The organism is Uliginosibacterium silvisoli (assembly GCF_036017035.1).
GTDB classification, from domain to species: Bacteria; Pseudomonadota; Gammaproteobacteria; order Burkholderiales; family Rhodocyclaceae; genus Viridibacterium; species Viridibacterium silvisoli.
In genome coordinates this window covers 1-56685 of the sequence record NZ_JAYXHS010000001.1, presented here as the reverse complement: position 1 = coordinate 56685, position 56685 = coordinate 1, and the positions used below count along the sequence as shown (strand labels likewise).

The 56685-nt window shown below is 61.6% G+C and carries 55 protein-coding genes (1 of these 55 only partly in view); 47 read left to right on the top strand and 8 right to left on the bottom strand.

The genetic code is table 11. The features are described from left to right. From rpsJ to rplQ, 27 genes are all read left to right on the top strand, one after another. A protein-coding gene (gene rpsJ, locus VVD49_RS00275; RefSeq protein ID WP_327597119.1) for a 30S ribosomal protein S10 crosses the window boundary here: on the top strand, positions 1-37 show its 3' portion. It extends 275 nt beyond the left edge of the window; 37 of the gene's 312 nt are visible here — the last part of the coding sequence; the start codon falls outside the window, past its left edge; it ends in the stop codon at positions 35-37. A gap of 223 nt (positions 38-260) precedes the next feature. Then, positions 261-899, top strand: coding sequence for a 50S ribosomal protein L3 (gene rplC, locus VVD49_RS00270; RefSeq protein WP_327597118.1), 639 nt, complete (start codon positions 261-263; stop codon positions 897-899). A gap of 11 nt (positions 900-910) precedes the next feature. Next, positions 911-1531: a 50S ribosomal protein L4 gene (gene rplD, locus VVD49_RS00265; RefSeq protein ID WP_327597117.1), complete on the top strand. Its 621-nt coding sequence runs from the start codon at positions 911-913 to the stop codon at positions 1529-1531. Continuing rightward, the gene (gene rplW / locus VVD49_RS00260) at positions 1528-1833 is read left to right on the top strand and encodes a 50S ribosomal protein L23 (RefSeq protein ID WP_327597116.1); all 306 of its coding nucleotides are present in this window, start codon (positions 1528-1530) and stop codon (positions 1831-1833) included. The genes rplD and rplW overlap by 4 nt, the downstream gene beginning before the upstream one ends. Beyond that, entirely contained in the window at positions 1833-2657 is an 825-nt protein-coding gene (gene rplB, locus VVD49_RS00255) for a 50S ribosomal protein L2 (protein WP_327597115.1), read from the top strand. Before rplW ends, rplB begins: the two co-directional genes overlap by 1 nt. 9 nt (positions 2658-2666) lie before the next feature. Further along, positions 2667-2942: a 30S ribosomal protein S19 gene (rpsS, locus tag VVD49_RS00250; protein ID WP_327597114.1), complete on the top strand. Its 276-nt coding sequence runs from the start codon at positions 2667-2669 to the stop codon at positions 2940-2942. A 9-nt stretch (positions 2943-2951) separates the two neighbouring features. Further along, a complete protein-coding gene (rplV, locus tag VVD49_RS00245) occupies positions 2952-3281 on the top strand; it encodes a 50S ribosomal protein L22 (RefSeq protein ID WP_327597113.1) in 330 nt (109 codons plus the stop codon). A 2-nt stretch (positions 3282-3283) separates the two neighbouring features. Next, on the top strand, positions 3284-4072 hold the full coding sequence (rpsC, locus tag VVD49_RS00240; protein WP_327597112.1) for a 30S ribosomal protein S3: 789 nt from the start codon (positions 3284-3286) through the stop codon (positions 4070-4072). Next, the gene (gene rplP / locus VVD49_RS00235; RefSeq protein WP_327597111.1) at positions 4056-4472 is read left to right on the top strand and encodes a 50S ribosomal protein L16; all 417 of its coding nucleotides are present in this window, start codon (positions 4056-4058) and stop codon (positions 4470-4472) included. The genes rpsC and rplP overlap by 17 nt, the downstream gene beginning before the upstream one ends. A gap of 2 nt (positions 4473-4474) precedes the next feature. Then, positions 4475-4669, top strand: a complete 195-nt coding sequence (rpmC, locus tag VVD49_RS00230; RefSeq protein ID WP_327597110.1) for a 50S ribosomal protein L29 — start codon at positions 4475-4477, stop codon at positions 4667-4669. Beyond that, complete coding sequence (rpsQ, locus tag VVD49_RS00225; RefSeq protein ID WP_327597109.1) at positions 4666-4944, top strand: 30S ribosomal protein S17; 279 nt, start codon at positions 4666-4668, stop codon at positions 4942-4944. Before rpmC ends, rpsQ begins: the two co-directional genes overlap by 4 nt. Before the next feature lie 168 nt (positions 4945-5112). Continuing rightward, the gene (gene rplN, locus VVD49_RS00220; RefSeq protein ID WP_327597108.1) at positions 5113-5481 is read left to right on the top strand and encodes a 50S ribosomal protein L14; all 369 of its coding nucleotides are present in this window, start codon (positions 5113-5115) and stop codon (positions 5479-5481) included. A gap of 10 nt (positions 5482-5491) precedes the next feature. Further along, positions 5492-5809, top strand: coding sequence for a 50S ribosomal protein L24 (gene rplX / locus VVD49_RS00215; RefSeq protein WP_465188589.1), 318 nt, complete (start codon positions 5492-5494; stop codon positions 5807-5809). Between the two features lie 9 nt (positions 5810-5818). After that, positions 5819-6358: a 50S ribosomal protein L5 gene (rplE, locus tag VVD49_RS00210; protein ID WP_327597106.1), complete on the top strand. Its 540-nt coding sequence runs from the start codon at positions 5819-5821 to the stop codon at positions 6356-6358. A 7-nt stretch (positions 6359-6365) separates the two neighbouring features. Next, positions 6366-6671, top strand: a complete 306-nt coding sequence (gene rpsN / locus VVD49_RS00205; RefSeq protein ID WP_327597105.1) for a 30S ribosomal protein S14 — start codon at positions 6366-6368, stop codon at positions 6669-6671. Between the two features lie 12 nt (positions 6672-6683). Next, complete coding sequence (rpsH, locus tag VVD49_RS00200) at positions 6684-7079, top strand: 30S ribosomal protein S8 (RefSeq protein ID WP_327597104.1); 396 nt, start codon at positions 6684-6686, stop codon at positions 7077-7079. Between the two features lie 10 nt (positions 7080-7089). Further along, a complete protein-coding gene (gene rplF, locus VVD49_RS00195) occupies positions 7090-7620 on the top strand; it encodes a 50S ribosomal protein L6 (RefSeq protein WP_327597103.1) in 531 nt (176 codons plus the stop codon). An 11-nt stretch (positions 7621-7631) separates the two neighbouring features. After that, positions 7632-7985: a 50S ribosomal protein L18 gene (gene rplR / locus VVD49_RS00190; RefSeq protein ID WP_327597102.1), complete on the top strand. Its 354-nt coding sequence runs from the start codon at positions 7632-7634 to the stop codon at positions 7983-7985. Positions 7986-7996: 11 nt separating this feature from the next. Next, positions 7997-8518 (top strand): 30S ribosomal protein S5, encoded by a 522-nt coding sequence (gene rpsE / locus VVD49_RS00185; RefSeq protein ID WP_327597101.1) that lies wholly within the window; start codon positions 7997-7999, stop codon positions 8516-8518. 3 nt (positions 8519-8521) lie between these two features. Continuing rightward, positions 8522-8704 carry a 50S ribosomal protein L30 gene (gene rpmD / locus VVD49_RS00180; protein ID WP_327597100.1) on the top strand — a complete coding sequence of 61 codons (183 nt, stop codon included), beginning with the start codon at positions 8522-8524 and terminating at the stop codon, positions 8702-8704. Then, entirely contained in the window at positions 8704-9150 is a 447-nt protein-coding gene (gene rplO, locus VVD49_RS00175) for a 50S ribosomal protein L15 (protein ID WP_327597099.1), read from the top strand. The genes rpmD and rplO overlap by 1 nt, the downstream gene beginning before the upstream one ends. Positions 9151-9197: 47 nt before the next feature. Further along, positions 9198-10508 carry a preprotein translocase subunit SecY gene (secY, locus tag VVD49_RS00170; protein ID WP_327597098.1) on the top strand — a complete coding sequence of 437 codons (1311 nt, stop codon included), beginning with the start codon at positions 9198-9200 and terminating at the stop codon, positions 10506-10508. 24 nt (positions 10509-10532) lie between these two features. Continuing rightward, positions 10533-10646 carry a 50S ribosomal protein L36 gene (gene rpmJ, locus VVD49_RS00165; RefSeq protein ID WP_327597097.1) on the top strand — a complete coding sequence of 38 codons (114 nt, stop codon included), beginning with the start codon at positions 10533-10535 and terminating at the stop codon, positions 10644-10646. A 113-nt stretch (positions 10647-10759) separates the two neighbouring features. Then, positions 10760-11122, top strand: a complete 363-nt coding sequence (gene rpsM / locus VVD49_RS00160) for a 30S ribosomal protein S13 (protein WP_327597096.1) — start codon at positions 10760-10762, stop codon at positions 11120-11122. Positions 11123-11134: 12 nt separating this feature from the next. Further along, the gene (gene rpsK, locus VVD49_RS00155) at positions 11135-11524 is read left to right on the top strand and encodes a 30S ribosomal protein S11 (RefSeq protein ID WP_327597095.1); all 390 of its coding nucleotides are present in this window, start codon (positions 11135-11137) and stop codon (positions 11522-11524) included. Positions 11525-11656: 132 nt separating this feature from the next. Then, positions 11657-12637 (top strand): DNA-directed RNA polymerase subunit alpha, encoded by a 981-nt coding sequence (locus VVD49_RS00150; RefSeq protein ID WP_327597094.1) that lies wholly within the window; start codon positions 11657-11659, stop codon positions 12635-12637. A 25-nt stretch (positions 12638-12662) separates the two neighbouring features. Next, positions 12663-13055 (top strand): 50S ribosomal protein L17, encoded by a 393-nt coding sequence (gene rplQ / locus VVD49_RS00145; protein ID WP_327597093.1) that lies wholly within the window; start codon positions 12663-12665, stop codon positions 13053-13055. Between the two features lie 134 nt (positions 13056-13189). Here the strand turns inward: rplQ and uvrA are convergent, their stop codons facing one another. Next, a complete protein-coding gene (gene uvrA, locus VVD49_RS00140; RefSeq protein ID WP_327597092.1) occupies positions 13190-16093 on the bottom strand; it encodes an excinuclease ABC subunit UvrA in 2904 nt (967 codons plus the stop codon). 248 nt (positions 16094-16341) lie between these two features. Between uvrA and VVD49_RS00135 the strand changes: the two genes are divergently transcribed. Genes VVD49_RS00135 through VVD49_RS00125 form a run of 3 tightly spaced genes read left to right on the top strand, consistent with a single transcriptional unit; the run spans position 16342 to position 18890 of the window. Further along, on the top strand, positions 16342-17745 hold the full coding sequence (locus VVD49_RS00135; RefSeq protein WP_327597091.1) for an MFS transporter: 1404 nt from the start codon (positions 16342-16344) through the stop codon (positions 17743-17745). After that, a complete protein-coding gene (ssb, locus tag VVD49_RS00130) occupies positions 17745-18239 on the top strand; it encodes a single-stranded DNA-binding protein (RefSeq protein WP_327597090.1) in 495 nt (164 codons plus the stop codon). The genes VVD49_RS00135 and ssb overlap by 1 nt, the downstream gene beginning before the upstream one ends. Positions 18240-18272: 33 nt before the next feature. Further along, the gene (locus VVD49_RS00125) at positions 18273-18890 is read left to right on the top strand and encodes an excisionase family DNA-binding protein (RefSeq protein ID WP_327597089.1); all 618 of its coding nucleotides are present in this window, start codon (positions 18273-18275) and stop codon (positions 18888-18890) included. 63 nt (positions 18891-18953) lie between these two features. On the opposite strand, the gene VVD49_RS00120 is transcribed toward VVD49_RS00125, so the two are convergent. After that, positions 18954-20132, bottom strand: coding sequence for a MalY/PatB family protein (locus VVD49_RS00120; RefSeq protein WP_327597088.1), 1179 nt, complete (start codon positions 20130-20132; stop codon positions 18954-18956). Between the two features lie 363 nt (positions 20133-20495). On the opposite strand from VVD49_RS00120, the gene VVD49_RS00115 reads away from it, so the two are divergent. Genes VVD49_RS00115 through VVD49_RS00105 form a run of 3 tightly spaced genes read left to right on the top strand, consistent with a single transcriptional unit; the run spans position 20496 to position 23203 of the window. Continuing rightward, positions 20496-21527, top strand: a complete 1032-nt coding sequence (locus tag VVD49_RS00115; protein WP_327597087.1) for an ABC transporter substrate-binding protein — start codon at positions 20496-20498, stop codon at positions 21525-21527. Between the two features lie 6 nt (positions 21528-21533). Next, positions 21534-22382, top strand: a complete 849-nt coding sequence (locus VVD49_RS00110; protein ID WP_327597086.1) for an ABC transporter permease — start codon at positions 21534-21536, stop codon at positions 22380-22382. A 2-nt stretch (positions 22383-22384) separates the two neighbouring features. Further along, a complete protein-coding gene (locus tag VVD49_RS00105; RefSeq protein WP_327597085.1) occupies positions 22385-23203 on the top strand; it encodes an ABC transporter ATP-binding protein in 819 nt (272 codons plus the stop codon). A gap of 111 nt (positions 23204-23314) precedes the next feature. Here the strand turns inward: VVD49_RS00105 and atzF are convergent, their stop codons facing one another. Then, entirely contained in the window at positions 23315-25114 is a 1800-nt protein-coding gene (atzF, locus tag VVD49_RS00100) for an allophanate hydrolase (RefSeq protein WP_327597084.1), read from the bottom strand. A gap of 401 nt (positions 25115-25515) precedes the next feature. On the opposite strand from atzF, the gene VVD49_RS00095 reads away from it, so the two are divergent. Genes VVD49_RS00095 through VVD49_RS00080 form a run of 4 tightly spaced genes read left to right on the top strand, consistent with a single transcriptional unit; the run spans position 25516 to position 28328 of the window. After that, positions 25516-25770 (top strand): DUF4089 domain-containing protein, encoded by a 255-nt coding sequence (locus tag VVD49_RS00095; RefSeq protein ID WP_327597083.1) that lies wholly within the window; start codon positions 25516-25518, stop codon positions 25768-25770. Beyond that, positions 25767-27230 (top strand): AtzE family amidohydrolase, encoded by a 1464-nt coding sequence (locus tag VVD49_RS00090; protein WP_327597082.1) that lies wholly within the window; start codon positions 25767-25769, stop codon positions 27228-27230. The genes VVD49_RS00095 and VVD49_RS00090 overlap by 4 nt, the downstream gene beginning before the upstream one ends. Then, positions 27220-27606: an oxalurate catabolism protein HpxZ gene (gene hpxZ, locus VVD49_RS00085; protein ID WP_327597081.1), complete on the top strand. Its 387-nt coding sequence runs from the start codon at positions 27220-27222 to the stop codon at positions 27604-27606. Before VVD49_RS00090 ends, hpxZ begins: the two co-directional genes overlap by 11 nt. Beyond that, entirely contained in the window at positions 27603-28328 is a 726-nt protein-coding gene (locus tag VVD49_RS00080) for a GntR family transcriptional regulator (RefSeq protein ID WP_327597080.1), read from the top strand. Before hpxZ ends, VVD49_RS00080 begins: the two co-directional genes overlap by 4 nt. An 86-nt stretch (positions 28329-28414) precedes the next feature. Here the strand turns inward: VVD49_RS00080 and VVD49_RS00075 are convergent, their stop codons facing one another. Continuing rightward, a complete protein-coding gene (locus tag VVD49_RS00075) occupies positions 28415-28996 on the bottom strand; it encodes a BPSL1445 family SYLF domain-containing lipoprotein (RefSeq protein ID WP_327597079.1) in 582 nt (193 codons plus the stop codon). 448 nt (positions 28997-29444) lie between these two features. On the opposite strand from VVD49_RS00075, the gene VVD49_RS00070 reads away from it, so the two are divergent. Genes VVD49_RS00070 through VVD49_RS00060 form a run of 3 tightly spaced genes read left to right on the top strand, consistent with a single transcriptional unit; the run spans position 29445 to position 32427 of the window. Continuing rightward, positions 29445-30182 (top strand): maleate cis-trans isomerase family protein, encoded by a 738-nt coding sequence (locus VVD49_RS00070; protein ID WP_327597078.1) that lies wholly within the window; start codon positions 29445-29447, stop codon positions 30180-30182. Next, positions 30182-31627, top strand: a complete 1446-nt coding sequence (gene hydA / locus VVD49_RS00065) for a dihydropyrimidinase (RefSeq protein WP_327597077.1) — start codon at positions 30182-30184, stop codon at positions 31625-31627. The genes VVD49_RS00070 and hydA overlap by 1 nt, the downstream gene beginning before the upstream one ends. After that, positions 31585-32427, top strand: coding sequence for a fumarylacetoacetate hydrolase family protein (locus tag VVD49_RS00060; protein ID WP_327597076.1), 843 nt, complete (start codon positions 31585-31587; stop codon positions 32425-32427). The genes hydA and VVD49_RS00060 overlap by 43 nt, the downstream gene beginning before the upstream one ends. A 15-nt stretch (positions 32428-32442) precedes the next feature. On the opposite strand, the gene VVD49_RS00055 is transcribed toward VVD49_RS00060, so the two are convergent. After that, positions 32443-32889: a hypothetical protein gene (locus tag VVD49_RS00055; RefSeq protein WP_327597075.1), complete on the bottom strand. Its 447-nt coding sequence runs from the start codon at positions 32887-32889 to the stop codon at positions 32443-32445. A 166-nt stretch (positions 32890-33055) separates the two neighbouring features. After that, positions 33056-33643 carry a LysE family translocator gene (locus VVD49_RS00050; protein ID WP_327597074.1) on the bottom strand — a complete coding sequence of 196 codons (588 nt, stop codon included), beginning with the start codon at positions 33641-33643 and terminating at the stop codon, positions 33056-33058. Between the two features lie 414 nt (positions 33644-34057). Here VVD49_RS00050 and VVD49_RS00045 point away from each other — a divergent pair, with 414 nt between their 5' ends. Both VVD49_RS00045 and VVD49_RS00040 read left to right on the top strand, forming a co-directional pair. Beyond that, positions 34058-35260 carry a porin gene (locus tag VVD49_RS00045; RefSeq protein ID WP_327597073.1) on the top strand — a complete coding sequence of 401 codons (1203 nt, stop codon included), beginning with the start codon at positions 34058-34060 and terminating at the stop codon, positions 35258-35260. Between the two features lie 183 nt (positions 35261-35443). Next, positions 35444-36331, top strand: a complete 888-nt coding sequence (locus tag VVD49_RS00040) for a polysaccharide lyase family 7 protein (RefSeq protein ID WP_327597072.1) — start codon at positions 35444-35446, stop codon at positions 36329-36331. A 75-nt stretch (positions 36332-36406) separates the two neighbouring features. On the opposite strand, the gene VVD49_RS00035 is transcribed toward VVD49_RS00040, so the two are convergent. Continuing rightward, positions 36407-37666, bottom strand: a complete 1260-nt coding sequence (locus VVD49_RS00035; RefSeq protein ID WP_327597071.1) for a pectate lyase — start codon at positions 37664-37666, stop codon at positions 36407-36409. Positions 37667-38461: 795 nt separating this feature from the next. On the opposite strand from VVD49_RS00035, the gene VVD49_RS00030 reads away from it, so the two are divergent. The 5 genes from VVD49_RS00030 (at position 38462) to VVD49_RS00010 (ending at position 55678) form a co-directional block, all read left to right on the top strand. Beyond that, on the top strand, positions 38462-49831 hold the full coding sequence (locus VVD49_RS00030; RefSeq protein WP_327597070.1) for a VCBS domain-containing protein: 11370 nt from the start codon (positions 38462-38464) through the stop codon (positions 49829-49831). Positions 49832-49911: 80 nt separating this feature from the next. Next, positions 49912-51444, top strand: a complete 1533-nt coding sequence (locus VVD49_RS00025) for a TolC family protein (RefSeq protein WP_327597069.1) — start codon at positions 49912-49914, stop codon at positions 51442-51444. Positions 51445-51451: 7 nt separating this feature from the next. After that, positions 51452-52207, top strand: coding sequence for an efflux RND transporter periplasmic adaptor subunit (locus VVD49_RS00020; RefSeq protein WP_327597068.1), 756 nt, complete (start codon positions 51452-51454; stop codon positions 52205-52207). Positions 52208-52295: 88 nt separating this feature from the next. Continuing rightward, positions 52296-53582 carry an efflux RND transporter periplasmic adaptor subunit gene (locus VVD49_RS00015; protein WP_327597067.1) on the top strand — a complete coding sequence of 429 codons (1287 nt, stop codon included), beginning with the start codon at positions 52296-52298 and terminating at the stop codon, positions 53580-53582. After that, positions 53582-55678 carry a site-2 protease family protein gene (locus VVD49_RS00010; RefSeq protein WP_327597066.1) on the top strand — a complete coding sequence of 699 codons (2097 nt, stop codon included), beginning with the start codon at positions 53582-53584 and terminating at the stop codon, positions 55676-55678. Before VVD49_RS00015 ends, VVD49_RS00010 begins: the two co-directional genes overlap by 1 nt. Before the next feature lie 171 nt (positions 55679-55849). On the opposite strand, the gene VVD49_RS00005 is transcribed toward VVD49_RS00010, so the two are convergent. Continuing rightward, positions 55850-56284, bottom strand: a complete 435-nt coding sequence (locus tag VVD49_RS00005; protein WP_327597065.1) for an OsmC family peroxiredoxin — start codon at positions 56282-56284, stop codon at positions 55850-55852. Positions 56285-56685 lie beyond the last annotated feature (401 nt).

Sequence of the window (56685 nt, the reverse complement as noted above, 5' to 3'; positions counted from 1 at the left end):
GCCGGCTGGCGTCGACGTCGAAATCAAGCTGCAGTAAGGCGTTTCAAGCGCCCAGGCAAAAAGACGGATTGAAATAATCCGTCTTTTTTCATTGGGTGCTTGTCGAATGTGATTGCATTTGGTATGTCGATCAGGCTACAATCGCCGGCTTCGTGCATCCGGGGGCTTTTTTGGCCTCTTCAGGTTGTGCGGTTTTAGTAGCAAGTTTTTGCAAGTCAATGGCGGCTGGGTCAATCGAAACCCGGCCATAGGAGAAAAAAATGAGCTTAGGCCTTGTCGGTCGCAAGGTCGGCATGACTCGCGTCTTCGCTGAGGATGGTGCATCCATCCCGGTGACGGTGCTAGACGTGTCGAACAACCGCGTGACCCAGATCAAGACGCCTGATGTGGACGGTTATTCCGCCATTCAGGTTGCATACGGCACGCGTCGCGCTTCCCGCGTGAACAAGTCGCTGGCAGGACACCTCGCCAAGGCGGGTGTGGAAGCTGGCAGCATCTTGCGTGAATTCCCCCTTACGGCTGAACAAGTCAGCTCGTACAAGGCGGGTGACGTCATCAGCGTTGAAATCTTCGCTGCCGGCCAGAAGGTGGATGTGACGGGTACGACCCTCGGTAAGGGTTATGCCGGCGTTATCAAGCGTCACCACTTCTCGTCGAACCGTGCATCGCACGGTAACTCGCGTAGCCACAACGTTCCAGGTTCGATCGGTATGGCGCAGGATCCGGGTCGTGTTTTCCCCGGCAAGCGCATGACGGGTCACCTCGGTGATGTGAAGCGCACGGTGCAGAATCTGGAAGTTGTTCGCGTTGATGTCGAACGCGGCCTGCTTCTCGTCAAGGGCGCTGTGCCCGGTCATGATGGCGGCGACGTGGTTGTTCGCCCGGCCGTTAAGAGCTGATCGGAGACGCCATGGAACTCAAGCTAATCAATGACCAAGGTCAGGCTGCATCGACGCTGCAAGCGTCGGACACCCTGTTCGGTCGCGAATACAACGAAGCGCTGATTCACCAGCTCGTCGTGGCTTATCAAGCCAACGCACGTTCCGGTAATCGCGCCCAGAAGGATCGCGGTGAAGTGCATCACTCCACCAAGAAGCCTTTCAAGCAAAAGGGTACGGGTCGCGCACGTGCCGGTATGACTTCCTCGCCTCTGTGGCGTGGTGGTGGCCGCATTTTCCCGAACCGCCCGGACGAAAACTTCACGCAGAAGGTTAACCGCAAGATGTTCCGCGCAGGTATCGCTTCGATCCTGTCGCAACTCGTGCGCGAAGACCGTCTCGCTGTTGTCGAAAACGTTGCTCTCGATTCTCCCAAGACCCGCGGTCTGGCTGCCAAGCTCAAGGGCTATGGCGTCGAGTCGGTTCTGGTGATTACCGATGAGCTCGACGAGAATCTGTATCTCTCGTCGCGCAATCTGCCCAATGTGCTGGTGCTCGAAGCGCACGAAGCCGACCCGGTCTCCCTGGTCCGCTATCCACGCGTTCTCATCACTCGCGCTGCGGTCGCAAAGATGGAAGAGGTGTGGCAATGAGCTTCAGCCAAGAGCGACTGCTGCAGGTGCTGCTCGCACCGCAAGTCTCGGAAAAGGCTACCTACGTAGCCGACAAGCATGAGCAAGTGATCTTCCGTGTGTCGACGGATGCGACCAAGCCGGAAATCAAGGCTGCCGTTGAACTGCTGTTCAAGGTGGAAGTTGAGTCCGTGCAAACGTTGAACGTCAAAGGCAAGGTCAAGCGCTTCGGCAAGACGACGGGCCAACGCAAGGGCTGGAAGAAAGCCTTCGTGTCCCTCAAGCCGGGCCAGGAAATTCAATTTGATGGGGGGGCCGCGTAATGCTGGTCAAAGTCAAACCAACGTCCCCGGGCCGTCGTGGTCTCGTCAAGGTCGTCAGCCCGAATCTGTACAAGGGCCGTCCTGAAGCGTCGCTGGTCGAAAGCCAGTCGAAGACCGCCGGTCGCAACAACAATGGCCGTATCACGACCCGTCACATGGGTGGTGGTCACAAGCAGCACTATCGTCTTGTGGATTTCAAGCGCAACAAGGATGGCATTCCGGCAAAGGTCGAGCGTATCGAGTACGACCCTAACCGTACCGCCCACATTGCGCTGGTCTGCTACCGCGATGGCGAGCGCCGTTACATCATCGCCCCGAAGGGCCTCGTGGTCGGTCAGGAAATCCTTAGCGGTTCCGAAGCGCCGATCAAGTCGGGCAACACGCTGCCGATCCGCAATATCCCGGTCGGTACGACGCTGCACTGCGTCGAGATCCTGGCAGGCAAGGGCGCGCAGATCGCACGTTCGGCCGGCACTTCGGTCCAGCTGTTGGCGCGTGATGGTTCGTATGCTCAGCTGCGTCTGCGTTCCGGTGAAATCCGCCGTGTGCACGTCGAATGCCGTGCAACCGTCGGTGAAGTCGGTAACGAAGAAAACAATCTGCGCAAGATCGGCAAGGCCGGTGCACAACGTTGGCGCGGTATCCGCCCGACGGTGCGCGGTGTTGCGATGAATCCGGTCGATCACCCGCATGGTGGCGGTGAAGGTCGTACGGGTGAAGGTCGCGTGTCTGTCAGCCCATGGGGTACGCCGGCGAAGGGTTACCGTACGCGCAACAACAAGCGCACGGACACCATGATCGTTCAGCGTCGTCACAAGCGTTAAGGGGAAGTCATGTCTCGTTCTATCAAAAAAGGACCGTTTGTAGACGCCCACTTGACCAAGAAAGTGGACGCTGCAGTGAGTGCCAACGACAAGCGCCCGATCAAGACATGGTCGCGTCGTTCGACCATTCTTCCGGAATTTGTGGGTCTGACGATTGCCGTGCATAACGGTCGTCAACATATCCCAGTGTATGTGTCCGAAAATATGGTCGGTCACAAGCTCGGCGAATTCGCGCTGACACGGACCTTCAAGGGTCACGCTGCCAGCAAGAAGGCCAAGAAGTAAAGGGTGATCATGGAAACTAATGCCATTCTGCGCGGCGTGCGTCTGTCGGCCCAAAAGGGTCGCCTGGTAGCCGATCTCGTGCGCGGCAAGCCTGTTGATCAGGCCCTGAATATTCTTGCGTTCAGCCCCAAGAAGGGTGCTGTCATCATCAAGAAGGTTCTGGAGTCCGCGATTGCCAATGCCGAGCACAACGACGGCGCCGATATCGATGCTCTGAAGATCAAGACCATCTATGTCGAGAAAGCTACTTCTCTGAAGCGTTTCACTGCCCGTGCTAAGGGTCGTGGTAACAAGATCGAGAAGCAGACCTGCCACATTTTCGTGACTGTCGGGGAATAAACATGGGACAGAAGATTCATCCAACCGGGTTCCGCCTCGCGATCACGCGTGACTGGGGTTCGCGTTGGTATGCGAATAGCCAGAACTTCTCGACGATGCTGCAGCAGGACATCAAGGTCCGCGAGCATCTGAAGAAGAAGCTGTCGCACGCCTCCGTCGGCCGTGTGCTGATCGAGCGTCCTGCCAAGAACGCCCGCATTACCGTGTTCAGCGCCCGTCCGGGTGTTGTGATCGGTAAAAAAGGCGAGGATATCGAGCAGCTCAAGAGCGACCTGCAAAAGATCATGGGCGTGCCGGTTCACGTCAATATCGAAGAAATCCGCAAGCCGGAAATCGATGCACAGCTGATCTCCGATTCGATCGCCCAGCAACTGGAAAAGCGGATCATGTTCCGCCGTGCCATGAAGCGCGCGATGCAGAACGCCATGCGCCTGGGTGCGCTCGGCATCAAGATCATGAGCTCGGGCCGTCTGAACGGTATCGAAATCGCACGTTGCGAGTGGTATCGCGAAGGTCGCGTGCCACTCCATACCCTGCGTGCCGATATCAGCTATGGCACCTCGGAAGCTCGCACCACGTACGGCATCATCGGTATCAAGGTGTGGGTCTACAAGGGCGAGTACGTCGGTCGTGGCGAAGCTGCTGTCGTGCCGGAAACCAATGACAACGAGGCCCGCCGCGGTCGTCGTCCCGCTCGTAACGAGGGTGACGGCAAGCCAGCAGCGCGCCGCACCGTGCGCAAGGCGCCAGGTGTGAAGCCAGCAGGAGCTAGCGATGCTGCAGCCGAATAGAAGAAAGTATCGTAAGGAACAGAAGGGCCGCAACAAGGGTGTCGCAACCCGTGGTGCAGCTGTCAGTTTCGGTGAATATGGCCTCAAGGCTATCGGTCGCGGTCGTCTGACGGCACGTCAGATCGAAGCTGCACGTCGTGCCATGACCCGTCACATCAAGCGCGGTGGTCGTATCTGGATCCGTATTTTTCCGGACAAACCGATCTCCAAGAAGCCTGCTGAAGTGCGTATGGGTAACGGTAAGGGCAGTCCTGAATACTGGGTTGCCGAAATTCAGCCGGGCAAGGTTCTCTACGAGATGGATGGCGTAGATGAAGTCCTGGCACGTGAAGCGTTCCGTCTGGCCGCTGCCAAGCTGCCACTCGAGACCGCCTTCGTGTCGCGGCATGTGGGGAATTGATCATGAAAGCTAGTGAAATTCGTTCGAAGAAGGCTGAAGAGCTGCAAGCCGAATTGCTCGGTCTGTTGAAGGAGCAGTTCTCGCTGCGCATGCAACACGCCACGCAACAACTGGCGAGCAGCGCACAGCTGAGCCGTGTGCGTCGCGACATTGCTCGCGTGCGTACCATCATGCGCGAGAAGGCGGTGACGCAATGAGTGAACAAGCACAAGTCCAGACCTCGGTGCGTCGCACCCTGGTAGGTCGTGTTGTCAGCGACAAGATGAACAAGACCGTTACGGTGCTCATCGAGCGCCGTGTAAAGCACCCGCTTTACGGCAAGGTCATCATGCGCTCCAACAAGTACCACGCTCACGTCGAAGGCGGCATTGCTGCTGAAGGCGATCTGGTGGAAATCGAGGAATGCCGTCCGATTTCGAAGACCAAGAGCTGGCGCGTGACCAAGGTTGTCGAGAAGGCTCAAGCAGCCTGATCAAAAAGGGGCAGCAATAATCATTGTTGCCCCTTGCAATTGTCGTAAAACCGACCTACACTAGTCGGCTCAATTCCTCGCGGTGTTCGCGGGGGCGGTTTCCCGAACGGGATCCAAGACTGGGTGAGTTGCGAAAGCAGCGCGCGCCAAGTTGGATGGAGTGAATAAATGATCCAAATGCAGTCGGTACTCGACGTCGCCGATAACACCGGTGCGCGTTCGGTGATGTGCATCAAGGTGCTGGGCGGTTCCAAGCGGCGTTACGCCGGTGTGGGCGACATCATCAAGGTGAGCATCAAGGATGCAGCCCCACGTGGGCGCGTCAAGAAGGGTGATGTTTATAGCGCAGTGGTTGTGCGTACTGCGAAGGGCGTGCGTCGTCCTGATGGTTCGCTGATCAAGTTCGACAAGAACGCTGCGGTGTTGCTCAACGCCAAGCTGGAGCCAATTGGCACTCGTATCTTCGGGCCGGTTACGCGCGAATTGCGTACCGAGCGTTTCATGAAGATCGTGTCGCTGGCGCCTGAAGTTCTCTAAGGAGCTTGTGATGGACAAAATCCGCAAAGGTGATGAAGTCATCATCCTGGCAGGTAAAGACAAGGGTAAGCGCGGCACGATCGTTCGCCGCGTTTCCGCCGAGTTCGTGGTGGTTGATGGCGTGAATCGCGTCAAGAAGCACACCAAGCCGAATCCGGTCAAGGGGCAGGTGGGTGGCATTGTTGAAAAAGAAATGCCTATCCATGTGTCGAATGTTTCGCTGTTCAATGCAGCCACGCAAAAAGCAGATCGCGTCGGCTTCAAAGTGCTTGAAGATGGCCGCAAGGTTCGTTTCTTCAAGTCGAACGGCGAATTGGTGAGCGCATAAGGAATCGTCATGGCTCGTCTTCAGGAATTCTACAAGTCGACAGTTGTGCCTGAGCTGCAAAAGCAGTTCAGTTACAAGTCTGTCATGGAAGTGCCGCGCATCACCAAGGTCACCTTGAACATGGGTGTGGGTGAAGCGGTTGGCGACAAGAAGGTGCTGGAACATGCTCTGGGCGATCTGACGAAGATCGCAGGCCAGAAGCCTGTGACCACTGTGGCGCGCAAGTCGATCGCGGGTTTCAAGATCCGTGAAGGCTATCCGATCGGCTGCATGGTGACGCTGCGTGGCCCGCGCATGTTCGAGTTTCTTGATCGTCTGATCACGATCGCCATGCCACGTATCCGCGACTTCCGCGGTATCCAGGGCAAGGGTTTCGATGGTCGTGGCAACTACAACCTCGGTGTGAAAGAGCAGATCATTTTCCCCGAGATCGAGTACGACAAGATTGATGCGCTGCGTGGTCTGAATATCAGCATCACGACAACCGCGAAGAACGACGATGAGGCGCGTGCGCTTCTGACCTTGTTCAAGTTCCCGTTCAAGAACTGAGGCTCACATGGCAAAACTGTCTCTGATCAATCGTGAAGAGAAGCGTCGCAAGCTGGCTGAAAAGTATGCGCCGAAGCGCAAGCAGCTGACCGACGTGATGAACGATGCCTCGCGTTCTGACGAGGAGCGTATGGAAGCTCGCCTGAAGCTGCAGGCGCTGCCACGTAATGCGAATCCGTCGCGCCAGCGTAACCGCTGCGCCATCACGGGTCGTCCGCGTGGTGTGTTCCGCAAGTTCGGCCTGTGCCGCCTGAAGATTCGTGAAGCCGCATTCCGGGGTGAAATCCCTGGCATGACCAAGGCTAGCTGGTAAGGAGATCGAGATATGAGTATGTCTGATCCGATCGCCGATATGCTGACGCGCATTCGTAACGCCCAGATGGCTGAGAAGAACACGGTTGCAATGCCGTCTTCGAAGCTCAAGGTTGCAATCGCCAAGGTGTTGAAGGACGAAGGTTATATTGATGACTTCGTGGTGCGTGGCGAAGCTGCTTCGTGCGAACTGAAAATCGCATTGAAGTACTACGCAGGCCGCCCGGTTATCGAGCGTATCGAACGTGTCAGCCGTCCAGGCCTGCGCGTTTACAAGGGTAGCGATGAGCTGCCACGTGTCATGAACGGTCTGGGTGTGGCAATTGTGTCCACTCCGTCCGGCGTGATGACCGATCGTCGTGCCCGCGCCAGCAATGTTGGCGGCGAGGTTCTTTGCATCGTGGCGTAAGGAGAAAACTATGTCACGTGTTGCAAAAAATCCCGTAGCACTGCCGAGCGGCGTGGAAGTTTCGATTGCTGGTGGTGAGGTTACTGTTAAAGGTGCGTTGGGTACGCTCAAGCATCGTCTGCACGCCACTGTCGCCGTTGAGCGCGAGGGTGCGAATGTTGTGGTCAAGGCGCTTGAGGGTGAGGGTGCCAATGCGCAATCCGGTACCGCACGCGCAGTGATCAACAATATGGTGATCGGTGTGAGCAAGGGTTTCGAGCGCAAGCTCAACCTGGTGGGCGTGGGTTACCGTGCTCAGGCTCAGGGCGACAAGCTGAATCTGTCGCTGGGTTTCTCGCATCCGGTGGTTCACCAGATGCCAGCTGGCATCAAGGTCGAGACGCCGACGCAGACCGAAATCATCATCAAGGGCGTTGACAAGCAGCAGGTTGGCCAAGTGGCCGCCGAAGTTCGCGCCTATCGTGCTCCTGAGCCATATAAGGGCAAGGGCGTGCGTTATTCCGACGAAGTCGTGGTCATCAAAGAGACCAAGAAGAAGTAAGGGCGAATGTCATGAACAAAAAAGAAGCACGTTTGCGCAGGGCCCGCAAAACTCGCGCCCGTATCGCCGAGCTGAAAGTTGCGCGTCTGACGGTTTTCCGTTCGAACACGCACATTTACGCGCAGGTTATTTCCGATTGTGGTTCGAAGGTTCTGGCTTCGGCTTCGACCGTCGAGCCAACCGTGCGCGGTCAGGTCGCCAACGGCGGCAATGTGGCTGCGGCAACGGCCGTCGGCAAGCTGATCGGCGAACGTGCCGTCGCAGCAGGCGTTCAGTCAGTGGCGTTCGACCGCGCTGGTTTCCAGTATCACGGACGCATCAAGGCTCTGGCCGAAGCGGCACGTGAAAGCGGCCTCAAGTTCTAAGCGAGACTCTCATGGCTAAGCAATCAACAAAGAAGGTTCAGGCTGAAGAACGTGACGACGGCCTGCGGGAGAAAATGATCTCCATCAATCGCGTCACCAAGGTGGTGAAGGGCGGCCGTATTCTCGGTTTCGCCGCACTGACCGTAGTGGGTGACGGCGATGGCGCAGTCGGCATGGGCAAGGGCAAGTCGCGTGAAGTGCCGGTTGCGGTGCAGAAGGCAATGGATGAAGCCCGTCGCAAGCTGAACAAGGTTTCGCTGAAGAACGGTACTTTGCATCACACCGTTGTTGGCCGTCACGGCGCTTCGGTTGTGCTGATGCAACCGGCTCCAAGCGGTAGCGGCATCATCGCCGGCGGCGCAATGCGCGCTGTCTTCGAAGTGATGGGCGTGACCGACGTGAGCGCCAAGTGCCTCGGTTCGACCAATCCGTACAACGTGGTTCGCGCCACGCTGGACGGCCTGTCCAAGATCAACACACCTTCCGTCATTGCTGCCAAGCGCGGCAAGTCGGTTGAAGAGATCCAGGGTTAAGCCATGTCGGACAAGAAAATCAATGTGACGCTCGTCAAGAGCCTCATCGGTACCAAAGAATCGCATCGTGCAACGGTGCGTGGTTTGGGCCTGCGTCGTCTGAACCATACGGTAGTCCTTGAAGACACGCCCGCAGTGCGCGGCATGATCACCAAGGTCAACTACCTCGTGAAGTGGAGCGTGTGATGGAACTCAACAAGATCAAGCCCGCCGAAGGCTCGACCCACGCGAAGAAGCGTGTTGGCCGTGGCATCGGCAGCGGTCTGGGCAAGACCTGTGGCCGCGGCCACAAGGGTCAGAAGTCGCGCGCTGGCGGTTTCCACAAGGTCGGCTTTGAAGGCGGTCAAATGCCTATGCAACGTCGTCTGCCAAAGCGTGGCTTCGTGTCGCTGACGGCTGCACGTAACGTTGAAGTGCGTTTGTCGGAAATTCAAGATCTGCCGATCGATGCGATTGATCTGCTGTCGCTGAAGCAAGCTGGCCTGGTGCCAGGTGATGCACTGTCGGCGAAGGTCATCCTGTCGGGCGCAATCAGCCGCAAAGTTACCCTGAGTGGCGTTGGCGCTACAAAGGGCGCCAAGGCTGCGATTGAAGCTGCAGGTGGTTCAGTGGCCGAAGTGGCTGCTGCGTAATTACAACCGGGATCGGGGCAGGGTACGTGGCTACTAACCAGACAGCAATGCTGGGCAAGAGTGACAAGTTTGCCGATCTGAAGAAGCGCTTGCTGTTTTTGCTAGGGGCTTTGTGTGTGTACCGTATCGGTGCACACATCCCTGTTCCTGGCATCGACGCGGGCGAACTTGCCAAGCTGTTCGAGTCGCAAAAAGGCGGCATCCTCGGCGTGTTCAACCTGTTCTCGGGCGGAGCACTGTCGCGGTTTACGATTTTTGCGCTCGGGATCATGCCGTACATCTCGGCGTCGATCATCATGCAGTTGCTGACGATTGCCTCGCCAGCACTGGAGTCGTTGAAGAAAGAGGGTGAGGCGGGTCGTCGCAAGATGACGCAATACACCCGTTACGGGACCGTGGCACTCGCGCTGTTCCAGGCGTTCGGCATCTCGGTCATGCTGCAACAGCAGCCTGGTTTGGTGATGACGCCGGGTATCGTGTTTGAAATCACGACCGTGACGACACTGGTGACGGGCACGCTGTTTCTGATGTGGCTTGGTGAGCAGATTACTGAACGCGGTATCGGCAACGGTATTTCGATCATTATTTTCAGTGGTATTGCAGCGAATCTGCCGCATTCCATTGGAAGTCTGTTTGACTTGGTGCGCGTGGGTTCCATGAACCCGATTGTTGCCTTGATCGTTTGCTTGCTGGTTGCTGGTGTGACGGCGGGCGTGGTGTTTGTTGAGCGTGGTCAGCGCAAGATTCTGGTGAATTACGCCAAACGTCAGGTCGGTAACAAGGTTTATGGCGGCCAGAGTTCGCACTTGCCGCTGAAGTTGAATATGTCGGGGGTGATCCCGCCGATCTTCGCATCGTCGATCATCCTGTTTCCGGCCACTGCTGCGCAGTGGTTCGGTAGCTCGGACAGCATGCGTTGGTTGAAGGATATTGCTGCCGGCCTGTCGCCAGGTCAGCCGGTTTATATCCTGCTGTATTCAGCGGCAATCGTGTTCTTCTGTTTCTTCTACACCGCGTTGGTGTTCAACTCGAAGGAAACAGCGGACAACCTGAAGAAGTCCGGTGCCTTTGTGCCTGGTATTCGTCCGGGTGATCAGACGGCGCGTTATATCGACAAGATCCTGATGCGTCTGACGCTGATCGGTGCGGTATATGTGACCTTGGTGTGCTTGCTGCCTGAGTTGTTGATTTTGAAGTGGCAGGTACCGTTTTATTTTGGTGGAACTTCGTTGCTGATCATCGTTGTTGTGACGATGGACTTCATGGCGCAGGTTCAAGCCTATGTGATGTCGCACCAGTATGAGAGTTTGCTGAAGAAGGCAAACTTCAAGGGCGGCGCAGCGTTGCAGAACAAATAAGTAGATTGTTTAGGAGTAAATAAAATGCGAGTACAAGCCTCGGTCAAGCCGATCTGCCGCAAGTGCAAGGTAATTCGCCGTAAAGGCGTGGTGCGTGTGATCTGCGAAGAGCCACGTCACAAGCAGCGCCAGGGTTGATTGAGACCCTGTAGTTTGATAAACTTTCGTGTTCTGCTTCTCGCGCGCATTTGATAAGCGTGATTTCGAAGCGGTTACGTTGACTTGTAGTTAAGTTCAAAGGTTAAAAGTTCATGGCCCGGATTGCTGGTGTAAACATTCCGAATCACAAGCACGCAGAGATTGCGCTGACCGCCATTTTTGGCGTCGGTCGCACGCGTGCTCAGAAGGTCTGCGATGCGGCTGGTGTCGCTCGTAGTGCCAAAGTAAAGGATCTCACTGAAGAGCAGATGGAACGTCTGCGCGATGAAGTGGGCAAGTTTACGGTTGAGGGTGACCTGCGCCGTGAAGTAACCATGAACATCAAGCGTTTGATGGACTTGGGCTGCTACCGTGGCGTGCGTCATCGCCGCGGCCTCCCGTTGCGCGGTCAGCGCACCCGCACGAATGCACGTACCCGCAAGGGCCCGCGCAAGACGATCGCCGGCAAGAAGTAATCAGGAAAAGACATGGCAAAGACTGCTGCGAAGGTACGCAAGAAAGTCAAGAAGAACGTCGCTGAAGGTATCGCGCACGTTCACGCTTCTTTCAATAACACGATCATCACCATCACCGACCGTCAGGGTAACGCTCTGTCGTGGGCAACATCGGGTGGTGCTGGTTTCAAGGGCTCACGCAAGAGCACGCCGTTTGCAGCGCAAGTTGCTGCCGAGGCTGCCGGCAAGGCTGCGCTGGAATGTGGCGTGAAGAATCTGGAAGTGCGGATCAAGGGCCCAGGCCCTGGCCGTGAATCTGCTGTTCGCGCCCTGAACGCGCTGGGCATGAAGATTACGTCAATCACTGACATCACGCCTATCCCGCACAACGGTTGCCGTCCGCCGAAGCGTCGTCGCATCTAAGGTATGTCCATGGTCTGCCCGCTTAGCCGGGCAGCCAGCTGCGATTAACGAAAGTTTTCGTGGTGGAACTCTCTCGCGCCAATCTGGCGTTCGAGTTTGTCCTGACAAGATTCACTGCAAGAAGGATAAGCAATGCAGAGTAACAGCCTCCTGAAGCCGCGCATTATCGACGTTCAAAACGTTTCCCCGGTTCACGCCCAAGTGGTTATGGAGCCGTTTGAGCGTGGCTATGGCCACACTCTGGGTAATGCGCTGCGCCGCATTCTGCTGTCATCGCTCCCAGGCCACGCGGCTACGGAAGTGTCGATTGATGGCGTGTTGCACGAGTACTCGACCATTGATGGCGTTCGCGAAGATGTCGTCGACATCCTGTTGAACCTCAAGGGTGTGGTTTTCAAGTTGCATAGCCGTAACGATACGGTTCTGCGTCTGTCGAAGTCGGGTGAAGGTGTCGTCAAGGCATCGGACATCGAGACGACGCACGACGTGGAAATCGTCAATCCGGACCACGTGATCGCTCACTTGGCGCCAGGTGGCAAACTGGACATGCAGATTCGCGTTGAGCAAGGCCGTGGTTACGTGCCTGGCAATACCCGTCCCGTGTCGGCTGAGAGCAAGACAATTGGTCGTGTGATGCTGGATGCATCGTTCAGCCCGGTGCGTCGCGTCAGCTATCAGGTCGAGAGCGCTCGCGTTGAGCAGCGTACTGATCTGGATCGTCTGGTGATCGATATCGAGACCAACGGTGCTGTCGAGCCAGAGGAAGCGATTCGCTTTGCTGCCCGAGTGCTGATGGATCAACTGTCGGTGTTTGCAGACCTCGAAGGCACGCCAGTCGCTGCCGAGGCACCACGCGCACCGAGCATCGATCCTATCCTGCTGCGTCCAGTCGATGATCTGGAACTGACGGTGCGTTCGGCGAATTGCTTGAAGGCTGAAAACATTTACTACATCGGTGATCTGATTCAGCGCACCGAGACCGAGCTGCTGAAGACCCCGAATCTGGGCCGCAAGTCGCTCAACGAGATCAAGGATGTTCTTGCATCGCGTGGCCTCACGCTCGGCATGAAACTGGAAAACTGGCCACCAGCTGGCCTGGAAAAACTCAGCTAAGCTGGGTTAAAAGAGGAAGAAGAAAATGCGTCACGGAAACGGCCTGCGTAAGCTCAACCGTACCAGCAGCCATCGCTTGGCGATGCTGCGCAACATGACCAACTCGCTGCTGCGCCACGAGGTCATCAAGACCACGTTGCCAAAGGCAAAAGAGCTGCGTCGCGTTGTCGAGCCGATCATCACGCTGGGCAAGAAGCCTAGCCTCGCGAATCGTCGTCTGGCGTTCGACCGCCTGCGTGATCGCGACATCGTCGTCAAGGTTTTCAACGAACTCGGCCCGCGCTTTGCAAGCCGTAACGGTGGTTACCTGCGTATCCTGAAGTGCGGCTTCCGCGTCGGCGACAATGCGCCGATGGCGTATGTCGAACTGCTGGATCGCCCGGATGGTGAGGCTGTTGAAGGCGAAGTCGTAGCCTAAGCTGCCGTAGTCCGCACGTATTCAAAAAGCCTGCATTTGTGCAGGCTTTTTGTTTTTCTTGAGCCGCTTTATTTGCTCTTAACGCCCCAAACTATTTTGCTGCCCGGGAGTTGGCGGCGTTTGCGCGAATGGGCTCAGGCGTCTTTCCTGGCGGGTTTTCGTGGTGCTCTGGCTTTGGGTTTTGTCGCGGAGGCCTCTTCGCCGCCATTCGTTGCGTTCTGTCGTGCCAGCACGCGTTGCAGATACTTGCCGGTGTAGCTGTCTGGTGCTGCAGCAATCTCTGCTGGCGTGCCGGCAGCAAGGATTTGTCCGCCACGGCCGCCCCCTTCTGGCCCGAGGTCGACGATCCAGTCGGCTGTTTTGATGACGTCGAGGTTGTGCTCGATGACGACAATCGTATTGCCGTGTTCACGCAGACGATGCAGGACCTTGAGTAGCATCTCGATGTCCTGGAAATGCAGGCCTGTCGTCGGTTCATCGAGAATGAACAGCGTCTTGCCCGTATCCCGCTTGGAGAGTTCCAGCGCCAGCTTGACGCGTTGGGCTTCACCGCCCGAGAGCGTTGTTGCACTCTGGCCCAGGCGGATGTAGCCGAGGCCGACTTCCATCAGCGTATCGAGTTTGCGCGCGACCGTTGGCACAGCATCAAAGAAGCGCTGTGCTTCCTCGACGCGCATGTCGAGAATCTCGGCGATGTTTTTGCCCTTGTAGCGCACTTCCAGCGTCTCGCGGTTGTAGCGCTTGCCGTGGCAGACATCGCACGGCACGAAGACGTCGGCGAGAAAATGCATCTCGACGCGAATCATGCCATCGCCCTGGCAGGCTTCGCAGCGGCCGCCTTTGACGTTGAAGGAAAAACGCCCGGGTTCGTAACCGCGTGCCCGTGACTCTGGCACACCAGCAAAGAGCTCGCGTATCGGCGTGAGCATGCCGGTGTAAGTGGCGGGGTTCGAGCGCGGTGTGCGGCCGATGGGCGATTGATCGACGCTGATGATCTTGTCGAAGAATTCCAGACCTTCAATCTTCTCGTAGGCTGCGGGTTCGGTCGTCGCGCTGTTTATCTCACGTGCGGCGATGGCGTACAGCGTATCGTTGATCAGCGTGGATTTGCCCGAACCGGATACGCCTGTCACACAGGTCAGCAGGCCGACTGGCAATTCCAGCGTGACGTTCTTGAGGTTATTGCCGCGGGCTCCTATGAGCCGCACGATGCGCTCCGGGTTGATGCGCACCGGTTTGCCCGGCATCGCCAGACTGCGACGGCCGGACAGGTAATCGCCCGTCACCGAAGTCTCCGCGGCAATCACGTCGTCAGGCTTGCCCGCGACAATGATCTCCCCTCCGTGCTCTCCCGCTCCCGGCCCCATGTCGATGACGAAATCGGCCGCCCGAATGGCGTCTTCGTCATGCTCTACCACGATCACCGTATTGCCGATGTCACGCAGGCGCTGCAAGGTGCCTAGCAGCCGGTCGTTGTCCCTCTGGTGCAGACCGATCGAGGGTTCATCAAGCACATACATGACGCCGGTGAGGCCGGAGCCGATCTGGGATGCCAGGCGGATACGCTGGGCTTCGCCGCCGGATAAGGTATCGGCGCTGCGGTTGAGACTCAGGTAGTCGAGCCCGACGTCCATGAGGAACTGCAGGCGTGCGACGATTTCCTTGATGACCTTGTCGGCAATCTGCGCCTTGTGGCCCTCCAGCCTCGTGTGCTGGAAATAATCGCGGCAGTCGCCGATCGGGATGGCGCTGAGCTCGGGCAAGGTGCGGTCGCCGATGCGCACGTAGCGGGCTTCGGCACGCAGGCGGCTGCCGCTGCAGGTCGGGCAGGTCTGTACGCTGCGGAACTTCGAGAGCTCCTCACGTACGGTGACTGAATCCGTTTCTTTGTAACGTCGTTCGAGATTAGGCACGACGCCTTCGAAGCTGTGCTCTTTGACGACCATGCGGCCGGATTCGGACAGGTATTTGAACGGCAGCGCGCGCGTACCTGAGCCGAACAGGATGACTTCACGGACGGCAGGCTTGAGAGAGTTGAAGCTGTCATCCACGTCAAAGCCGTAAGCGTCGGCGAGCCCCTGCAGCATCTGGAAGTAGAACTGGTTGCGCTTGTCCCAGCCGCGAATCGCGCCGGCTGCGAGCGAGAGTTCCGGATGGGCGACGACGCGTTGCGGGTCGAAGAAATCCAGCGTGCCGAGGCCGTCGCATTTCTGGCAGGCGCCGACCGGGTTATTGAAAGAAAACAGGCGGGGCTCCAGCTCCTGAACGGCGAAGCCACAGATGGGGCAAGCGTAGCGCGCTGAAAACGCGTGCTCCTTGCCACTGTCCATTTCGAGTGCGATAGCGCGACCTTCGGCGTGGGCAAGCGCTGTCTCGAAACTTTCGGCTAGACGCTGCCGCGAGTCGGGACGCACACGCAGACGATCCACCACCACGTCGATGCTGTGCTTGCTGGTCTTGGCGAGTGCTGGCACAGCGTCGATGTCGTGGATCTCTCCATTCACTCGCAGGCGCACGAAGCCTTGTGCGCGGAGCTCGACAATGAGCTCCTCATGCTGGCCCTTGCGTTCGCTGACGACGGGCGCGAGGATCATCACGCCGGTGCCATCGGGTAGCGCGAGCACGTGGTCGACCATCTGTGAGACCGTCTGCGCAGTGAGCGGTAACTGATGCTCAGGGCAGTGCGGCGTGCCCGCGCGCGCGAACAACAGGCGCAGGTAGTCGTGGATCTCGGTGACGGTGCCGACGGTCGAGCGCGGATTGTGGCTGGTGGCTTTCTGTTCGATGGAGATGGCTGGCGACAGGCCTTCGATGAGATCGACGTCAGGCTTTTCCATCAGCTGCAGGAACTGGCGTGCGTAGGCCGAGAGTGATTCGACGTAGCGGCGCTGCCCCTCTGCGTAGAGTGTGTCGAAGGCGAGCGAACTCTTGCCTGAACCCGACAGACCGGTGATGACGGTCAGTCGGTTGCGTGGAATGTCCACGCTGATGTTCTTCAGGTTGTGGGTACGCGCGCCGCGAATTTTGATCTGGTCCATGCCGATCCAGTCGATGTGAGCGGCCGTCGGGCCTTGGGTAGCCCGCAACTATAGCTTCGCAAACAGGGCCGACCAAGTCCCGTGTTGCGAGGCAGCATGGGACGGTGCGTGTGTAGTGGAATCACGCAAAGGCATGTGGTATGGCTGGGGCAGACGGAGCGCCTCTGCTAAAATCGCCGGCTGACCCCGACGGGCGCTGCCGGTCCTTTGTTTGTCGCAGCCCGTCGTTACGGAATTCCATTGCACCCATGAGCCGCACTTCGCCGATGTCCGCCACGCCCGCTGCTGACACACCAGAATCTGACCGGATGTCTGCGCTCGAGTGGCGCGTGGGCGGTTCGCTGGCAGCGATTTTCGGCCTGCGCATGCTCGGCTTGTTCCTTGTGTTGCCGGTGTTCTCGGTGTTTGCCAGCGGCCTGCCTGGCGGGGACAACTTCCAGCTCGTCTCGCTGGCCTTCGGCGCTTTCATGCTGGTGCAGGCCTTCCTGTACCTGCCCTTTGGTCTTGCGTCGGATCGCTTCGGCCGCAAGCCCGTCATCGTTTTCGGCCTGCTGCTTTTTGCAGCGGGTTCGGTCATGGCTGCCTGGGCGCCGACCATCTACTGGATGATTGCCGCGCGCGCCGTGCAAGGCATGGGAGCCGTGTCGGCCGCTGTGACGGCACTGGCCTCCGATCTGACACGCGAACAGCATCGCACCAAGATCATGGCCATGATCGGCTCGACCATCGGCCTGGCATTTTCACTTTCGCTGGTCGTGTCACCGCTCTTGTACGCATGGATCGGCATGCGCGGCATGTTCCTTGCGATCGCGCTGCTGGCCTTGCTGGCCATCCCGCTGCTGCTGCGCGTCGTGCCGGATCCGGCGCATGCGCCAGTGCAGCGCGAACGCGTGCCCCTGCTGGGGGTACTCAAGGATACGCAGCTGTTGCGCTTGAATTTTGGCATCTTCGCTTTGCATGTATTGCAAACGGCGATGTTCCTCGTGGTGCCGCATCAGCTCATCGAGCGGCACGGTCTGGCACTTGGCCAGCACTGGCATGTTTATCTGCCAGTGGTGCTGGGAAGCTTTGTCGTGGCGATTCCGGCCATCATGCAGTCGGAGCGGAAAGGGCGCACCAAGCAGATGTTCATCGCGAGTATAGGAATGTTACTGGTCTCGCAAGCAGGGCTCTGGCTAGGCATGGAAAGTCTGCTGAATGTGGTGGTAATGCTGCTGTTATTCTTTGCCGCCTTCAATATTCTGGAAGCATCCTTGCCTGCCCTGGTGTCGCGCATTGCGCCCACAAGGGCAAAAGGCACGGCGCTGGGGATTTTCAATACCACCCAGGCCCTGGGGGTGGCGGCGGGGAGTGCCTTTGGCGGCTGGATTGCGGTACATTTGGGGCCTGATTGGATAAATGTCATGACAGTGACACTTGTCTTTGCTTGGGGCCTGATTGCCCTGAGCATGAAAGTGCCCGCCCGATTGACGGTGAAGACTGTCGCGCTGGGCCCGGATGCAAACATCGAATTGATGCGCGAGCGCATTGCAAGCCTGCCCGGCGTGCGGGAAGTGGCGATGGAGCGTGAGCGCGGCATAGCAACACTCAAGATAAACCCTGAGCGCTGGGACGAAAGCCGTCTACAGCGCCTGATTGGAGGAGAAGCCTGATGGCCTCTGTAAACAAAGTGATTCTTGTCGGCAACCTGGGCAAGGATCCGGAAACGCGTTACGCCCCGAGTGGCGACGCGTTCTGCACGATTACCGTTGCAACCACCGACTCATGGAAAGACAAGTCGACCGGTGAGAAGAAGGAAGCCACCGAGTGGCATCGCGTCGTCTTCAACGGCCGTCTGGCAGAGATTGCAGGCCAGTATCTGAAGAAGGGCCGTCCGGTCTATATCGAAGGTAGCCTGCGTACCCGCAAGTGGACCAACAAGGAAGGTGTGGATCAATACACCACCGAGATCCGTGCCGACCAGATGCAGATGCTCGGTTCGCGTGACGAGGCTGGTGGCGGTGGTGGCCGCGGCGGCGACGACTACAATCAGTCGCGCAACGAAGCGCCGCAACAGCGCAGCGCTCCGCCTGCACGCCGCGAGCAGGCGCCGGCACCATCGTCGAACGCCTTCGGTGGCGATTTTGACGATGACATTCCATTCTAAGAAATCCAAGAACCTTGTATTGGGGCACTGAGCATGAGTGAAGTATCGCAGGGCAGCAAAGCAGCAGATCGCGAGTATTGCAGCACCAGCGAGGCAGCGCAGATGCTGGGTGTTTCTCTCGGGACGGTCCAGCAGATGGTCGAGAACGGCTTGCTGGATGCCTGGAAGACCGCTGGCGGCCATCGGCGCATCCGCATCACTTCGGTGGAAGCCTTCCTGCGCAAGCGTCATAACGGGCCAGCGCCGAGTTCTGGCGTCCTGCGCATTCTGGTCGCCGAGGATGATCTCGTCATGCAGACCCTGTACCAGCGTACGCTGGCAACCTGGGACATGCCGATCGAGGTCAAGATCGTCGGCAGCGGTTTCGATGGCCTGCTGGAAATCGGCCGCGAGATTCCTGACCTGCTGGTGTCTGACCTGATCATGCCCGGCCTCGATGGTTTCGCCATGATCCGCAAGCTGCGCAGCGAGCCGCAACTGGCACACATGGACATCATCGCGGTGACGGGGCTGTCGGCCGAGGATATCGAGAAGGAAGGCGGTTTGCCGAATGATGTCATCATCTACAACAAGCCGATCCCGTTCCGCGAACTGAAGGGTTATATCCAGGCCAAGCTGGTGCAGACGCAGAAGCGCAGCGCTCGCTCCTGAGATTTTTCTGGATAGTTGAAAAGGGCGTCCTGCGCGAGCAGGGCGCCCTTTTTCATTGCGCCCTCAGATATGCGCGATTGCGTGCTGCATGCGCGTCAGTGCTTCGTTCAGCAGCGTCCGGCTGCAACCGAAGTTGAGGCGCAGGAAGCCTGGCGCGCCGAAGTCGCGGCCATCGGACATCAGCACCCCGTTTGCTTCAAAAAAAGCCATGGGGTTTTGTGTTTTCTCTTTTGGCAGCTCGCGGCAATCCAGCCAGGCCAGATAGGTGGCGTCGACTGGCGTGGTGCGAATGCCCGGCATGCTGGCGATGCTGCGTTGTACGAGTTCGGCATTGCCGCGCAGGTAGTCGAGCAAGGCCAGGCGCCAGTCGTGCGCGTCGCGGTAGGCCGCTTCCGTTGCGATGAGCCCCATGACATTGGTGTGCGGCATGAGTCCTTCGGCGGCACGCTGGAAGCGACGGCGTAGCGCAGCGTCGGGGATGACGGCGAAGGCGCAGGAGAGACCGGGAATGTTCCAGGTCTTGCTGGGTGCCATCAAGGTGATGGTGCGACGTGCGATGTCTTCGCTCAGCGTTGCCAGCGGAATATGCGGGGTGTTTGGGTTGAGCACGAGACCGCAATGGATTTCGTCCGAGCAGATCAGCATGTCGCGCGCGACAGCGAACTCGCCAAGTTGCGACAACTCTGCGCGGCTGAAGCTGCGGCCCACCGGGTTATGTGGGTTGCATAGCATCAGAAGCCGTGTGCGGGACGTGCAGCGCGCGGCCAGATCGTCGAAATCGCAGACCCAGCGTCCGCCTTGCGCCCCGTCCTGCACCATGTCGCTGCGAACCAGTTTTCGCCCGGCGTTGTGGGGGGCGCTGAGAAACGGCGGGTAGACGGGCGTCAGGGTGGCAACCGTGTCGCCCGGTTCGCCGGCCAGCAGGCAGGCGAGGTTGAAGCCGCTGACGACACCCGGCAGGAGCACGATCCAGTCGGGATCGATATTCCAGTCGTGATCGCGGGCGATGCCGTCGACGATGGCGGACATCAGCGAGGGCCAGGGCGCGGCATAGCCCATGTCGCCCATGGCGATCTGCGTCTGCAGTGCCTGCAGCACGGGTGGCGGGGCGGCGAAATCCATGTCGGCGACCCACATCGGGATCACGTCGCGGCCGGCCACCCGTGACCACTTGATGCTGTGCGAGCGGCGGCGATCGGGCGGGGTGTCGAAGTCGTACTGCACGGCGTCGTGGTGGGGCATGTGAGATTGAGCTGAGCGCGGATCCCGCATTGTAGAGAAGGGGCCGGCCGCGCTCTGCGGCTTTCGCTTCACAGGACTCTCCTGCGGCAAGAAACTGGCACGCACTCTGCTTGTATCCTCTCATGTATACATGATGGATCGGGCTCTTGCCATGCTTCAAACCCCTGTCATTGCTGATCTTCATGCGTGCCACCGGCTTGCCGCAAATGGCTTGAACCGTATTCCAGCGCCTGCCGTGGTGCGATTTCCGCTCGACGCTGGTGCAGTCCGCATGCCGGACACGCCCGTGTGCCCCTCGTTGTTGTTTTTGCTTGCCCCCTGACGCCAGCCCTAGTCCTGCCATCCCTTCTGATCGGAGCCTCCATGAAACCCGCAGCCCCTGACATGCCCGAAGTTCACACCGTTGAAGCGTCGCCTACGCGCCGAAAACTGCTGGGGGGCGCCGTCGCCGGCGCCGCCTTGGCCGCGATTGGCGCGCCGGCCATCGTCAATGCGCAAGGTTCGCCAAAGATTCGCATCGGCTTCTGGCCGGTCGCTTCTGCGCTGCCGTTCTTTGTCGCGGTGGAGAAGGGCTACTTCAAGGAAGCCGGCCTCGATGTCGAGCCACTGAAGTTCGCCAGCGCCCAGCAGGTGATGGAGGCGATGCTCGCGGGGCGCGCCGAAGGCAGTTCCAATGGCACGGCTTCGGCGGTGCTCGCGATCGGTGAGATTGCGCAGCCGGGTCTCTTCAAGATCTTCTGCACCAACCCGACCAATGCGAAGTTCATTCTCGACGAGTTCATCGTCGCCAAGGACAGCCCGATCAAGACGCTGGCCGACCTGAAGGGCAAGAAAGTGGCTTCCGGCCCGGGGATCCAGAACGTGACGCTCGCCAAGGTGATGCTGGAGAAAGCCGGGGCAGGCGCCGTCGCGGTGACCGAGTTGCCGATCGGCCAGCACGTTGCGGCCCTGGCTGCGGGGCAGATCGATGCGGTCTATACGCTGGAGCCGACGGGCACTACCGGGCGCCTCAATGGCCTCACGCGCACACTGGAGGTAGGTGTCGTCGCCAAGTACATCCTCGGCGATCCGATGGCTCCCTGGCATGGTGGCGCAGCGAGCCTGACGACGGAGTTCATCAAGAAGTATCCCGATGTCACCAAGAAGTACATCGCGGCTTACAAGCGTGGTGTCGATCTGGTGAAGACCAAGCCCGACGAAGCGCGCCCGCACCTCAAGGGCAATACCGCCATCGAAGGTGCGCTGACCGCCGAGGTGCCGATGTCGGACTACCTCTTCTCTACCGACTTCAAGCCCAGCGACGTGGCCTACTTCCAGAAGTTCTATGACCTGTTCTCGGACAAGGGCATCTTCGAGAAGCGCGTGCTCGTCGATTCGCTGCTCTACAAGGGGTGATCGATCATGGGGGACTCCACTATCCAATCGGCCGCCGCCAGTGCGCCGGCCAAGCCCTGGGCCGTGCCCACGGCAACGCCTGCCGTGGCACTGCCGAAGAAATTTTCATGGCATACGCTGCAGCCCGTCATCGGGCCCCTGATCCTGTTCGTGATCTGGGATCTCGTCGTGCGTTTCGGTCTGATCAAGCCCATCCTGCTGCCAACGCCTTGGGCCACCCTGGGCACGCTGGTGACGGGCCTGGCAGGCGGGCCCTTGTTGATGGACTTTCTCGTCACGGTGAAGCGCACGCTCGAGGCATTCGCCATTGCCGGCATTCTCGGCGTGCCGCTGGGCGTGCTGCTCGGCAGTAACGAGCGCGCGTACAGAAGCGTCGAGTTTCTCATCGACTTCTTCCGCTCCACGCCATCATCCGCGCTGATCCCGTTGTTCCTGCTGATCTTCGGTGTGTCGGATGTGAACAAGGTTGCCATTGCGGCATTCGGTGCCTTGCTCATCGTGCTGTTCAACAGCGCCTATGGCGTGATGAATGCACGCAAGCAGCGTGTGATGGCGGCAAAAGTGATGGGCGCGACGCGTTGGCAGATCTTCAAGGACGTGCTGATCTGGGAGAGCCTGCAACCGACCTTCGTCGGCCTGCGTTCAGCCGTGTCGATGGCGCTGGTCATCGTTATCGTCGCCGAGATGTTCATCGGTTCCGATACAGGGCTCGGCCACCGCATCATCGACGCGCAGCAGGTTCTCAATGTCAAGAGCATGTATGCGGCGATTCTTGCGGCGGGCGCGCTCGGTTACGTACTCAATATCCTCGCGCTGGTCATCGAGCGGCGCATCGTTCACTGGAGCGGGAGATAAACATGCGCCCCATCGACAGCATTGCAGAACTCGAACCGCCAAAAGCCCCTTTTAAACCGGGCCCGGCCGGCACGCACATCACCATACGCGGGCTGACCAAGTACTTCGCCGGCTGGCCGCTCTACGAGAACTTCGATCTCAACATTCCCAAGCACAAGATCGTGTCGGTGTTCGGCCCGAATGGTTGTGGCAAATCGACGTTGATCAATATGATTGCCGGCCTGATTCCCATCGACTCCGGCGAGATCCTGTTTGACGGCAAATCTCTCAAGGACACGAAGATCGGCTACGTCTTCCAGAACTATCGTGAGGCGATGTTCCCGTGGTTGCGCACCATCGACAACATCGCCTATCCCTTGAAGCTTGAAGGGCGCTCGCCGATCGAGATTAACCGGCGCATGGAAGAGCTGATGGCATCCTTCGATGTGAAGTTCGATCTCAAGCGCTATCCGTACGAGTTGTCGGGTGGCCAGCAGCAGACCGCTTCCATCATGCGAGCCCTGGCACCGCAGCCCGAAGTGCTGTTTCTCGACGAACCCTTCTCTGCACTGGACTTCGAGATGACCCTGTTCATCCGCGAGAAGCTGCAGGAAGTGTTCATCCAGACCGGCACGACGATGATGCTGGTGTCGCACGATCTGGAAGAGGCCGTGTATCTCGCCGACGAAATCCTGCTGCTCACCAAGCGGCCGACCAAGGTGGCCGAGATCCTGCGCTACGAAGACCCACGGCCACGCACGATTGAGACGCTGTCTACGCCAAGCTTCGTCGAAATGAAGAAGCTGAGTATGGAGATCTTCCAGCGCGAGGTACGAAGATAAGGCGTATTTGAACGAAGCCGCGAAGCCGCCTTGGGGCGGCTTTTTCATGGCTGCAGCGGCGGGGTATGAGGATGGGGGGATGAATGCGGGATGCGATCCCGCCGTCTTGCGTCAGGCCGTTGCGCGGCTCTGCATGTAGGCGCGCCAGCCGCCGAAGTGTGTGATGTCGTCGGCACCACCGGTTGCGATGGTTTCGCACAGGAAGCCTTTTACCTGTTCGCCGTCTTCCATCGTCAGCGTACCGATGCCGAGCGGTGCCGGGATGCGGGAGACGAAGTCGCCGAAGGCTGCGGCGGAGAGTTCCCATATCTCGACGGCGATGGCGCCACCGCCCTCGGTGACGCGCACTAGACCGGGTTTGGGGGGCACGGTGCCGGGCAGGGCAAAGAGCTTGTATGACGGTGCGGTATTGCAGGCACGCACGAAGCGTGCGGCACGTTCGCTGAGTTCGTGATTGAGCGGCATGCCTTCGAGATGCGCGCCGACGACGGCAAGGCGGATGGTGTCGTTGCGCGCCATCCACTGTTGCGGATGTGACGAGGGGGTGAGCGGCTGGCCGGTGGCGCCTGTCGTGAGCGCGAAGGATGCGTGCAGGCGCTCGCCTAGTGTGGCGATGGCCGCGTCGGTCCACGCCGGGGCGAAGAGGGTGATGCCGAAGGGGAGTTTGTCCATGCGGAAAGCTGTGGGCACGGCGATGGCGCACAGATCCAGCAGGTTGGCGAAGTTGGTGTAGTAACCCAGGTGGCTGTTGAGGACCACCGGATTGGCCTGGACGGCGTCCACACGGTAATGCGTGGGCGAGGTGGGCAGGGCCATGACTTCGACATCCTCCCACGTGAGCGCGGCGCGCTTGCGTAATGCTTCGAGGCGGGTGGCGGCTTTCTGACAATCTGCGGCGGAGTAGTCGAGGCCCTTGCTGATGATGCTGCGCACGGCGGGGTCGAGCGCGTCAGGTTGGGTGGCGAGCAGATTGCCGGCAGCTTCGAGGCGCTCGGCAACCCACGGGCCGTCATAGAGCAGGGCGGCTGTTTCGGAGAAAGGCGTGAAGTCGATCTCCACCAGATCGCCGAAGGTGGCGAGACGTTGCACGGCTTCTTCGTAGGCGTTGGCGGAAAGCTCGTCGCCGAAGAACTCGCGCTGGTTTGTGCGTGGAATGCCAATGCGCGGCCGCTTGGGCAGGCCACGCGGCCGGGCGGGGCGCGACCAGGGGTCGGCGAGGTCCTGGCCGTCACCGGCAACGGCAAGCACATCCCACGCGTCGCTGGCGCTGAGGGCGAAGACGGAGACGCAGTCGAGCGAGCGGCAGGCTGGTACGACGCCCTTGCATGACAGCCAGCCGCGCGTGGGCTTAGCGCCGACGATGTTGTTGAAGGCGGCGGGCACGCGGCCGGAGCCGGCGGTATCAGTGCCGAGCGCGAAACTCACGCAACCGGCGGCGACGGTGACGGCCGAGCCGGAGCTGGAGCCGCCCGATACGAAATCGGGATTGAAGACGCTGGCCGGCACACCGTAAGGCGAGCGCGCACCGACGAGGCCGGTGGCGAACTGGTCGAGATTGGTCTTGCCAAGAAGGATTGCACCTGCGTCCAGCAGGCGCTGCACGACGGTTGCGGATTCGCTTGGCGTATAGGCGAAAGCCGGACAAGCCGCCGTTGTAGGGATGCCTGCGACGTCGATATTGTCCTTGACCGCGAAAGGCACGCCGTAAAGCGGCAGCCCCGCCGAGCCTTGTGCGGCGAGTGCGGCGGCGCGGGCGAGTGCTTCGGCGCGCGGCACGAGGTGAATCCAGGCGGTGGGATCTACATATTGCTCAAGGTAGTCGTAACACTGCTCAATGACGCTGACGGGGCTGAGGTCGGCTGCATAGCCTTGCCTCAGGGTTTCGAGTGCCAGACAGGGGGCCGTTGCCATGTTGATGCCTTCTTTGTTGAGGGGTGGGTCACGGTGATGGCTTGTTGCCTTGTATACAAGACTGTATCCGCAAACTATGTGCCAGTCCAACAAGCAGGGGAATAAGCACTTAAGTAATTGATAACAAGCGGAATGTCATGCGGTGCGCGGCTCGCACCTGCCTGCGGGGAGTCCGGTTCGCCTTGTCGTGGGGCAGGGGTGGCAAGCGATGCACTGCTTTGAAGCGGCAAGCGTGCAGGCAGAAAGCCAGTCCCCTCGCAGGGCATTGCCTTTCGCGGCCGGTGCGCAACGGCCCAGCCGGGCGCCTGTGGCCATTCGATGCGGGCGGCGAGGCAAGGCGTGGATCAGAACTTGCATGTGGACAATCATGTATGCAAGACAGGTGCAGCCAAGGAAGAGGCATGGAACCCGACAGGAATGACATGAAAGATGCAGCGATGAATGGCGTGGCCAGTGCGGGCATGCAGGGCCAGATGAGTGCCGCAGGCTGGCAGGAATATGCGCTCATCGTATCCCGCGCCCAAGGATACGAGCTCGACGAAGCGCAGCTGGCGCGGGTCGTCGCGCAGCTGGAATTGATCAGCGGCATTGCCGCGCCGTTGCTGGCGCTGCAGTTACCTGCCGAACTCGAACCTGCACCGGTGTTTCGCCCATGAGCGGCGTGACGAGCAGTACGCCCCTGGAGCAACTGGCGGCCTGGCAGGTGGCGGATGCGGTGGCGAGCGGTGAGGTCTCGGCGCACGAAGTCGTTACCCGTGTTTTGCAGAGCGTGCGCAGTCGTGATGCCAATATAAACGCCTATACCGACCTCACCGAGCGGCGCGCACTGCAGGAGGCGGATGCCATCGATGCGCGCCGCAAGCGTGGCGAGCCCATGCCGGCACTGGCCGGCGTGCCTTACGCGGTCAAGAACCTGTTCGACGTAGAGGGCCTGCAGACGCTGGCGGGCGGGCATCGCGGTCGCGCCGGTGCGCCGGTGTCGCGCGATGCGACGCTGGTGACGCGCGCCGCCAATGCAGGTGCCTGCCTGATCGGCGCCCTCAATATGGACGCTTATGCCTATGGCTTTACGACCGAGAACAGTTTCCACGGCGTCACGCGTAACCCGCACGACCCGTTGCGCGTGGCCGGCGGCTCTTCCGGCGGTTGCGGCGCTGCCGTGGCGGCAGACATGTGCGCCTTCTCGCTGGGCTCGGATACCAATGGTTCGATTCGCGTGCCTTCGTCCTTCTGCGGCGTGTTCGGTCTCAAGCCGACCTTTGGCGGCCTGTCGCGCGGCGGCAGTCGCCCCTTCGTGCACAACATCGACCACCTCGGCCCGTTCGCGCGCAGCCCGCGCGATCTGGCGCGCGTTTTCGACGTGCTGGTGGGGCTGGATGAGCGCGATCATGGTTGCACCCGCGCGGCGCCGCTGCCGGGAGAGTCGACGACAGAAGCCGCCGTCCTGCGCGCCACGCAGGAAGGCCTGGGTGGTCTGCGTGTTGCGCGCCTGAACGGCTATTTCGATCACTGGGCCGGCCCTGACGCGCGTACCGCGAGCCGCTCCGTCGCCATGATGTTCGCCGCGCAGGAAGAGCTCGACGTGCCCAATGTCGCCGCGGCGCGCGCCTCGGGTTTCGTCATCACCGCCAGCGAGTCGGGCGAGTTGTACCGCAGCGAATTGCAGGCGCACTACGCCGACATGGAGCCCCTCAATCGCGATCGCATGCTCGCGGGTAGTCTCCTGCCCGCTACCTGGTATGTACAGGCGCAGCGTTTTCGCCAACAATTCGTGCGCCAGATGCTGGCTCTGTTCGAGCGCTTCGATCTGTTGGTGGCGCCAGCCACGCCGTGCGTGGCGACAGAGATTGGTCAGCAGTGGCTGGAGCTACCCGGTGGGCGTGTGCCGGCAAGGCCCTCTATCGGCCTGCTGACCCAACCCATTTCCTTCATCGGCTTGCCCGTCGTCGTCGCGCCCTTGCCAACCGCCAACGGCATGCCGATCGGTGTGCAACTCATCGCGGCGCCTGGGCGCGAAGATGTGGCACTGGCGGCCGCTGCCGTGCTGGAAGCGGGTGGCTATACCTATACGCCCAAGCGGAGCCAGAGGGATGAACTTGATCGCCATGAACATTGATGACCCACTCGTGCTGGCCGAAGTAGAAGCTGCATCCGACCGCTACGAAGCCGCTCTGCAGAGCAATGACCTCGACACGCTGGATGCTTCTTTCTGGCAGGACAGTCGCGTCATGCGGGTGAGTGCCAAGGATGAACTGCAGGGCATCGAGAACATCCGGCGCTTCCGCGCGGGGCGGCCGCCGACCGATGCGGCGCGTGACTACCTGTCGCGCGACATCACGTGCTTTGGCGATCACTCGGCGATCGTGAATATCACTTTCCTGCGCAAGGCCGATACCCGTGTCGGGCGCCAGACCCAGACCTGGGTGCGCTTCAATGGCAGCTGGCGTATCGTCTCCGCCCACATCAGTTTCCGCGAGATCCCGAATCCATGAGCAAGACAGACGAGGCCACAGACGGGAACGTCGCGCTGGATGAGCCGATATCGCAGGTCGGCATTGCCGGCTCACGCGTGGATCACGTCTACAACCGCGTCAAGGAAGACATTTTCGACTTCCGCCTCCTGCCTGGTGACCGCTTTACCGAAAGCCAGGTGGCGGATCGCCTGAAGGTCAGCCGCACGCCGGTGCGCGAAGCTCTCTACCGGCTGGAGCGAGAAGGCTACGTGTTCGTGCATTTCCGGAATGGCTGGAGCGTTCGGCCGTTCGACTTCGTCATGTTCGAGAACCTGTACGAACTGCGCTCGGTGCTCGAGACCGCCGCCGTGCGCAAGATCTGCGATCTGGCTGACATTTCGCGCCTGGACGAATTGCAGAGTATCTGGCTGGGCCCTGAGGCCGAACGCGAGACCGAGGCGATGCGTGCTGCCGAGCTGGACGAGGCGTTTCACACCACCATCGTCGACGCGGCCGAGAATCCCGAGATTGCGCGTGTGCATAACGACGTGATCGAGCGCATCCGTATCATCCGTCGCCTCGACTTCACCCAGGGCTACCGCGTAGAGCGTACCTATGAAGAGCACGCCAAGATCCTGCAGGCTTTGCTGCGGCGTCGTGCCGATACGGCCTGTTCGTTACTCAAGGCGCATATCGAGGAGAGCCGCGCCGAAGTACGCAAGATCACCATTCACCGCCTGCAGGCTGCGCGGCAGAGCTGAACTGTCCAGCGAGCTTGCTGCGCAGGTTCAGTAAAGAAAACGGCGACAGGACATGGCCCTGTCGCCGTTCTTTTTACGGCACGAGCTTACAGATCCAGCTTCGTGAACTTGTTGCCGTTGAACGTGGCGTTGGCCATCAGCCCGCCATTGGTGAGCACGAAGCCGACGATGGGTTGCTGCACGGTTTTGGAGTCGATTGCAGCGTTGGCGCCGACATTCAGAACGGCTACCGAGGCGTCAGCACCCGCTGTCCAGCCCTTGCTTGCCTCAAATTTCGAGAGCGCATCCGCTGTCAGGAACAACACATAGACGGCCTTGGACTGTGCGCCCGCGATCAGGCCGATCGAGCCACCTGCAGTGTTGTAGTAAGCACTGGCCTTGTCGCCCTTGAGCAACACGCCTTCGCCGTAGGAAGCGCCGACGCCGAAGCCTGCCGCGACGACGTTCGGGAACACCAGAACGCCATTGGCCCTGGCCACCAACTCACGTGAGCCGGGTACCTGCTTGTAGAGCTCGGCAAGAGCTTTTTCCGCACCACCATTGATACTGGCACGCTTGCTCGAGTTGTCATCGGTGTGCGTCGTCGTTGTCGTGCACGCCGCGAATCCGAAGCACGCAACGGCGGCGACCAGTAGCACAGCGAGACGTTTGAAGATTGGTTTCAACATTGCATTTCTCCTTTGTAAGGGCGCGGCCAGCTGACATCCGATGTCTCAGCGCAAGCACTTGCTGCACGCTTTCTGTGGCGCGCCTGCCTTATGGGCGACAACGATCTGTGTCGCAGGAGCGACCGATCTGTCACATGAGGCACCAGCAAGAATGAAACCCGGGCCCCAAATCGGTGCGAGCTGTTGCCTGACGCCCTGATCTCGTTCCGGGCCGCCGCATGGCAGGGCACGGCATTGATGTGTCATGAAGGGTGCGTGAGGCCTTTGGCGCCGGACTCTCGCGTGGCACGGGCAATATGCCGTGCGGGCGATGATTGCTATCAGTCAATTCGCCAGACTTGCGGTCATGCTTCTTGCTAGATTCGGCTGGCACCGTTTCTTCCCAAGTTCCTTCCTGCAATCCCGACTCATCACGGGCCGCTGCATGCGACCCAGGAGGGCCCAGATCGTGACCACGCAACGTACCTTGCTCGGTGTCCTGACACCGTCCTCGAACACCTCTCTCGAACCTCTCACCAGCGCGCTGTGCGCGGCGGCGCCGGGCGTGAGTGCGCACTTCGCGCGCTTTCCGGTGACTGAGATATCGCTCAAGCCGCAGGCGCTGGGCCAGTTTGACGACGAGAAAATTCTCGCCGCTGCAAGCATGCTCGCCGACGCGAAGGTGCAATGCATCGGCTGGAGCGGCACATCGGCCGGCTGGCTGGGGCTGGAAGCCGATCGCGTGCTGTGCCAGCGCATCGAAGATGCAACCGGCATTCCCGCGACGACTTCCACGCTGGCGTTGGCCGAAATCATGCACAAGACGGGCGCTGAAACGCTGGGGCTTGTCACGCCGTATCTTGATGACGTGCAGGAGAAGATCATCACCAACTTCGCGGCCGAGGGTATGAGCTGTGTCGCGGAGAAGCACCTGGGTATCAGCACCAACTTCGACTTCTCGGAGGTCAGCGAGACGGAGCTCACCTATATGGTGGCCAGCGTGGCGAAGGCGAGGGCCAAGCCGGCGGCGATCAGCACCTTCTGTACCAACCTCAAGGCCGCGCACCTGGTTGAACGCTGGGAAGCTGCTTACGGCATTCCGGTCTACGACACCGTCAGCACCGTGCTGTGGAAGATGCTGCGCATGCTCGACTACGACACGAAGCAGATCAAGGGCTGGGGCCGGCTGTTTGCGGAGGTTGCCTGATGGTGGCTGAGGCACCTGAGGCAGCATTCGATCTGGTCATCCGCAACGCACGCTGTGCCACGGCTGCAGACGTCTTCGATGCGGATATCGGCATCAAAGGTGGCGTCATCGTTGCATTGGGGAAACATCTGGCGGCCGGCCAGCGCGAGATCGATGCGGAGCGGCGCTACGTGCTGCCGGGCGGGGTCGACGGGCATTGCCACATCGATCAGCCGATGATGGATGGCTCCGTCATGGCCGACGATTTCTGGACCGGGACACGCTCCGCGGCCTGTGGCGGCAATACCACTGTCATTCCTTTCGCCAGCCAGCTCAAGGGACAGGGCCTGATGGAGGCCGTGGCCGAATCGCATCGCCGCGCTGCGGGCAAGGCCGCCGTCGACTACGCTTTCCATCTCATCATCTGCGAGCCGACCGAACACGCGCTCAAGGAGGAGCTGCCGCAGGTCATGCGCGAAGGTTGCACCTCGTTCAAGGTCTACATGACCTACGACGACCTCAAGCTTGACGACCGCCAGATGCTGGACGTGCTGGCCGCTGCGCGCCATGAGGGGGCCATGATCATGATGCATGCCGAGAATACGGATTGCATCGCCTGGCTGACCGAGCGCCTCATTGCAGCCGGGCATACCGCGCCGAAATTCCATGCGGCTGCGCGGCCGATGCTGGTTGAGCGCGAAGCCACGCACCGGGCTATCGCGCTGGCCGAACTCGTCGACGTGCCGATACTCATCGTGCATGTATCGGGTCGTGAAGCCATCGAACAGATCCGCTGGGGGCAGGCGCAGGGTTTGAAGATCTACGCCGAGACCTGTCCGCAGTACCTCTTCCTCACCGCGGACGACATGGATGATCACCATGGTCACATGCACGGCGCGAAGTGCATCTGCAGTCCGCCGCCGCGTGACAAGGCCAATCAGCAAGTCGTGTGGGATGCCTTGCAGGGCGGTGTCTTCGAGGTGTTCTCGTCGGACCACGCGCCGTTTCGCTTCGCGGGCGAGGGCGGGAAATTGGGCGCAGGCCCCGATGCATCCTTCGACAAGATTCCCAATGGCGTGCCCGGCATCGAGACGCGCCTGCCGCTGCTGTTCTCCGCGGGCGTCCTCGAGGGGCGCCTCGATATCTGCGACTTCGTGGCGCTGACCTCGACCAACGTTGCCAAGATGTACGGGCTCTATCCGCGCAAGGGTTCGATTGCTATCGGCGCCGATGCCGATCTCGTCATCTGGGATGCGGACCTGGACATCGAGATCCGCAATGAAAACCTGCATCACGATGTCGACTACACGCCCTATGAAGGGATGCGCGTGAAGGCCTGGCCACGTATGACGATCTTGCGTGGAGAAGTGGTTGCAGAGCGCGGCAAGTTCCTCGGCGCGGCAGGCCAGGGGCAGTACATTCCATGCGATTTGCCCACGCCCGCGAAGCCGCGCGTGCGCACATGAGTGCGGCGGATATCGACAAGCTCGCAAATCGCCTCACTGCGGCTCGCGCCAGCCAGCAAGCCTTGAGCGTCAGTGAGTGCGAGGCCTTGCAGATCGCTTCACGTGAAGAGGCCTATGCCGTGCAGGCCGCGGTGTGGCAATGCCTGCTGGGCAGCGCCCGGCCCCGCGCCTGGAAGATCGGAAACAGCAGCGATAGTCCCGTGCCGGTGCGTGCTGCCATGCCGCGCATCATTTCCCATGCTGCAAGCATTTCGGCGGCAGACTTCCGGCTCCTCGGTATGGAGGCAGAAATCGCGGTGCGCTTTGCGCGCGACCTGCCGGCGCGTGGCGAGCCGTGGTCACGCGACGAGGTACTGGCTGCCATCGGCAGCGCCCACGTGGCGATCGAGATTGTGGATACAGCACTGCAGGACTACGTTGCAGCTGGTCCATTCTTGCGCTTGGCCGACAGCATGCTGCATGGCGCCTTCGTGCTCGGCGAAGCACTGTGTGACTGGCAGGGGCTGGCGTGGCATGCGCTGACCATGCAGAGCTTCGTGGACGGTGCCTTGTGTGCCGAGGCCACGGGTGGCCATCCCCACGTCGATCCCTTCGCATTGCTGCCCTGGTGGGCCAATGAAGGTGCGCAGCTGTGGGGCGGTGTGATGGCCGGCGATATCGTCACGACCGGTACGTGGAATGGCATGCATTTCTCGATGCATCCATCATGCATGGAGGCGCGCCTTTCTGGCCCGGCAGGTGAGCCATTGGGCCGCGCGAGCGTGCAGGTGGCGCAAGCTGCCGCCGCGCCACCTGTTTGATGATCTACGCGCGCATCACTTCGTGCTGAGGGCAGATTCCAGTTTCTGCTTGTCGAGATACTTCTCGAACCCGCCTATCGACGCGTTGACCTCTGCGTTTGACATGATTTCCTGCATGGCGAGTTGGCCCAGTATTCCGAATGCGGCTTTCAAGGATTCGCTGCCTTCGTTCTTCACTGCCGCACGTGTCTGTGCCGCGCAGTTCTCACTCAGCAGACGGGTCACCAGCTTTCCCATGGATTGATCTGTCTTGTCACGCGCTTCGGCACTTGCCGTGGTCAGGTCGCGCATTTCCGGATGCGCTGCCATGGCCATGAAAATCCATCGGGCGAGTTCCTTGCGTTCCTTGCCCGTCGTGTTATCCGTGAGGCATGTACCGGCCGCTGTGGTGTAAGGGCCTGCGACTGCCGGGTATCCGAAGAGAGCCACAAGCGAGATGAGGAGAGCTTTCACGTAAGTCATGGTGTCGTGTCGTAGTGAGAAGAGGTTGAAGCGGATTGAGTGACAACGGCGTTGTCATTGATCGTGCTGATCGGGCGGAAGCATACCCGCTTCGAGTTTTCCCGGAAGAGGGGCTTGTCATGACGGCGGCAGGCGCGACGAGGAGGGCGTGAGCCTCAGGCCCTCATCACGTCACGATCAAGGCTAGCGCACAGCCCGTCAGCAGGGCCGCCATCACACGATTGAACAGCCGGACTCGCGCGGGCTTGCTGATGTATGGACGCAGGAAGCTGCCGGCAACTACCCAGCATGCGAGTGACAGATAGCAGATCACGAAGTAGATCGCGCTGAACTGCCATACCAATAGCGTGTCGCCGCCGCCTGCGAAAGCGCCCATGCCGGCTGCTGCTGCAAGCCAGGCTTTGGGGTTCAGCCATTGCATGATCGCTCCGCGCATGAAGGATGGTTGGCGCGCCGCATGGTCTGCGTCGAGTTCTCCGCTATCGGTGGCCAGCATGAAAGCCATGTAGAGGAAGAAGGCGATACCCGCCCAGCGGATCAATTGCAGCAGGATGGGGTACTGCGTCAGCAGGGCGTGCAAGCCCAGCCCGACCAAGAGCAGCAGCACCGTGAAACCGATCGTGGCGCCGGACACGTGCCGCATGCCTGGTCCGACACCGTGCTGTGCGCCAGCGCTCAGCGAGACGATGTTGACCGGGCCGGGCGAGATCGACGCAGCTAGCGCAAATGCCGCCATGGAGTAGTAGATGCTCACGCAGACCTCGCAGGTTCGTAGCCAGTGTCAGGCTTGATGGGGGAAGAAGAGGGCGACTTGAGAGAACTGCCCTGTGCTGGCGCATTGCAGGTGAGGTGGAGGCGTGGCGCCAGCAACGCCCAGCCCAGACGGATTGTCGCCTATCGTCGGTCGATGAGTCCTTGATCGCGCCCGATCGGATGGCGCGCATCAGGGTAGACACGTACTTTTCTGCAGCAAGGTAAACGTTTACCTTTCGTCGCGTCCCGCTTTGCACGGGCACGAAGGGGCTGGCTCTCCGGCACCGCGTGCGCCTTGTCGAGCAGGGGTTTCTGCAGACCGGCGTGACAAGCCGGTTTGTCACGCCCAGAAAGTTAAACGTTTTACTGCCTGCAAAGCAGGGCTGCAGGCAGAGCACATCAAGGGAGACATGTAATGCAAAAGACACTCATCGCCTCTGCCGTGGCTTGTCTGAGCCTCAGCTCAGCGCAGGCGCAGACGACGGTGACCGTGGGCGGCCGTATCGATGCCGGCTACACCTTCACCAAGCAGAGCAACAACGACGCGGCCAATGGCACGCCTGGTGGTGGCAAGACCACCGAGACCATGTCGGATAACGCGATGACGACCTCACGCCTGCTGGTCCAGGCGAAGGAAGACCTCGGCAGCGGCTTCGGTGCGGAGGTGTACATCGACCTGCGCTTCGGTAATTTTTTCGAAGGCAAGGACGGCACAACGGGTGGCCTCAATGCCAACGACCGCAAGTCGCTGTCGCTGACCTCGCCGATCGGCTACCTGATGATGGGGGTGCAGAACCCGGCCGGCCACAACTACACGGTGGCCGAGAAACCCTACATGTCGTCACCCAAGGACGTGAACAACATCCAGTACGGCGTTGCCTTGCTGCGCGAGACGAAGCTGACCCAGCGCAACGCTGAACTGCGCACGGCGGCGATTCCGGTTGCCGCGACGAACTGGGCGCTCAAGGGCTCCTATGCCATTGGCGACAATCGCAAGAGCGGGGTGAGCGATATCGCTGGCGTGGGCAGTGGCGATTTCTATTCGGTTGGTTTCGAAGGTGCCTATGGCAGCGTGAGCAACGACATGGAGCGCAACAGGCCGTTCATGTCCTGGGGCTATGACTTCAATCGCAAGGGCGACACCAACGCGGCGGCCGCCAATCCTACTGGGCCGAGCAACCAGAACAACAGCATCCAGTTCTCCAAGGTCTTCTACACGATCCGCCCGATCCCCTCGGTCAAGCTCGGCACCGCCTACTTCATGTACAGCGGCTACAACCCAAGCGCTGTTGCGGCGCAGGGACCCGCTTTCCAGGAAAAGAACTGGTCGATCGACGCGCAATACACCTGGCGCGACAAGATCGTGGCCGGTGCCTACTACTCCCGCCTCAACGATATGGGACAGGTGCGCAATAGCGGCAAGGGCTACGGCATGGCGGCGTATTACTACCTGAGCAAGACCCTGGCGATTGGTGCAACGACGACCAGGCAGGACTTCCAGCGCAATGAAACGATCACTGGCGGCAAGTTCGACGGCACGGCGCCGGGCTTTATCGGCAGCTCTGTTGCCAAGCTCGACAAGCGCCAGAGCTGGATCAACATCATGAAGGACTTCTGATCGTCCCTGCGGCCCGGTCCCCGACCGGGCTCATCGCTCTCTCCTGGCGAGCTCCCCCAGAATGCTCGTCTTTCCCGCGCGTCTCCGGACGCGCGGATTTTTCTTCCAGGCGCGCGCCGCCCTTGGCAAAGCTTTCTCCGTGTAGCAGGCTCACGCACTTCGCCAGCTCGGGAACAGACATTCATGCGCCAATTCCGCTTTGCACGTCGCTTCAAACGCTACGGCGTGACCTTTCTGCTCGCAGCCCTGCATCTATCCGCAGCATCCGCCGTTAGCGCAGAGCCGCTGCCTGCCGACCTCGCACAACTCGACCATCTGCACGCATGGCGTCTTACGCTGCCCGTGCCGAGTCGCAAGGGCCGGGCATGGGCCGATGAAATCGGCTTCCCCGAGCTTGCGCGCTTCACCGCGCCGCCCTGGTTCCTGACCGCTGCGTCCGGCGACGGCGTCGTCTTCCGCGCAAACGCAGGTGGCACGCGCACCAGCAACAACACTCGCTTCGCCCGCAGCGAACTACGCGAAATGAATAGTTTGTGGGAAGGCGAAAAACTCGTGCGCTACGAAACCGCCAGCTGGGATCTGGCAGATAACCTCGAGCGCCGCATGTTCATCCGCCAGGCCATCACCGCCGTCCCGCTCAACAAACCGCAGGTCACGGTCGGGCAGATCCACAACGCACGCGATGACGTCGTGATGATCAAGTTCGAAGGCGACTCACCGGGCCATCTCAGCAAGCGCGGCGCGCTGCAGGTGCGGCTCAACAACGCGAAGGACACCTACGTCATCGACCCTGCCTACGAAATCGGCCAGACCTTCACGGTGGAAATAATCGCGCAGGCAGGCAAGGTCAGCGTGCTCTACAACGGCAAACCGACCATCGTGCGCGACACGCCGATCCGCATCGAAACGGCAGGTTGCTACTGGAAGGCGGGCATGTACATCCAGTCGAGCACGGGCAATCGCTCGACTTACAAGACGCCATTTGAGGACGAAGCGCCGGATGCTTACGGCGAGGTGGTCATTCACGAATTACGGTTGACGACCTCGCCGGGGCTTGCGGGTGTTCGCTAGTCCGGGTGCCCATGAAAAACGCCCGGAGATTTCTCTCCGGGCGCTCAGGTCTTGCATAAACCTCAGTCGTGCAGATCAGTACGTCCAGTTTTCCTGGATACGATTGACCGGTGCTGGATCCACGCCGTTGCCAGGTGCAATACCTGTCTTCTTGCTGCCACCCGTCTTGTCGACTGCGGTGATGTCCGATGGGCTGACGTTGCAGGTTGCGGTGTTCCACTCCGAGCCGATGTTGCTCGAAGAGCCAGAGCCTTTTTCAACGCCCTTGTAGGTCGAGCACACTTCGATTTCACCGTTCCAGCGCAACAGCAGCACGTTGCGCAGGGTTGCGCTGTCGCGCGGCGAGCCGTTCGAGTAGGAGCTGTTCACACCCACGATGGTCTGGTGGTTGTGGATGCGCGAGTTCTCGATGATGACGGTGCGTGGGCCCTTGTTGCCCGTGCAATCGCCGCAAGAGCGATAGAACTTGCCACCCTTTGTTGCCCAGTTGTCGGCGACGAAGCGCGTGATGTGCAGCGTGCCCTGGCCGTTGTGCTGGAAGGTCTTGTCCGTGCCGAGGAAGGAGCCGCCGCAGTCGACGCGCATCGTCGTGCCCGGGCCGCCCAATGCGGTAGCCGCGTCTTCACCCACGTCTTCCCACCAGGTGTTGTAGACCGTGCAGTTGCCCACGCAATGCACACCGTCGGCGGCGAGATTGCCGATGACGACGTTACGCAGCGTTGCGCCTTCCTGCAGGTCGAAGACAGGTGGCTGGCCTTCGGATTGGCCGCCATTGCTCAGCTGGAAGCGCTTGCCGCCGCCGTCGTAGGTCGTACCCGCGGGGACGCTGATGCTGGCGGTGAGTGCCACGGTCTCGCTCGGGTTCACATAGGCCGGGCAACCTGGCCATGCCGGCAGCTTGACGTTGGCGCTACCGCCGGACGAGGCGGCCGATGAGCTGGACTTGCTTGAGGAGCTGCTCGAAGGCACCGAGCTCGATTTGCTCGAGGAGGAGCTGCTGGATGGTGCAGTGCTGGACTTGCTCGATGACGAGCTGCTGGGTGCGGTGCTGCTGGCGGAACTGGAGGAGGTGCCGGAAGGTGCCGAGCACTCGTTGGTCCCGCCGGAGACCTTCGTGCCTGCGCCGAAAGTGGCTTCGCTGCAGACGAAGCTGCCGCTCAGGACCTTGTAGGTGAACTGGTCCGAGCGCCCGTAAGCGACGTTGGTATTGGCCGGCAGGGAGCAGGTCTTGCCTTCCGTGCAGACGGTTGTGTAACCCGCGGGCCGGTTGGCCGCATTGGCGCCCGCCGTCACGCCAGCAAGCAGCGCCAATAGCGCTAGCTGATTAGCTTTCATTTTTGTGTCTCCTGGAATTATGTTCTGACCCGGCTCAAGGGCCTGGTCTCTTGACTACCTGACGACTGCAAATGACTACGCCTGCAGCGCTGATGCATGGCGCCACGATGGCGAAGTCATTAAAGGCTGTCTGCGCAAGGCTTGTCAAATCATTGTTTTCTCTCACATATTTACTGCATAGCAGCAATGCGGGGGCGGAAACGGGTGTCTAGGATGTGAGGGGCGCGCGCGCGCTGGCTTCCGGTTTGGCAAGCTTCCGTGGTCTGCACAACAGCCTGCATGCAAGGCGTATCTGCATTGCATGGGGCGCTCCAGTCCGAAGGGGAGAGGGTGTAGCCGTGCAGCACGCCGTCATCGAACCCCAGCCCTGGACGTGGTCATTGCTGGCAGCGACTGCGCTCTGCATTGCCAGGAACGAAAATTGAGCAGCGGGGTCTCCCCGATTCGGCAGTAAATTGCATGGCGAGGGAAGGCGCGGGTGACCGGGCGATGCTCGCAGCCTGGATCGCGATCAGAGTTGAAGGCTTTCGGCGCCAAGCGTGGAGCATAAGACGACAGACGAAGGTGGCAGGAGTTGCTTGGTCTGCGGTACGTTACGGGTTGTGACGGTAGCCCCCTCGGGCCCCGGTAAGACTGGCGTCAGCGTTGCCCGGTATCACTGCCCGGTGCTTGTTTTGCAGGCTGGAGATGTCCATGGCTGGTTTTCCCTTTTTCTGGAAAGGACGGGGTCCGCAGTCTGAGCGCCCCGTTCTGGCGGCAACTCCGTTGCAGGCCGTCAGCCGCCCTGTTTCGTCCATGCTTTCACCGCTCCTGCCGCGCAGCCAGGCGCTCGCGCTGGAGCCGCGCATCCTCTTCGACGGTGCTGCAGCCGTCGCCGTAGAACAGCATCATGCCGATGGCGACAGCGCTGGCGATGCGGCCAGCATGGCGACGACGCCAGATGCGCAGGAGGCGCCCGCGTCCGCAGCGCCACGCAATCTCGTTGTCATCGACAGTCGTGTCGAGAATCGCGACCAGCTGCTCGCCAACTTGCCGGCAGATTCGAAGGCGCTGGTGATCGGCGTAGGCGAGGACGCGCTGACCGCCATTTCTTCTGCCCTGGCGGAGATGGGCCAGGTCGATTCGGTACAGATTTTTTCGCACGGTGCCGCCGGCCAGTTCAGCCTCGGCGACCGGAATTATTCGAGCGACAGCTTGCAGGCTGCGTCGGCCACGCTGCAGGGCTGGCGCGGCGCGCTGAGTGCCGACGCCGACATCCTGCTCTACGGTTGCAATGTTGGCGCGGGCGAAGCCGGGCAAGCGCTGGTTGCGGAACTGGCGAGTAATACCGGCGCCGATGTGGCAGCCTCATCCGACGACACGGGGGCAGCAGAGCAGGGCGGCAACTGGCGGCTGGAGGTGAATAGCGGCACGATAGACCACGCGCTGGCGCTTGATGCTGCAGCCGTATCGCATTACGCCAGCCTGCTGGCTGATGCCAGCCCGACGACGGCATTCGGCGCCGCGACGGCGGATGTGCTGCTGGGCGATCAATTCACCTTCACGGTCAATCTGTCGAACGCTTCGGGCCAGGTCGGCTTCGCGCCCTTTGTCGATCTGTTCCTGCCCGCCACGGGCAAGGATGGCGACGATGGCGTGTCCTTCGTCTCCGCCAGCTATCTCGGGCAGACGCTCGTGTCGCATGTCATCACGTTCGACGCCAATGGCCAGGCAATGCACCCGATTGCCAAGGACTCTGCCGGCAACGCCTTGATCATTTCTGCGCCCGCTGGTTTCCGCGCGGGCGACAAGCTGGTCGTGGTGGAGCTGCCGTATGCCAGCGTCTCGAACCAGCAACCGACCATTGGCGTGCAGATCACCGCCAGCCTCAGCAATCTGGCGGACACCGGCCTTTCGAACGGCAATCCTGATCTGGTCATCAAGGCGCGTGGCGGTTTCGAGTATGGCAACGATGCGCTTGACAACCCGGCCAGCGACCCGAGTCTCGTCGAGGCATCCCTGCACAGCTTCACGGTGCATCCCACGCTGGTGTCGCTCAACCAGTCGCTCGATGTGCGCGAGGGTGAGACGGCGACCGGCCCCAACTATCCGCACACGCAGACGCTGACGGTCGCGCCTGCGCCGGGTCAGGTATTGACGAATGTGGTGGTCACGCAGGATCTGCCGACCTCCATCCAGGTGACGGCCATCACGCCGGGTACGGGCGGCGTGCTGACATCGATCACCCTCGGCGATGGGCGCGTGCTGACCAATGCCACTGCCATCAATGCTGCGATTGCCAGCGACACGATCTTCATCACGTCCTACACGGTTACCTACGCGAGCCTCAGCGCATCGACCGATCAGCGCGTGAGCTTCTATGTGCCGCAGGCAGCCAATGACGGCTCGGCGGTTCTCAATCCCGACACGGGCAATCCCGTCACGATCAATTTCGGTGCCGCGACGGCCAGCGGTAGCTGGGTGCCTATCGACTCTCGCGACATCACGGCGCCGGCGACGCAGATCGACTTCTCGGGGACCGGCAGTTCGCCGATCAGCTTTACGGCCAAGTCGATCACACTCGAAAAGACGGCCACGCTGGCCGTCGACACGGGTACGAGCGGCCTCACACCAGGCGATACCCTGCGCTATGCGCTCGAGATGAATCTCTCGGACTATTTCGGTTTCGGCAAGACGCTGTTCGAGCAGGGCAGCTTCACCATCGTGGACACGCTGGCCGACGGCCAGACGCTGACGGGTTCGGCGACGCTGACATTTACGGCGCAAGGCGTGACGCAAAGCGTGACGCTTGCGCCTGTTGTGGTGACCGACAGCAGCACCGGCATCTCGACGCTCACCTTCGATATTGCAGCGGCATTGCTGAGCCTGCCTGGCCGGCAGATCGGCGCGCTCGGCGGCGACCTGGCAGTCGACAATACGCTCCAGGGCGCGACGGTTGCCGTGCTGAGCTACAACGCAGTGATCGGGCAGGCGTACACCAGCAGCTACGCACAGAGCGAAATCAACGAAGGCGATCCGGTCGGCAACAGCGCCACGCTGACGGCGACCGTGCTGGCGGACAGGGTCAACCTGACGGGCAGCACTCAGAGCGATCAGTCGAGCGTCGAGAAAACCGTGCCCGTCAGCAACATCGACATTGCGCTGACGACCGTGAATGGCAGTACGCCGCCTGCAAACGGCGAGCTGCATCCGGGAGATCTCGTCACCTTCAGGCTGAGCTACAACCTCGTCACGGGCGACTACGAGCAGTTCGTGCTCACCGCATACCTGCCTTTGCCGCTGTTCGACCTGGGTTCGGTCGGCACCGTGTGGACCACTGGCAGCGGCGTCGGCCAGTGGGCGGAAGGAGCCGGCGATACCAATGGTGACACCACCGTCAGCGTGACCACCGGCGCCGGCAATTCACTGCTCTTCAATTACGGTGACTATGCCGTCAACGCTACCAGCGGTAGCCGCGTCGAAGTGCAGTTCACCCTGCGCGTAGGCGATCAGCCCTTCACCGACCAGCGCGCACTGGCCGTGCTCGCCCAATCCTCGCAGCGGACCACGATTGACCAACGGTCGCTCATCTCCTCCGATGCCGTGGCGATCACCTCGATTGCCGAGCCGGTGCTGAGCATGACGCATGGCGTGGTGTCGTCGAGCAATGGCACCACGACGATCACAGGCTGGGCCGCGCCGGGCAGTACGGGCGTGCCGTTCTCCGGCGCAGTGATCGATGTCGACGCCATCGACGGTGATGTCAGCGGCATCGATGCAGGTGACCTGGTGCGGCTCGCCACCGCGATCGAGAATACGGGCGGTGGTGGCGCATTCGACGTCGTAACCAACGTGACTTTGCCGACCGGCTTGAGCTTTGTCGGCGGCAGTCTGGCGACGGCAAACCTGCAGATCTATCGCGGAGATGGCACGCAGCTCATGCTCGGCACCGACTACAGCGTGTCGGGCACGACCATCAGCTTCCTCGATCAGGGCGGTGTTGCCAGCCTGCTGGCGGGGCGCGCCGGGACGGCGGCCGACAGCAGCGGCGCCAATGTCGTGGTCATCGTCTACGACGCGGTCGTATCCTCGAGCATTGATGCCAGCCGCACCCTGCAGAGCTCGGCAGCCCTCACCAATTACGCGAGCGTCAACGGTGGCACGGACTTTACGCCGGTGGACCTGACCGATCTGGCCGCGCAGCAGATGGCCGCGCCCGTCATCCGCAAGGATTTCGCGGGCGGGGGGCTGGACCCGACCGATTCGAGCGCGAGCCACACAACGGGGTCGAATCTCGTCGTCGGCGAGAGCATGCTGTATGACTTGATCATCACCCTGCCTGAAGGCACGACGCAGAGCCTGCGCATTACTGACCTGATTCCCGCGGGGCTGCGGCTCGATACCAGCTTCAATGGCAACCAGGGATACCAACTGGTGACGACTGCAGGCGGCGCACTGACAGCCAGCTTTGCGGGTACGGTCACCGTATCGGGCTTTGCTGCGCCCTCCGGCACGCTCGGCGATGACGGTGTCGATGCGCGCATCACCTTCAGCGCGGCCAGCGCGACGGCCGACAACAATGTCAGCAACAACAGCTTCGTCGTACGCCTGCGGCTTGTCGCCAACAATGTCAGCGGCAATCAGAGCGGCGCGGTCTTGCAGAACGATGCCACGCTCACCTATAGCGACCCCGACGGCGATACCGCCAATGGTAGCTCGCCGCTGGATCGCAATCTGGGTGTGACGGGGGGCAAGCCCACCGTCACCATCCAGGAGCCGACGCTGGCCGTGGCGCAACAGCTGCTGACGACGCCCTTGAGCCCTTATGGATTCGATCTGGGCGACGTGGTGGATTTCTCGATCACCCTCAGCAACAGCAGCGGTATCAACGCCTTCGACCTGAGCCTGCTCGACAACCTGCCGGTGCAACTCGACAGCCTGACGCTCGTGAGTGCGGTTTATGCCGGTGGCGCGACAAAGAATGGCGGCGTGGATTTCGAGATCGTCGGCGGCCAGCTGCGCACGGCAAGCGGTGCGAACATCGATATCGCACAGGGCGGCAGCGTGGTGATCACCATTCGCGGCACGGTCAACTCGCAAGCGCTCAATGCGCCGAGCTTCAACAACGTGGCGACTGCGCAGTGGACCAGCCTGGATGGCAGCGCGGGCGGCAGCGCGGATCCGGCCGGCGAGCGCACCGGGCAGGACGGTGCGCTGAACGGTGGCGGCCTCAACGACTACCAGCGCAGCAGCACGCTGACCATCAACACGGCGGCCGGCATCAGGATTTCGCGCGTCGGCGGGCTGGGTGATACGGCTGCGCCGAACCCGACCAATAGCGATCACGAGCAGGTGGCGATCGGTGAAATCGTACGTTACCGCGTGGATGCTCTGGTGCCGGACGGTGGGCGTACGGGCTACCAGATCCAGGTGACGCTGGCCGAAGGCCTGACGTTCATTCCGACTGCAAGCAACAGCGTGCTGGTTGCGCTCATCTCCAACGGCGGGCTCACCAGCAGCCTGGGGGCCGGCCTCGTCAGCAGCGGCAATCCGGCAATCACCGGTGATCAGGATACGCCGCAGGCCGGGTTCATTGCGCCCGATCTTTCCTCTCCGCTGACGGCGGTGATGAATCCCACCCTGATTTCCGTCTCGCCCGATGGGCGCACCATTACCTTCACTTTCGGCGATCTTTCGAATACCGACATCAACGACGGCAACCTCGAAGTGGTTGCACTCGAATTCAATATCCGGGTCAGCAACCAGACCTCGAACCGTGCCAGTGAAGGTGACCAGCTCGCCGTCGTCGCGCGCGACTACACCAACAATGGTGGCACGCAGATCAGCGCCAGCAAGACCTTGTACGAAGATATTGTCGAGCCCGCTTTCACCGGCCTCGACAAGCGCGTGACCTCATTCAATCCCAATCCTGCCGGCAGCACGGGTACGGCCGAGATCACCATCAGCTTCACGCAGAACGGCACGTCCTCGGCGTATGACACGCACTTGACTGACAGCATTACCGGCGGCAGCGGCTACACATTGCTGAGTCTCAAGATCGGCAGTACGACCTATGGCCCGGGCAACCTGCCTGCAGGCGTCACGCTCAGCACGAGCGGCGGCGTGACGCTCGATTTCACGAAGATCGATCCGGGCGTGAAGATCACGGCGGTGTATAGCGTCACGGTGCCGAACGCGGCTGCCATCGCCAGCAGCAATGCCACGCTGACCTGGAGCAGCCTGCCCGAGAGTTTCACGGCCTGGGGTGGCAGCATTGTCGGCAGCGACAGCACGGCCGATGGCGAGCGCACTGGCGTGGATGGCGCGGGTGCCGGCAACCTCAACAACTACGTGCTGAGCGAAGGGGCTGGCCTCGGCATCATCAGCGGCACGCTCTGGAATGACACCTCGTCCGCCGACAGCTCGACCACGCCGGACGGCGCAGGCCTGGCCGGCCAGACCGTGACCCTCACCTGGGGCGGAGTCGACAACGACCTCTCCACGACAGGTGACAACGCGGTGTTCTCCACGACCACCAACGGCAGTGGCCAATACAGTTTCGGCGTGCTGGCCGCTGGCAACTACCGAATTGACATGCCCACCGGCACGATCAGCTACGCCCAGCCCCTCGGCGACCTGAAAGTGCGTATCGATACGGACGGCGCCACCCTCGGGCAGATCCTCGTCGCAGTGGGCGAGGGCGCCTCCACGGTCGCCAACGCCGGCTATGTCGAAAGGAACGATGCGCCGGTCAACCAGATTCCCGCGACGACCATCAGCGGCAATGAAGACACCTTGATTGCCATCGCCGACATGAGCATCGCCGATGTGGATGCCGAGCGCGATCCGGTCACCGGCAGCCGCGACATGCAGGTGACGCTCACGGTGCTGCACGGCACGCTCAGCCTTGCCAGCACGCCCGGTGGCGTGACGATTCCCGGCGGGCAGGGCAACGCCACGCTGGTGCTGCAAGGCCGGCGCGACGACATCAATCTCGCACTGGCGCAATTGCGTTACCAGGGTATTGCCAACTTCAATGGCAATGACACCCTGACCATGGTCACCACTGACAACGGCAACTTCGGCGATGTGGATGGCGATGGCATACCGGGCGAGGCCAGCGACGATGCACTGAGCGATACCGACACGCGCCAGATCGTGGTGATCTCGGTCAACGATCCACCGGTAGCCAACAACGACAGTATGACGGCGGTAGAGGCGGGCGGCCGGAACAATGACAACCCGGGCACCGACCCGCAGGTCAATGTGCTCGGCAACGACGTGGACGTCGATACCGACCCCTCGCTCAACCCCACTCCGGATCGCCTGCGCGTGACCTCCGCCGGCCTGCAGGGTGCCGGCAGTCCCACCAGCATTGCCGATGGCAGCCGCGTCCAGATCGTCGGTCTTTACGGCAGCCTGTTCATCTCCTCCGGCGGCGGCGCGCAATATGTCGTCGACAACAGCAACGCCACCGTGCAGGCGCTGCGCACCAGTGGCCAGACGCTGCAGGAGACTTTCACCTACACCATCAGCGATCTTGCCGGTGCGACCTCCGGCGCCCAGATTGCCGTGACCATCCAGGGTGCGGATGACACGCCCGTCGCCGCCGACGAAAGCGCCGACGCAACAGAAAAGGGTGGCATTGCCAATGCCACGGCAGGCAGCGATGCAACGGGTTCCGTGCTGGCAAATGACAGCGACATCGACGCGGGCGATAGCCTGCGCGTGACCTATGTGCGCTTCGGCGACGAAGCGCATTACGAAAATGCGGTAGCGGTGCCGGGCAGCAGCAACAGCAGCACCGGGGCCAGTGTGGCCGGCACCTACGGCACCCTGTACATCGGTTCCGACGGCAGCTTCCGCTATGTCATCAACGACAACGATGCGCGCGTGCAGGCGTTGAGCCCGGGCCAGACGCTGCAGGAGTTGTTCAGCTACTCGGTGGAAGACCTCGCCAATGCGCGTGACCTGGCGCAGCTGACCATCGTGATCAGGGGCGCGGCCGACAACCCCGTTGCAAGCGACGACGTGGCAGCGGCCCAGGCGGCCTTCAACAACACGGCCGGCGGCGAAGTGAACCCGGGTGGCAATGTCATCCTCAATCCAAGTCGGCCCGGCACGACGGATAACGGCGTCGACACTGACGTCGACGCGGTCGACCAGGTTGCTGGCGCCTTGCATGTCACGGGCGTCCGCAGTGGAACGGAAGCGAGCGGCACTGTCCCCGGCTTCAGCGGCAGCACGACCATCCTCGCGACCTATGCGACGCTGAGTGGCTCACCGGTGGCGTCGAGTGCTGACTTCGGCAGCCTGACGATTGCGTCGGATGGCAGCTTCCTTTTCAACGTCAACAGCGACAACCCCGATATCCAGGCGCTCAACATCGGTCAGCCGATGCAGGTGATCTTCAGCTATCAGATCACGGACACTGCGGGCAAGACCGATGTCGCGCAGCTCGTCGTGACGGTGTATGGCGTCAACGATCCGCCGCTCGCGCAGAACGTCGTGGCGCTCGCCACCGAGCGTGGTGGCGTGATCAACGCTGCGGTGGGTGTGGACCCGAGTGGCAATGTGCTGGCGACCGCTACCGATGTGGACGGCGACACGCTGAGCGTGACGGCCGTGCGCACCGGCGCCGAATCCGCTTCCGGCACGTCCATCACGGTCGGTACGCGGACGGCGACGCAGTACGGCTGGCTCACCCTCAACGCCGATGGCACCTACCTCTACGAAGTGAACAACGCGCTCGCAGACGTGCAGGCCTTGCGCCGTCCGGGCGACCTGCTGATCGAGCGTTTCACGTACACGATTTCCGACAACAACCCGACCACTCCGGAATCCGACATGGCGGAGCTGATCGTCGCGATTCGCGGGCAGAACGACAATCCGGTTGCCGGCGATGACACGGGGACTGCGATCGAAGCCGGTGGCGTGAACAACAACCTGCCGGGGCAGAATGCACTGGGCAATGTGCTGACCAATGACAGCGACGTCGACGGTGGCGAAGTGCCGGCCGACCTGCCGCAATACAACTACGGTGAGACCCGTGCTGTCGCTTCCGTGCGCACGGGTGCAGAGTTGGGTAGTGGCACGGCGGGCACGCTGGGCGTCGACCTGCGTGGCACATACGGCTGGCTCACGCTGAATGCAGATGGCACGTACAGCTACCGTGTGGACAACAGCATGGCCGCCGTGCAGCAGTTGCGCACGAGCGGCAATACGCTCAGCGACGCCTTCAGCTACGAAGTGGTGGACGCAGCCGGCGCGCTCGACAGGGCCACGCTGAACATCACGATCACTGGCGCGAACGATGCACCGGTCGCCGTCAACGACAGCGCACTGGCGACCGAGAAGGGCGGCATTGCCAACGGCACGGCTGGCGTTGACCCGAGCGGCAATGTGCTCGGCAATGACACTGATGTCGATGCTTACGGCGAGGCCTTGTCGGTGGTTGGTATCAGCCGTGGTGGCAACAGCGGCACCGTGGGCAGCGCATTCGCCGGCCTGTATGGCAGCCTGACATTGCGTGCCGACGGCAGCTATGACTATGTGGTGGATAACAGCAACCCGCTGGTCCAGGCCCTGCGCACCAGCAGCAATACGCTGACCGAAACCTTCTCTTACGACATTCGTGACGTAGCCGGGCTTGGCAGCACGGCCACGCTGAGCATCGTCATCCGTGGCGCCAACGACAACCCGGTCGCCGTCGACGATACGGCTGCAGCGACCGAAGCGGGCGGTACCGCCAATGCCACGGCGGGCGTAAATCCGGGCGGCAATCTGTTGAGCAACGATACGGATGTCGATGCGCTCGACAGCAAGCTGGTGGATGGGATCCGTACGGGCACCGAAGCTGCCGGCGGCACGTTCACCGCTGTCAGTAGCAGTCAGGCCATCACGGGCCTGTATGGCACGCTGACGGTCAATGCCAATGGCAACTACAGCTACGTCGTCGACAATTCGCTCGCCGCTGTTCAGGCTTTGCGCCCGGGCCAGACCCTGAGCGAGGTCTTCACTTACCGGCTGCACGACACGGCAGGCGCCATGGACACGGCCCAGCTCACGATTACGGTGGCGGGTGTCTGGGACGCGCCCGTCGCCAACAACAACATCGCGCTGGCTGTTGCCGCCAGTGGCACGACTGCCGGTCGTGACCCGACGGGCAACGTGGTTACCGATTCGACGCTCTTCCCTGCGGACAGCGACGTGGATGCCGGCGACGTGCTGACGGTGAACGGCATTCGCACGGGAACGGAAGCAGCTGGCGGCGGCCTGACTGCTGTGGCAGCCGGCACCAATAGCGGCAACGGTACGCTGCTGGTCGGCACTTATGGCTCGCTGATCATCGGCGCCGACGGCAGCTACCAGTACGTCGTCGACCAGAACAACGCGACCGTGCGCGCGCTTGGCCCGGCCCAGACGGTGAGCGAGGCATTCACGTATCGCATCACCGATCTTGGCGGGCTCACCGACCTTGCCCAGCTCACGGTCACCATTCGTGGCCGCAACGATGCGCCGGTTGCCGGCGATGACCAGGGCAATGCCATCGAGGCGAGCGGCCTGGAAAACGACCGCCCGGGTCTTAACCCGATCGGCAATGTGCTGAACAACGACACCGACCTCGAAAGCGACCCGCTCTCCGTCAGCGCTGTGAGAACAGGCCGCGAGTCCGGCATCGGTGTCAGTGGCACGGTCGGTTCAGCGCTACGCGGCCTGTATGGCGATCTCACGCTCAACGCCAACGGCACCTGGCATTACGTCGTCGATAACTCGCTGGCCGCGGTGCAGGCCTTGCGCGTGAGTGGGCAGACGCTGGTCGAGCACTTCACCTACACCGTGTCGGACGATCTCGGCGCGACCGACAAGGCCGAGCTGACGGTCACGATCGATGGTCGCAACGACACCCCTGTTGCGGTCGATGACGATGCAACGGCCGTCGAAGCAGGCGGTATTGCCAATGGCATTGCCGGAGCGAACCCCGTCGGCAACGTGCTCTCCAACGATCAGGACGTCGACAGCGTTGCCAACGGTGAGACCCGTCAGGTGCTCGAAGTCAGCAGCGAGCTGGGGCAGAGCGCGCAGGCCGGGCAGCTTGTGCAGGGACGCTATGGCGCGCTAGTGCTGGCTGCCGATGGCAGCTACCAGTACTTCGTCGACAACGACAATGCCGCCGTGCAAGCCCTGCGCACGTCCGGCGAGACCTTGCGCGAGGCCTTCACCTACCGCATGCGTGACACGGAAGGTGCGACCTCGACGGCGCGCCTCAACCTGTTGGTCCAGGGCGCCAACGACAATCCGGTGGCGCACGATGACAGCGTGGTGGCCGTCGATCAGACCACTCCTAACGCACAGGGCAATGTGCTCGGCAACGACAGTGATGTCGACAATGGCGAAACGCGGCGTGTGACTGCTGTGCGAACCGGGGAAGAAAGTGCATCCGGCACGAGTGGCGTGGTCGGCAGTGCGTTGATCGGTCGCTACGGCACGCTGGTGCTGAATGCAGACGGCAGCTACACCTATGCGATCGATATGAGCAATCAAGAGGTGATGCAGGCGGCGGGTAGGGGGCAAGTGCTGCAGGACACGTTTACCTACTCGATGGTCGATCGGGCTGGTGCGGCCGATAGCGCGCAGCTGGTCGTGCACCTCAACATCTCCGCCCCTTACGTCGGCGGTGGCAGTGCCGTGTGGTACAACAATGACGCCGGGCTCTCGCGGGGCGCCGCCTTGCCGGATATCGATCCGGGCCTGTTCGTGACGCCGGAGGTGTCGCGCGCGTCGACGGCGCACTGGTTGTCGGGGAGAAATCTCTATCGCGACTCCGACGAGCTGTATGACGAAGCTACGCGTGCCAGCACCATCGGTCGCGGCCTCGGCGACATCAATGGCCAGTTCGTCTGGCGCAGCGTGGCAGAAAGCCGCACGCTGAGTAACTTCGGGCTGTCAAGGCTATTGCTCCGTCATGGCCGTACCAGCCTCAGCGCGGATGGCCTGTTGCCCGACCCGTCATTGCACGCCACCTCGCTCGACGAGATGCTGAATGGTTTCATGCGCGAGGCCGGGGCATCTGCCAGCGCCGCAGTCGATACAGGCGCTGCCGCACCGAAGACCGCGCAGTTCTTCAGCGAGCAGCTTGCCCGGGCCGCGCAGAAGATGCAGCGCCCCGGCGCGTTGCGGAGCTAGCGGGAGATGAACAGGATGTGCAGCCGCTACGGCTGTGAAGTGCGTACAGAATGATCAAAATTTCGACAGGAACGAGACCGATGCATCGACCCTCGCTGACTCCTCTGGCTGCTGTCATCGCCAGCGCGTTACTGCTGAGTGCCTGCTCCGCGTTGCAACCGCAACCGGTGACCGCCGAGCAATACAAGAAGCAGGTGGTAGAGGATCGCAAGGCCATGTTCGCCGACCAGGAGCCGGCCAATGCGCCGATTACCTTCTACGTGGCCGCGGCACGTGCGCTCAAGTACAACCTGGACTATCGCCTCAAGCTGATGGAGACCGCGCTGGCTGCCAATCTGCGCGACGTCTCCACCAATGAGCTGCTGCCGCGGCTCGCCGTGTCGGCCGGCTACAAGGGGCGCAGCAACGATTCGGGTGGCACCTCGATCGGCATCGAGGACCGGCAGGTCAGTCTGCGGGCGTCGACCTCCGAGGAGCGCTACCACACGCTGGGCGGGCTCGGTCTGAGCTGGAGCGTGCTTGATTTCGGCGTGGCGTATTTCCGCACGCAGCAGAAGTCGGACCAGATCCTGATGGCAGAGGAGCGTCGTCGGCGCGTTGCGCAAAATGTGCTGCAGGACGTACGTAACGCCTACTGGCGCGCGCTGGGCGCGCAACGCCTGAAGCCCGAAGTGGACCAGTTGCTGGCGCGCACGCAAAAGGCCTTGCAGACCGCGCAAGAGGCCGACAAGCGCAACCTGCTGCCGCGCCAGGAGTCGCTGGCCTACCAGCGCGCCCTGATCGATTCGATTTCCTTGCTCACGGTGCGCCGTCAGGATCTGGAGTTCGCCACCGCCGAGCTGGTCGCGCTGATGTCCTTCCCGAGCGATACGCCACTCGTGCTGGCCGATGTGGAAGAGCCGAACCTGCCGGAGTTGAAGGCCGACATCAACGTGCTGGAGCGCCTCGCGCTCGAGCACCGGCCGGAGACGATGGAAGAGCTGTACCGCAAACGGGTGAACGAGAACGACATCAAGATTGCCAAGGCGCAACTGTGGCCAAACGTGGGGCTGGACTGGAGCGCGCAGTACGATTCCAACAAGTACCTGTACAACAACACCTGGTCGCAAGTCGGCGTCGTGGTATCCCTGAACCTGCTCAAGCTGCTGCAATACCCGGCGCTCAACGCCACGCAGGATTCGCAGGCGAAGACGGATGATGCGCGCCGTGTGGCCTTGTCGATGGCCATCCTGACGCAAGTGCGGGTGGCGAGCTTGCGCTACCAACTGGCGCGTCAGGACATGGCGTTTGCCGATGACAGCCTGCGCGTAGATACGAGCTTGCTGGACTACGCCCGCGCTGCCCGCAAGACGACGATAGGCTCGGAGCTCGAAGTGATCCGCGCCGAAGGGCGCTACCTGCTGTCGCGCTATCAACGCGAGGCGGCGTATGCGAACGCGCAGGCAGCCTGGGGCCGTCTCTACAATTCTGTCGGACTGGATGTATTGCCCGAGACGGTCGAGCAGGCCGATGTGCAGTCGCTGGCGCTGTCGATCGAACTGGTGCTCACCGGGCAGGAGCAGCACGGCATGAATATCGGTATCGAAAAGGGAGTCGGCACGGGTGCGAAATAAAACACTGGTGCGAAACAGGATCGGGTGTGCAGCGCTGGCGCTGCTGATGGGCGCCGTGCCGGCGCTGGCCACAGTGCAGGCAGCCGACGGGGGATTGAATGATCCAAATGCCATTCGTGTATTGCTGACGCCGCAGCTGGAGACCACGCTGTCAGCGCAAATGAACGGCACCCTGCGCGCCATGGACATCCGCCTCGGGCAGGCGGTCTCCAAAGGCGCGACGCTGGCCGCGCTGGACTGCAGCGAGGTCGATGCGCGCGCCCGTGTCGCACGCGCCGAGCTCAATATGGCGAAGCAAAACCTCACGGCCAAGCGCGGGCTCAAGGAGCTCGATGCGGCGGGCGACATCGAAGTGCTGACCGCGACCACCGAGGTCGAGCGCGCGGAGGGCGCATTGACGCTGGCAACGACACAGGCGGGCTACTGCAGGGTGTCGGCGCCATTCTCCGGCCGCGTAGCGAAGGTTTACATCAAGCCGTACCAGACCGTTGCTGCTGGCACGCCCATGTTCGACCTGGTCAGCAGCGGGCCGCTCAAGGTGCGTCTGAATGTGCCTTCCGTCCTCATGCGCAGTCTCAAGCCGGGCCTCGTTTTTGACGTGAGCATCACTGAGACCGGCAAGTCGTATCCCGCGCGCATCAGTGCCGTCAATGCGCGCGTCGATGCGGTGGCACAGACGGTGGAGCTCGAAGCGCGCCTGACCGCGGAATACGCCGAACTGGTGGCCGGCATGAGCGGTGTGGCACGCCTGCCCAAGCCATGAGGCCGCACCGGAATATCCACGTTAGACGACAGCGGGCCCTGTGAACGAAAACCTGCCGCCCCCACAATTATTGTTGAGCCTTGCGACCATGCGCGATCGCGCGCTGGCCGCCGACAGCCTGAATGCGCTCGCCTTCGGCATGGCCAACGATCTCTATCCCTTGCTCAAGTATCACCACGCGCTCGTTTTTTCTGTCCATGACAAACGACTCGAGCTGCTGAGTGTTTCCGGGTTGGCGCGGCCGACCGAAGACAGTCCCTACCTCGTCTGGCTGCGTCGTCTCGGCCCCTGGCTGGCGGAGCAGTTGCCCGACGCCACGCCACGCTGGCTGGCACGCGCCGACCTGAGCTTGCCGCCTGAAGTTGCGGACGGCTGGGGTGAGTGGTGGCCGACAGGCGTGTGGGCCGTGCCCGTCCACACGCGTGACGGCAAGCGCCTGGGCCTGTTGCTGCTCCTGCTCGATGCTGAGCCGCCGGCGGCGCTGGGGCCGGTTCTGAGCGGTGTGTTCGAGACCTGGGCGTACTGCTGGGCGGCGCTGACGCACACGACACGGCGCTGGCGCCCGCGCAGGAAGCAGGTGCTCATCTGCCTGGCCGTACTGGCCGCGCTGCTGCTGTTTCCCGTGCGCCAGACAGTACTTGCGCCAACGGAGCTGGTGTCGCACGAGACGCAGATCGTCAGTGCGCCGATCGATGGTGTGATTGCGCAGATCGCCGTCAAACCCAACCAGCCTGTCGTCGTCGGCACGCCACTTTTTTCCTTCGACGAGACAACGCTGCGTAGCCGCATCGATGTGCTCAACCAGCAGGTCGCGGTGGCCGATGCGGAGTTGCAGACTGCCAGCCAGCGCGCCTTCGACAATGCGCAGAGCAAGAGCGAACTGGCCATGCTCGGCGGCACTGCGCGCCAACGTCGCGCCGAGCTGGCCGCCGCACAGGCGCAGCTCGAGCGCAGCCGCGTGCTGGCACCGCGCGCGGGTGTGGCGGTCTTCGCCGATCCCGATGAGTGGCTCGGGCGCCCCGTCGTCACGGGCGAGCGCATCATGCAGATCTCCGACCCCGCGCAGCCAGCGATGCAGATCCAGCTGCCGGTGACGGACGCCATCAATCTCGAAGCAGGTGCTGAAGTCGTGCTTTACCTGAGCACCTTCCCCTTGTCGCCACTGCACGGCAAGATCCTGCAGACCAGTTACCAGGCGCGCGCAGGCGATGATGGCGTCATGTCCTATCGCTTGCTGGCCACAGTCGAAGGCAAGCCCGCGCACGCACGGCTTGGGCTGCATGGCACGGCCAAGCTGTACGGCGAGCGCGTAAGTCTCGGCTACTACCTGCTGCGCCGCCCGATTGCCGCCGTGCGCGCCTGGACGGGCTGGTGATGACCAGCGCTGCCGGTGGGCTCCTGCCGCCGCTGCGCGATGACATGCGCCTGTCCGAAGCGGCCCCCGGTATTCATGGCGAACCGGCCTGGGTGATCCAGGACACGGTGCTCAACCGCTTCTACCGTATCGGCTGGCTGGAGTTCGAGTTCCTGCTGCGCTGGAACCTGCCGCCGCAAGAGATCTGCGACGAGATCGCAGCGCAGACCACCTTGCGGCCGCAACCCGCGCAACTCGCCGACTTCGTGCAGTTCCTCACGCGCCATCAACTGCTGCGGCCGGGGGCGGAAGCCTTGGCCCGCATGCAGCAGCAGAACGACAAGGGCGGTTGGCTGAGCTGGAACTGGTGGCTGCATCACTACCTGTTCTTCCGCATTCCGCTGCTGCGCCCGCAGAATCAGCTGAAAAAAATCGCACACGCCTTGCGCTGGGTTTTCACGCCGTGGATGGCGTGGGCGGTGCTGCTCGCCAGCTTCACCGGCGTCGTGCTGGTTCTGCAGCAGTGGGACACTTTCGTGCATGCCGTGGTGGAGTCATTCTCCGCCGAAGGCCTGCTGAGCTTTGCGGCGGCACTCGTCGTAGCGAAGACCCTGCACGAACTCGCGCATGCGCTGGTGGCGACACGCTATGGCCTGCGTGTCGCGCATATGGGTGTCGCCTTCGTCGTGTTGTGGCCGATGCTCTATACCGACACCGGCGAGAGCTGGAAGCTGCGCAGCGCGCGCCAGCGTCTCGCCATTGCCTCGGCCGGCATCCTCTGCGAGCTGACGCTGGCCGGCCTGTCCACGCTGGGCTGGGGGCTCGCCGAAGAAGGGCCTTTGCGCAACGCCTTGCTCTACCTTGCAACGACGAGCTGGGTGTTGTCGTTGGCGCTCAATGCCAGCCCCTTCATGCGCTTCGACGGCTACTTCATCGTCTCCGACCTGCTGGATTTTCCCAACCTGCACGAACGTGCGTCGGCACTTGCACGCGCATTTCTGCGGCGTCAGGTGCTCGGCCTGCCGGAGCCGTGGCCGGAGGATCAGCCCGCACGCCAGCGCCGCCTGCTGATCGCCTTCGCCATCGGCACCTGGGTTTATCGCCTGCTGCTGTTCCTGGGTATCGCCGTCACCGTCTACCACTTCGCTTTCAAACTGCTTGGCATATTCCTGTTCATTGTCGAAATCTCCTGGTTCATCGTGATGCCCGTCTGGCGCGAACTCAAACACTGGTGGGCCCAACGCGCAGCTGTGCCAGCGCGCCGCCGCTTGCTCATCGGGCTGGCCGGTGGTGCCGCGATCCTGCTGGTGGCTGTGCCCTGGCGCACGCAGGTGCATGCCGTAGGCGTCGCGCGCTCGGCGCATCAGTTGCGCGTTTTCGCGCCGTTTGCGGCCCGTCTGCAAGGCATCCATCGGCCGGGGCCGCTGGTGGCGGGGGCGACGCTCGTGACGCTGGACCAGCCTGACATCGCTTCGCGCCTCGAAGGTAGCGAGGCCAATCGGCGCGGCGTGCAGGCGACGCTGGAAGGGCTCGTCGCAGACGCAGGCGGCCTCGATGTGCAATCGGCCACGCAGCGGCGGCTCAAGGTGCAGCTGGAAGAGACGAGGGCGGCGCGCTCCGAGATCGCACGTCTCAAGCTGTTGGCGCCATTCAACGGTGTCTGGATGGACGTCGACCCGGGCTGGCGGGATGGACAGTGGGTGGCGAGCCGCGAGCCGATTGGTGTGCTGATCGATCCTGCTCACTGGGAAGTCGATGCCTACGTCGAGCAGCGCGACCTCGGACGCCTCGCGCCCGGCAGCGCGGCGCGCTTCTATCCTGAGGGCGAGGCAAAGCCTATCGAGGGACGCATCATCGAGGTAGCCCGCACTCGTGCCCGCCAGCTGCCGCACCCCATGCTGGCTTCACGTTTCCACGGCCCGCTCGCCAGCACCGCTGACGGCCGCGAGCTCACCGCGGCTGCGCCCGTGTTCCACGTCCTCGTCCAGCTCGACCAGGCGCCGCCTGCCATGAGCGAGACGCGTGGCCAGTTGCAACTCGATGGCGCGCGTAGCAGCCTTTTGGAGCAGGGGCTCACCACCCTTGCAGCAGCGCTGCTGCGGGAGAGTGGTTTCTAGGCACCATCTTCTCTAGCGACGAACATCCGTCGGCCGCTGGCAACGATCGGGACGCCACAATGGCCGCTGCTTGAGGCAAGCACAGCCCAGCCCGTCTGAAGGACAGGCTCTCAAGCCCGGTTTGCGGAGCGGCCATCCGGAAGGGAGCCGTTGGTGCGGCTCCCCACTGCGTCAGACGAGTGTTGCTTCGAGCGTAATCTCCGGCACGCTTGCGAGTGCCTTCGAGAGTGGGCAGGCGCCTTTTGCTGCCAGCGCGATTTCCTGGAATCTCGCTGCATCGATGCCTGGTACTTTCGCTTTCAAGGTCAAAGCAATGCGATTGATCACAAAGCCATCTCCTTGCATTGCCAGGCGCACGCTTGCCGTCGTGTCGACGGTCTCCGTTGCGAAACCCGCCTTGTCGCAGGCGAACGAGAACGCCATCGCGAAGCAGGCTGCATGTGCTGCGCCAAGGATCTCCTCAGGGTTCGTACCCGCCTTGTCATCCTCGAAGCGGCTGGCAAAGCCGTACGGATACTCTTTCAGTGCGCCGGTCTCGGTGCTGATCAGTCCCTTGCCGGTCTTGCCGGAGCCAGTCCAATGAACGTTCGCCTTCTTGTCAGCCATGGTCGTACCTTTCGCATGAGGGGGAAAATGTGCGCTTGTCTCTATGAGTTATAGATCTTCGCGCCGGGCGAGCGTTCATCGTATCTGGCAAACATGACTGTTCGAGTACGCCTCCCCCGTGAAGAAAGCCCATGAAAGCGAGGTGGAATCGTCGGATCCGGGACGATCAGGGGCGACGCTTTGATGCGGCGCAAGAAAGATTGCTCCAAAAGCTTGACTCCCGAAAATTCGTCTGTAGAATGCGCCCTCTCGCTGAACGGCGGTGTGCTGAAACCGCCTGATCGAGGTACTGGATCGAGCGAGGTCGGCGAGCTGCAAAGCTAGGCTGGACGCGGGTTTGCGGCGAATGAGGTGGTGTTGTTGAAGTCGAGTGATTCGCAAAAATAGTTTTGCAAATTGCT

Excerpts from the sequence above, each read along its gene's own strand:
- rplX (WP_465188589.1), top strand. The coding sequence starts at position 5,492 with ATGGACAAAATCCGCAAAGGTGATGAAGTCATCATCCTGGCAGGTAAA.
- ssb (WP_327597090.1), top strand. The coding sequence starts at position 17,745 with ATGGCCTCTGTAAACAAAGTGATTCTTGTCGGCAACCTGGGCAAGGAT.
- VVD49_RS00090 (WP_327597082.1), top strand. The coding sequence starts at position 25,767 with ATGAGCGGCGTGACGAGCAGTACGCCCCTGGAGCAACTGGCGGCCTGG.
- VVD49_RS00025 (WP_327597069.1), top strand. The coding sequence starts at position 49,912 with ATGCATCGACCCTCGCTGACTCCTCTGGCTGCTGTCATCGCCAGCGCG.
- rplF (WP_327597103.1), top strand. The coding sequence starts at position 7,090 with ATGTCACGTGTTGCAAAAAATCCCGTAGCACTGCCGAGCGGCGTGGAA.
- VVD49_RS00055 (WP_327597075.1), bottom strand. The coding sequence starts at position 32,889 with ATGACTTACGTGAAAGCTCTCCTCATCTCGCTTGTGGCTCTCTTCGGA.
- secY (WP_327597098.1), top strand. The coding sequence starts at position 9,198 with ATGCTGGGCAAGAGTGACAAGTTTGCCGATCTGAAGAAGCGCTTGCTG.
- rpsE (WP_327597101.1), top strand. The coding sequence starts at position 7,997 with ATGGCTAAGCAATCAACAAAGAAGGTTCAGGCTGAAGAACGTGACGAC.
- rpsS (WP_327597114.1), top strand. The coding sequence starts at position 2,667 with ATGTCTCGTTCTATCAAAAAAGGACCGTTTGTAGACGCCCACTTGACC.
- VVD49_RS00095 (WP_327597083.1), top strand. The coding sequence starts at position 25,516 with ATGGAACCCGACAGGAATGACATGAAAGATGCAGCGATGAATGGCGTG.
- rplN (WP_327597108.1), top strand. The coding sequence starts at position 5,113 with ATGATCCAAATGCAGTCGGTACTCGACGTCGCCGATAACACCGGTGCG.
- VVD49_RS00075 (WP_327597079.1), bottom strand. The coding sequence starts at position 28,996 with ATGTTGAAACCAATCTTCAAACGTCTCGCTGTGCTACTGGTCGCCGCC.
- rpsK (WP_327597095.1), top strand. The coding sequence starts at position 11,135 with ATGGCAAAGACTGCTGCGAAGGTACGCAAGAAAGTCAAGAAGAACGTC.
- rpmJ (WP_327597097.1), top strand. The coding sequence starts at position 10,533 with ATGCGAGTACAAGCCTCGGTCAAGCCGATCTGCCGCAAGTGCAAGGTA.
- VVD49_RS00030 (WP_327597070.1), top strand. The coding sequence starts at position 38,462 with ATGCTTTCACCGCTCCTGCCGCGCAGCCAGGCGCTCGCGCTGGAGCCG.
- VVD49_RS00150 (WP_327597094.1), top strand. The coding sequence starts at position 11,657 with ATGCAGAGTAACAGCCTCCTGAAGCCGCGCATTATCGACGTTCAAAAC.
- rplV (WP_327597113.1), top strand. The coding sequence starts at position 2,952 with ATGGAAACTAATGCCATTCTGCGCGGCGTGCGTCTGTCGGCCCAAAAG.
- VVD49_RS00120 (WP_327597088.1), bottom strand. The coding sequence starts at position 20,132 with ATGCCCCACCACGACGCCGTGCAGTACGACTTCGACACCCCGCCCGAT.
- VVD49_RS00110 (WP_327597086.1), top strand. The coding sequence starts at position 21,534 with ATGGGGGACTCCACTATCCAATCGGCCGCCGCCAGTGCGCCGGCCAAG.
- VVD49_RS00105 (WP_327597085.1), top strand. The coding sequence starts at position 22,385 with ATGCGCCCCATCGACAGCATTGCAGAACTCGAACCGCCAAAAGCCCCT.
- rpsN (WP_327597105.1), top strand. The coding sequence starts at position 6,366 with ATGGCAAAACTGTCTCTGATCAATCGTGAAGAGAAGCGTCGCAAGCTG.
- VVD49_RS00080 (WP_327597080.1), top strand. The coding sequence starts at position 27,603 with ATGAGCAAGACAGACGAGGCCACAGACGGGAACGTCGCGCTGGATGAG.
- VVD49_RS00045 (WP_327597073.1), top strand. The coding sequence starts at position 34,058 with ATGCAAAAGACACTCATCGCCTCTGCCGTGGCTTGTCTGAGCCTCAGC.
- rpsC (WP_327597112.1), top strand. The coding sequence starts at position 3,284 with ATGGGACAGAAGATTCATCCAACCGGGTTCCGCCTCGCGATCACGCGT.
- rplE (WP_327597106.1), top strand. The coding sequence starts at position 5,819 with ATGGCTCGTCTTCAGGAATTCTACAAGTCGACAGTTGTGCCTGAGCTG.
- rplC (WP_327597118.1), top strand. The coding sequence starts at position 261 with ATGAGCTTAGGCCTTGTCGGTCGCAAGGTCGGCATGACTCGCGTCTTC.
- rplO (WP_327597099.1), top strand. The coding sequence starts at position 8,704 with ATGGAACTCAACAAGATCAAGCCCGCCGAAGGCTCGACCCACGCGAAG.
- rpmD (WP_327597100.1), top strand. The coding sequence starts at position 8,522 with ATGTCGGACAAGAAAATCAATGTGACGCTCGTCAAGAGCCTCATCGGT.
- uvrA (WP_327597092.1), bottom strand. The coding sequence starts at position 16,093 with ATGGACCAGATCAAAATTCGCGGCGCGCGTACCCACAACCTGAAGAAC.
- rplD (WP_327597117.1), top strand. The coding sequence starts at position 911 with ATGGAACTCAAGCTAATCAATGACCAAGGTCAGGCTGCATCGACGCTG.
- VVD49_RS00005 (WP_327597065.1), bottom strand. The coding sequence starts at position 56,284 with ATGGCTGACAAGAAGGCGAACGTTCATTGGACTGGCTCCGGCAAGACC.
- VVD49_RS00040 (WP_327597072.1), top strand. The coding sequence starts at position 35,444 with ATGCGCCAATTCCGCTTTGCACGTCGCTTCAAACGCTACGGCGTGACC.
- VVD49_RS00035 (WP_327597071.1), bottom strand. The coding sequence starts at position 37,666 with ATGAAAGCTAATCAGCTAGCGCTATTGGCGCTGCTTGCTGGCGTGACG.
- rplB (WP_327597115.1), top strand. The coding sequence starts at position 1,833 with ATGCTGGTCAAAGTCAAACCAACGTCCCCGGGCCGTCGTGGTCTCGTC.
- atzF (WP_327597084.1), bottom strand. The coding sequence starts at position 25,114 with ATGGCAACGGCCCCCTGTCTGGCACTCGAAACCCTGAGGCAAGGCTAT.
- VVD49_RS00125 (WP_327597089.1), top strand. The coding sequence starts at position 18,273 with ATGAGTGAAGTATCGCAGGGCAGCAAAGCAGCAGATCGCGAGTATTGC.
- VVD49_RS00015 (WP_327597067.1), top strand. The coding sequence starts at position 52,296 with ATGCGCGATCGCGCGCTGGCCGCCGACAGCCTGAATGCGCTCGCCTTC.
- rpsQ (WP_327597109.1), top strand. The coding sequence starts at position 4,666 with ATGAGTGAACAAGCACAAGTCCAGACCTCGGTGCGTCGCACCCTGGTA.
- VVD49_RS00010 (WP_327597066.1), top strand. The coding sequence starts at position 53,582 with ATGACCAGCGCTGCCGGTGGGCTCCTGCCGCCGCTGCGCGATGACATG.
- hpxZ (WP_327597081.1), top strand. The coding sequence starts at position 27,220 with ATGAACATTGATGACCCACTCGTGCTGGCCGAAGTAGAAGCTGCATCC.
- VVD49_RS00060 (WP_327597076.1), top strand. The coding sequence starts at position 31,585 with ATGCGATTTGCCCACGCCCGCGAAGCCGCGCGTGCGCACATGAGTGCG.
- rplQ (WP_327597093.1), top strand. The coding sequence starts at position 12,663 with ATGCGTCACGGAAACGGCCTGCGTAAGCTCAACCGTACCAGCAGCCAT.
- rpsH (WP_327597104.1), top strand. The coding sequence starts at position 6,684 with ATGAGTATGTCTGATCCGATCGCCGATATGCTGACGCGCATTCGTAAC.
- rplW (WP_327597116.1), top strand. The coding sequence starts at position 1,528 with ATGAGCTTCAGCCAAGAGCGACTGCTGCAGGTGCTGCTCGCACCGCAA.
- rpsM (WP_327597096.1), top strand. The coding sequence starts at position 10,760 with ATGGCCCGGATTGCTGGTGTAAACATTCCGAATCACAAGCACGCAGAG.
- VVD49_RS00135 (WP_327597091.1), top strand. The coding sequence starts at position 16,342 with ATGAGCCGCACTTCGCCGATGTCCGCCACGCCCGCTGCTGACACACCA.
- hydA (WP_327597077.1), top strand. The coding sequence starts at position 30,182 with ATGGTGGCTGAGGCACCTGAGGCAGCATTCGATCTGGTCATCCGCAAC.
- rpmC (WP_327597110.1), top strand. The coding sequence starts at position 4,475 with ATGAAAGCTAGTGAAATTCGTTCGAAGAAGGCTGAAGAGCTGCAAGCC.
- VVD49_RS00115 (WP_327597087.1), top strand. The coding sequence starts at position 20,496 with ATGAAACCCGCAGCCCCTGACATGCCCGAAGTTCACACCGTTGAAGCG.
- rplR (WP_327597102.1), top strand. The coding sequence starts at position 7,632 with ATGAACAAAAAAGAAGCACGTTTGCGCAGGGCCCGCAAAACTCGCGCC.
- rplP (WP_327597111.1), top strand. The coding sequence starts at position 4,056 with ATGCTGCAGCCGAATAGAAGAAAGTATCGTAAGGAACAGAAGGGCCGC.